At 58.4% G+C, this 57,671-nt stretch carries 44 protein-coding genes (1 of these 44 running past the window's edge); 20 read left to right on the forward strand and 24 right to left on the reverse strand.

From position 1 onward, the window contains the following. On the reverse strand, window positions 1-6,011 hold a 6,011-nt coding region (locus tag QMZ18_RS33975; RefSeq protein ID WP_282610893.1), incomplete at its 3' end, for an RHS repeat-associated core domain-containing protein. A 481-nt stretch (window positions 6,012-6,492) separates the two neighbouring features. Here QMZ18_RS33975 and QMZ18_RS33980 point away from each other — a divergent pair. From QMZ18_RS33980 to QMZ18_RS34005, 6 genes are all read left to right on the forward strand, one after another. Then, window positions 6,493-6,669 (forward strand): hypothetical protein, encoded by a 177-nt coding sequence (locus QMZ18_RS33980; RefSeq protein WP_282610894.1) that lies wholly within the window; start codon window positions 6,493-6,495, stop codon window positions 6,667-6,669. A gap of 226 nt (window positions 6,670-6,895) precedes the next feature. Next, window positions 6,896-7,099, forward strand: a complete 204-nt coding sequence (locus tag QMZ18_RS33985; protein ID WP_282610895.1) for a hypothetical protein — start codon at window positions 6,896-6,898, stop codon at window positions 7,097-7,099. Window positions 7,100-7,652: 553 nt separating this feature from the next. Next, entirely contained in the window at window positions 7,653-8,798 is a 1,146-nt protein-coding gene (locus QMZ18_RS33990) for an alpha-hydroxy acid oxidase (RefSeq protein ID WP_322097590.1), read from the forward strand. After that, on the forward strand, window positions 8,795-10,540 hold the full coding sequence (locus tag QMZ18_RS33995) for a thiamine pyrophosphate-binding protein (protein ID WP_282610896.1): 1,746 nt from the start codon (window positions 8,795-8,797) through the stop codon (window positions 10,538-10,540). The genes QMZ18_RS33990 and QMZ18_RS33995 overlap by 4 nt, the downstream gene beginning before the upstream one ends. Window positions 10,541-10,547: 7 nt before the next feature. Then, a complete protein-coding gene (locus QMZ18_RS34000) occupies window positions 10,548-10,904 on the forward strand; it encodes a hydroxyisourate hydrolase (protein WP_282610897.1) in 357 nt (118 codons plus the stop codon). A gap of 28 nt (window positions 10,905-10,932) precedes the next feature. Further along, complete coding sequence (locus QMZ18_RS34005; protein ID WP_282610898.1) at window positions 10,933-12,060, forward strand: dimethylsulfoniopropionate demethylase; 1,128 nt, start codon at window positions 10,933-10,935, stop codon at window positions 12,058-12,060. A 19-nt stretch (window positions 12,061-12,079) separates the two neighbouring features. On the opposite strand, the gene QMZ18_RS34010 is transcribed toward QMZ18_RS34005, so the two are convergent. From QMZ18_RS34010 to QMZ18_RS34035, 6 genes are all read right to left on the reverse strand, one after another. Continuing rightward, entirely contained in the window at window positions 12,080-13,348 is a 1,269-nt protein-coding gene (locus QMZ18_RS34010; RefSeq protein ID WP_282610899.1) for a TRAP transporter large permease, read from the reverse strand. After that, complete coding sequence (locus QMZ18_RS34015; RefSeq protein ID WP_282610900.1) at window positions 13,345-13,902, reverse strand: TRAP transporter small permease; 558 nt, start codon at window positions 13,900-13,902, stop codon at window positions 13,345-13,347. The genes QMZ18_RS34010 and QMZ18_RS34015 overlap by 4 nt, the downstream gene beginning before the upstream one ends. A gap of 49 nt (window positions 13,903-13,951) precedes the next feature. Then, the gene (locus tag QMZ18_RS34020) at window positions 13,952-14,992 is read right to left on the reverse strand and encodes a TRAP transporter substrate-binding protein (protein WP_282610901.1); all 1,041 of its coding nucleotides are present in this window, start codon (window positions 14,990-14,992) and stop codon (window positions 13,952-13,954) included. Between the two features lie 342 nt (window positions 14,993-15,334). Beyond that, complete coding sequence (locus QMZ18_RS34025) at window positions 15,335-16,231, reverse strand: LysR family transcriptional regulator (RefSeq protein ID WP_282610902.1); 897 nt, start codon at window positions 16,229-16,231, stop codon at window positions 15,335-15,337. Between the two features lie 291 nt (window positions 16,232-16,522). Further along, window positions 16,523-17,458: a ketopantoate reductase family protein gene (locus tag QMZ18_RS34030; protein ID WP_282610903.1), complete on the reverse strand. Its 936-nt coding sequence runs from the start codon at window positions 17,456-17,458 to the stop codon at window positions 16,523-16,525. Then, complete coding sequence (locus QMZ18_RS34035) at window positions 17,455-19,062, reverse strand: trimethylamine methyltransferase family protein (RefSeq protein ID WP_282610904.1); 1,608 nt, start codon at window positions 19,060-19,062, stop codon at window positions 17,455-17,457. Before QMZ18_RS34035 ends, QMZ18_RS34030 begins: the two co-directional genes overlap by 4 nt. A 131-nt stretch (window positions 19,063-19,193) precedes the next feature. On the opposite strand from QMZ18_RS34035, the gene QMZ18_RS34040 reads away from it, so the two are divergent. The 6 genes from QMZ18_RS34040 (at window position 19,194) to QMZ18_RS34065 (ending at window position 26,971) form a co-directional block, all read left to right on the forward strand. Continuing rightward, the gene (locus QMZ18_RS34040) at window positions 19,194-20,141 is read left to right on the forward strand and encodes a LysR substrate-binding domain-containing protein (RefSeq protein ID WP_282610905.1); all 948 of its coding nucleotides are present in this window, start codon (window positions 19,194-19,196) and stop codon (window positions 20,139-20,141) included. A gap of 338 nt (window positions 20,142-20,479) precedes the next feature. After that, window positions 20,480-21,961, forward strand: a complete 1,482-nt coding sequence (locus QMZ18_RS34045) for an ABC transporter substrate-binding protein (protein ID WP_282610906.1) — start codon at window positions 20,480-20,482, stop codon at window positions 21,959-21,961. A 122-nt stretch (window positions 21,962-22,083) separates the two neighbouring features. Further along, the gene (locus tag QMZ18_RS34050; protein ID WP_282610907.1) at window positions 22,084-22,923 is read left to right on the forward strand and encodes a phytanoyl-CoA dioxygenase family protein; all 840 of its coding nucleotides are present in this window, start codon (window positions 22,084-22,086) and stop codon (window positions 22,921-22,923) included. Window positions 22,924-22,974: 51 nt separating this feature from the next. Then, window positions 22,975-23,934, forward strand: coding sequence for an ABC transporter permease (locus tag QMZ18_RS34055; protein ID WP_282610908.1), 960 nt, complete (start codon window positions 22,975-22,977; stop codon window positions 23,932-23,934). Next, window positions 23,931-24,827, forward strand: a complete 897-nt coding sequence (locus QMZ18_RS34060; protein ID WP_282610909.1) for an ABC transporter permease — start codon at window positions 23,931-23,933, stop codon at window positions 24,825-24,827. Before QMZ18_RS34055 ends, QMZ18_RS34060 begins: the two co-directional genes overlap by 4 nt. Before the next feature lie 2 nt (window positions 24,828-24,829). Next, a complete protein-coding gene (locus tag QMZ18_RS34065) occupies window positions 24,830-26,971 on the forward strand; it encodes an ABC transporter ATP-binding protein (RefSeq protein ID WP_282610987.1) in 2,142 nt (713 codons plus the stop codon). Here QMZ18_RS34065 and QMZ18_RS34070 read toward each other — a convergent pair. The 4 genes from QMZ18_RS34070 to QMZ18_RS34085 all read right to left on the reverse strand — a co-directional run bounded on the left by QMZ18_RS34070 (window position 26,940) and on the right by QMZ18_RS34085 (window position 30,835). Beyond that, a complete protein-coding gene (locus QMZ18_RS34070; protein ID WP_282610910.1) occupies window positions 26,940-28,004 on the reverse strand; it encodes an alcohol dehydrogenase in 1,065 nt (354 codons plus the stop codon). The genes QMZ18_RS34065 and QMZ18_RS34070 overlap by 32 nt on opposite strands. 25 nt (window positions 28,005-28,029) lie before the next feature. After that, window positions 28,030-28,962 (reverse strand): hydroxymethylglutaryl-CoA lyase, encoded by a 933-nt coding sequence (locus tag QMZ18_RS34075; RefSeq protein WP_282610911.1) that lies wholly within the window; start codon window positions 28,960-28,962, stop codon window positions 28,030-28,032. A gap of 9 nt (window positions 28,963-28,971) precedes the next feature. Continuing rightward, on the reverse strand, window positions 28,972-29,769 hold the full coding sequence (locus tag QMZ18_RS34080; RefSeq protein WP_282610912.1) for an enoyl-CoA hydratase-related protein: 798 nt from the start codon (window positions 29,767-29,769) through the stop codon (window positions 28,972-28,974). Between the two features lie 121 nt (window positions 29,770-29,890). After that, window positions 29,891-30,835, reverse strand: a complete 945-nt coding sequence (locus QMZ18_RS34085; RefSeq protein WP_282610913.1) for a LysR family transcriptional regulator — start codon at window positions 30,833-30,835, stop codon at window positions 29,891-29,893. A gap of 153 nt (window positions 30,836-30,988) precedes the next feature. Between QMZ18_RS34085 and QMZ18_RS34090 the strand changes: the two genes are divergently transcribed. The 4 genes from QMZ18_RS34090 to QMZ18_RS34105 are packed head-to-tail and all read left to right on the forward strand — an operon-like array spanning window position 30,989 to window position 36,179. Continuing rightward, window positions 30,989-32,113 (forward strand): CaiB/BaiF CoA-transferase family protein, encoded by a 1,125-nt coding sequence (locus QMZ18_RS34090; protein WP_282610914.1) that lies wholly within the window; start codon window positions 30,989-30,991, stop codon window positions 32,111-32,113. Between the two features lie 23 nt (window positions 32,114-32,136). After that, window positions 32,137-33,612 carry an aldehyde dehydrogenase gene (locus QMZ18_RS34095; protein WP_282610915.1) on the forward strand — a complete coding sequence of 492 codons (1,476 nt, stop codon included), beginning with the start codon at window positions 32,137-32,139 and terminating at the stop codon, window positions 33,610-33,612. A 37-nt stretch (window positions 33,613-33,649) separates the two neighbouring features. Further along, the gene (locus QMZ18_RS34100) at window positions 33,650-34,807 is read left to right on the forward strand and encodes an acyl-CoA dehydrogenase family protein (protein ID WP_282610916.1); all 1,158 of its coding nucleotides are present in this window, start codon (window positions 33,650-33,652) and stop codon (window positions 34,805-34,807) included. Between the two features lie 25 nt (window positions 34,808-34,832). After that, on the forward strand, window positions 34,833-36,179 hold the full coding sequence (locus tag QMZ18_RS34105) for an MmgE/PrpD family protein (RefSeq protein ID WP_282610917.1): 1,347 nt from the start codon (window positions 34,833-34,835) through the stop codon (window positions 36,177-36,179). Window positions 36,180-36,218: 39 nt separating this feature from the next. Here QMZ18_RS34105 and QMZ18_RS34110 read toward each other — a convergent pair whose 3' ends face one another. From QMZ18_RS34110 to QMZ18_RS34125, 4 genes are all read right to left on the reverse strand, one after another. Next, on the reverse strand, window positions 36,219-37,085 hold the full coding sequence (locus QMZ18_RS34110; protein WP_282610918.1) for a CoA ester lyase: 867 nt from the start codon (window positions 37,083-37,085) through the stop codon (window positions 36,219-36,221). 288 nt (window positions 37,086-37,373) lie between these two features. Further along, window positions 37,374-38,438, reverse strand: a complete 1,065-nt coding sequence (locus QMZ18_RS34115; protein WP_282610919.1) for an ABC transporter ATP-binding protein — start codon at window positions 38,436-38,438, stop codon at window positions 37,374-37,376. A 33-nt stretch (window positions 38,439-38,471) separates the two neighbouring features. Then, window positions 38,472-40,652 carry an iron ABC transporter permease gene (locus QMZ18_RS34120; protein ID WP_282610920.1) on the reverse strand — a complete coding sequence of 727 codons (2,181 nt, stop codon included), beginning with the start codon at window positions 40,650-40,652 and terminating at the stop codon, window positions 38,472-38,474. A gap of 134 nt (window positions 40,653-40,786) precedes the next feature. Next, window positions 40,787-41,806 (reverse strand): ABC transporter substrate-binding protein, encoded by a 1,020-nt coding sequence (locus tag QMZ18_RS34125; RefSeq protein ID WP_282610921.1) that lies wholly within the window; start codon window positions 41,804-41,806, stop codon window positions 40,787-40,789. A 286-nt stretch (window positions 41,807-42,092) separates the two neighbouring features. On the opposite strand from QMZ18_RS34125, the gene QMZ18_RS34130 reads away from it, so the two are divergent. The 3 genes from QMZ18_RS34130 to QMZ18_RS34140 are packed head-to-tail and all read left to right on the forward strand — an operon-like array spanning window position 42,093 to window position 45,805. Beyond that, window positions 42,093-42,851: a response regulator gene (locus QMZ18_RS34130; RefSeq protein ID WP_282610922.1), complete on the forward strand. Its 759-nt coding sequence runs from the start codon at window positions 42,093-42,095 to the stop codon at window positions 42,849-42,851. Further along, on the forward strand, window positions 42,848-45,427 hold the full coding sequence (locus tag QMZ18_RS34135) for an ATP-binding protein (RefSeq protein WP_282610923.1): 2,580 nt from the start codon (window positions 42,848-42,850) through the stop codon (window positions 45,425-45,427). Before QMZ18_RS34130 ends, QMZ18_RS34135 begins: the two co-directional genes overlap by 4 nt. Before the next feature lie 15 nt (window positions 45,428-45,442). Further along, window positions 45,443-45,805 carry a phosphomannose isomerase type II C-terminal cupin domain gene (locus QMZ18_RS34140; RefSeq protein WP_282610924.1) on the forward strand — a complete coding sequence of 121 codons (363 nt, stop codon included), beginning with the start codon at window positions 45,443-45,445 and terminating at the stop codon, window positions 45,803-45,805. A gap of 13 nt (window positions 45,806-45,818) precedes the next feature. On the opposite strand, the gene QMZ18_RS34145 is transcribed toward QMZ18_RS34140, so the two are convergent. Genes QMZ18_RS34145 through QMZ18_RS34160 form a run of 4 tightly spaced genes read right to left on the reverse strand, consistent with a single transcriptional unit; the run spans window position 45,819 to window position 50,964 of the window. Continuing rightward, window positions 45,819-46,376, reverse strand: coding sequence for a sarcosine oxidase subunit gamma (locus QMZ18_RS34145; protein ID WP_282610925.1), 558 nt, complete (start codon window positions 46,374-46,376; stop codon window positions 45,819-45,821). A gap of 15 nt (window positions 46,377-46,391) precedes the next feature. Then, window positions 46,392-49,388: a sarcosine oxidase subunit alpha gene (locus QMZ18_RS34150; protein ID WP_282610926.1), complete on the reverse strand. Its 2,997-nt coding sequence runs from the start codon at window positions 49,386-49,388 to the stop codon at window positions 46,392-46,394. Next, entirely contained in the window at window positions 49,385-49,687 is a 303-nt protein-coding gene (locus QMZ18_RS34155; protein WP_282610927.1) for a sarcosine oxidase subunit delta, read from the reverse strand. The genes QMZ18_RS34150 and QMZ18_RS34155 overlap by 4 nt, the downstream gene beginning before the upstream one ends. Before the next feature lie 23 nt (window positions 49,688-49,710). Further along, window positions 49,711-50,964, reverse strand: coding sequence for a sarcosine oxidase subunit beta family protein (locus tag QMZ18_RS34160; RefSeq protein ID WP_282610928.1), 1,254 nt, complete (start codon window positions 50,962-50,964; stop codon window positions 49,711-49,713). A 134-nt stretch (window positions 50,965-51,098) separates the two neighbouring features. Here QMZ18_RS34160 and QMZ18_RS34165 point away from each other — a divergent pair, with 134 nt between their 5' ends. Further along, window positions 51,099-52,085, forward strand: a complete 987-nt coding sequence (locus QMZ18_RS34165; RefSeq protein ID WP_282610929.1) for a GlxA family transcriptional regulator — start codon at window positions 51,099-51,101, stop codon at window positions 52,083-52,085. 77 nt (window positions 52,086-52,162) lie between these two features. Here the strand turns inward: QMZ18_RS34165 and nhaC are convergent, their stop codons facing one another. The 5 genes from nhaC to QMZ18_RS34190 form a co-directional block, all read right to left on the reverse strand. Continuing rightward, window positions 52,163-53,671: a Na+/H+ antiporter NhaC gene (gene nhaC / locus QMZ18_RS34170; protein ID WP_282610930.1), complete on the reverse strand. Its 1,509-nt coding sequence runs from the start codon at window positions 53,669-53,671 to the stop codon at window positions 52,163-52,165. Window positions 53,672-53,809: 138 nt separating this feature from the next. Beyond that, a complete protein-coding gene (locus tag QMZ18_RS34175) occupies window positions 53,810-54,628 on the reverse strand; it encodes a CbiX/SirB N-terminal domain-containing protein (protein ID WP_282610931.1) in 819 nt (272 codons plus the stop codon). Further along, complete coding sequence (locus tag QMZ18_RS34180) at window positions 54,585-56,132, reverse strand: nitrite reductase (protein ID WP_282610932.1); 1,548 nt, start codon at window positions 56,130-56,132, stop codon at window positions 54,585-54,587. Before QMZ18_RS34180 ends, QMZ18_RS34175 begins: the two co-directional genes overlap by 44 nt. Next, window positions 56,107-57,315 (reverse strand): heme d1 biosynthesis radical SAM protein NirJ, encoded by a 1,209-nt coding sequence (gene nirJ / locus QMZ18_RS34185; RefSeq protein WP_282610933.1) that lies wholly within the window; start codon window positions 57,313-57,315, stop codon window positions 56,107-56,109. Before nirJ ends, QMZ18_RS34180 begins: the two co-directional genes overlap by 26 nt. Then, window positions 57,315-57,671 carry the 3' portion of an AsnC family transcriptional regulator gene (locus QMZ18_RS34190; RefSeq protein WP_282610934.1) on the reverse strand. It continues 147 nt past the right edge of the window, so the window shows 357 of its 504 coding nt (coding positions 148-504); the start codon falls outside the window, past its right edge; the stop codon is at window positions 57,315-57,317. The genes nirJ and QMZ18_RS34190 overlap by 1 nt, the downstream gene beginning before the upstream one ends.

Consider the following 57,671-nt stretch of genomic DNA (forward strand, 5'->3'; position numbering starts at 1 on the left):
GAAACTGCTGCAAAGGCAATGGCTGGCGGACCTTCCAACCCCAAGCGTCCAGCAACCGCGCCTGAAAGACTGCCGAAGGCACCCGACGCAAAGCCCGCGACAAACTTTCCGCCACGCACAACCGACGTAACGCCACCAATGGCGCCATGGGCAACAGCCTTGACGGCAGTTACCGCGTTTGCCGTGAGCTTATCTAGCCCAGGCAGTTTGTTGACACCCGCTGTGAGAACCGCCGTTGCCACGGTTATCCCCGCGGCTAGCAGCGCTTGCCCGAGATCCCCCCCGTTGGCAAGTGTGACCAGTCCCGAGAAGGCGGCTGACACAAGCACCGCCCCCCAACCTTGCAAGCCAGGAACAAAGTTGATTCCGATCTGGACAGCGATCTGAACGAACTGGTTTTGCAAGGCCTTCTTGACCAAAGAGACCGCTGCCTTGAAGGCTTTCTTAAAGACGCTTGCGATCTTTTTGAAGATCTTCTTAAAGAAGAATCCAGATGGATCGGTATAGCTGAGCGGGTTGTTCTTGACGTAGGAGTATCGGTTGAAGGATTGCGTATCGTCCGGCGCCTGCACGTTGGGATCAGCGGAGAGAAAGCGTCCCAGGGTCGGGTCATAGACTCGGCCGTTCATGTGGATCAGCCCGACGCCGTCCAGATGCTCGTGCCCGGTAAAGCCGCGTGGCGTCTCACCCGGTGTTGCGGGCGTTCCCGCCTGCCAGTCGGTGAGGCGGCGTTTACCGTGGGCGTCGTAGGAGAGATGCTCGGTGACCACGCCCTGCTCGTCGGTGATGGACTCCACCGAGCCCAGATGGTCCTTGTGCAGGTAACGGGTCTTGTCGGTGAGCGTCTGTCTGTCGTCGATCTTGGTGTAGATGGCCACCGTGCCGCCGCCGGCGCGGATGTAGTGCACCAGCTCATCCGGCTGGTTCAGCCGGCTGCGCCGTTCGTAGGAACCGCCGACGTAATCCGTCGTGGTGGTCAGGCCATTGGTCAGGGCGTTCTGCTGGACGCGCGCCCGGCTGGGGCCGTAGACGAAGGTGGTCTGATTGCCGGTCAGGCTGTCAGTGATGGCCTGGGGCTTGTTGAAGGAGGTCCAGGAGGTGGTCCGCCCGGCCCCCGAGATCATGCTGCCGTTGGCATCGTAACTATAGGTGTTGGCACCCGCCGTGGTAACCGCGTGCGGCCCGGCGCCGTTCTGACCGTAGAGATAGGCCCCGACATCCGACTTGTTGGTGATGTTGCCCAGATTGTCATAGGCATAGGTCGTGGTGTTGAGGGTTGTGGAGGAACTGGTATCGGTCAGTGTTGTCGAGGTCACCCGGTTCAGGCCGTCATAGAGAAAAGCTTCTCTGCGATCACGCGCCAGATCGTTGCGCTCGGTCAGATTGCCCAGGGTATCAAAGACAAAGCTCAGGTTCTGAATGCTTGTCCCGTTGTGGGTGGTCTGGATGGAATCCAGCAGCGCCGTGGCGACATCATAGGCCCGGTTGGTGACAACCCCGTTGCCCAGGGTTTCCTGGGTCACCATGCCCTCGGCATCGACCGTGTCGGCCTGCCAGTAGACCGTGCCGCCCAGGATCTCGGAGACCGAGCCCAGGAAGCCGTTGGCGGTGTAGTTGTTCTGCACCGCAAAGCCGGAAGGATAGGTGATGGTATCCGGACGGCCCTGGGCATCGTAGGTCAGGGAGGTGTTGTAGGTGGTGCCGGAGATCGTCGTGGTCGTGGTATCCGGGCGTCCCAGACTGTCGTAGCTGGCCACCTCCAGGTAGCCGTTGGGGCCGGAGACCTGATGGATCTTACCGGTGCCTTTGGTGGCGCTGTCGTAGGTCCAGCTGGTGGTGCCCTCGGTCTCGATGCGGCTGGTCATGCGGCCCAGGACATCGTAGGCCATGGTGACGAGCTGCAGCTTGGCATCGGTCTGGGAGACCAGCTCACCCAGGACGTTGTAGCTGTAGGACCAGACGCCCATATCAGGATCAACCATGCCGGTCTTACGGCCGCGCTGGTCGTAGGACATGGTGGTGAGCACGCCGTTGGCATTGGTCTCAAGCAGATTGCCGTAGGCGTCGTAAAGGTAACTGACCGTGCCATTGAGGTGATCCTCACTGAGGATCAGTTCGCCGATGGCGTTCTGGGTCTTGGTCATGTCCTGGTTGCCGGCGTTATTGACCGTTGTCGTCAGTCCGCCGTAGTCGAAGACCTGGATGCCGCCGTCCGGGGCGATCACGCTCATGCGCCGGCCAAGATCGTCGTAGTGGGTCGTGGCCCACTTGATGTCGAGTGCGGCGGTGCCCGCGAAGTAGGGCCGCGAGACCATGTGGGATTCGCCGCGCGGGTTGTAGCTGGTGTCCACGTAGATCTTGGTGATGTTATCGAAGGCGATGGATTCCGTGCGGAACACACGGTTCATCTTGTCGTAGTACTGGACGGAGGGCGTGTTGAGGGACGTACCGCCTGCCGTCAGGAAATCCTGGCTGGTGATCTTGTAGACCGCGCCGGGCTGGCAAGAGGTGTTGCAGAGGGCATAGGTAATCCGGCTTTCGGTGCCGTCGGCGCGCAGTTCCTTGGTCTTGCGCCCGAAGCCGTCGTATTCCCAGGTCGTGGTGATGCCGTTGGGGCCGGTCAGGCTGGTGACCACCCCGAAACGCGCATCGGTGACCATGGTTTCGCTGTGGCTCAAGGCATTGGCACTGGAGAGCGGGAACTGACCGTTCGTGTCGTAGCTGGTGGTGGAAGATCTGGAGGTAACGCCGGTTCCGCTGACCGTGACTGCGGTCTCATTGCCGAAGGCGTCGTAGGTATAAGAGGCGGTGACTTTTAGGCTGGCGATATCCGGCTCGATGATTTCCTTGGTCAGCAGGCCGTTGGTTGCGTTGTACTCCCAGGCGGACTTGCGGCTTTGATTGGCCGCGCCGGGCCGGGTCTTGGTCACCGTCGTGCTGGTGACCCGTCCCAGGATCCACTTGGTCTCATCGTTGTCGTATTCGCTTTCGGTGCGCGTGGTGTAAGTCTCAGAGGCGACAGCCGCGTCCTGCACTTCCTGCTCGATCAGCGTGGCATTGCCGTAGTCGTCGTATGTCGAGGCCGTGGTGGTGTTGGAGACCAGGAAGCCGGCGACCTGGTTGCTCTGCAGGTCTTGGCGCGAAATCTCATAGGCCTTGGAGGTCGAGTTATCCGCGTAGGGGAACAGAACGGACGGCTGGTTTTTAGCCGGGTCGGGGTCCGACCCGTCGAAGATCAGCTTGCTGGCGTAGGTGGAACTGACCTCCTTGACCAGATCGACCACCGTGCCGTTGTCCAGGCGCGTGACACTGCTGTCCACCTGGCCGGTAAAGGGATAGGTCTGGTTATAGGTCGTAGTGGTCAGAATCCCGGTCTGTTCGTCGCGCGCAGTCACCGTGCGGAAACCCAGAAAGCCCCGCCCCTGTGCATCGACCTTGGCCCCGGCATAGGTGTAGTTGATGACGGCATCGCCCTCGACGCCGCCGGGAGGGGCGGTCTGGCCGTCATCCTGGCTCACCGAGGACACAACGTACATCGGCGCGATGATGTCGAACTCGGGGAAGGTCGCCCCACTGCCCTTGGTGTAGACGCTGTCGTCCGTCAGCGGCTTATAGGTGATCTCCGCCATCCGGCCCAGGCCGTCCTCGGCCGAGATCATGAGATCGGGGACACCGGTCTTATTGAGCCAGCTCTTGAGATAGTAGGAGCCAGTCACCCGCTTGACCGCAAGCATCCAATCCTGCAGGCCGTCGCCGTCCATATCGGTGAATTCACCGTAGGTCTGCGGCACAGAGTCGTAGTGGCTCTCGATGATATCAGGATGCAGATAATCCGCATCGACCTGCCAGCCGCTGCCAGTGTTCAGCCAGGTCGTCTTGACCACAGTGCCGTTCTTTTTGAAGTAGGCCTTCACCCAATCCTGCAGGCCATCGCCATTGACATCGCTGAAGGTTCCGCGTCCGGTGCCACCATTGCTGAAGTAATCGTGGATCACGTCCGGATGGGCGTAACCGGCATCCAGCACCCAGCCCTTGCCGGTATTCAGGAAGGTGTTCTGGTAGACGCCGCCACTGGGGCGATGGACCGCCTCGAGATAGTCGGTCAGGCCATCACCATTGACGTCAATGAACTCGCCGCGCTTTTCCCGAATGCCGTTGTCGTAATCGTAGATCACCGCCGGCAGCACAAAGGCAGAGTCCGCCACCTGCCAGCCGGACCCGGTGTTCAGCCAGGTGTTCTGGAGAATGGAGCCGTTGTTCTTGCGGTAGGCCTGCACCCAGTCCGGCAAGCCATCGCCGTTAACGTCGACGAACTCGCCGCGCTGGCCGCCGTTCGTGCTGTAATGGTCATAAATGACATCGGGATGCGAATACCCCGCATGCTGCGTCCAGCCGTTATCGACCGTATTGTCTCCGGTGCTGAGATAGGTGTACTGGTGGATGACGCCGTTGTCCCGATAGACCGCCTCGAGGTAATCGGTCAGGCCGTCACCGTTGATGTCGATGAAGTCGCCGTGCTTGTCGTGGTTGGTGCCCTGGTAATCGTAGATGAAGGGCGGGAAGACATTGCCGGAATCCAGCACCCAGCCTGTCCCCGTGTTCTTGTAAACGGCCTGGGACGCGGTCCCATTGGTCTTGCGGTAGGACTTAATCCAGTCGATCAGGCCGTCGCCGTTGATATCGACGTATTCGCCACGCCGCCCGCCCGGGGCAGAGATGCTGTAGTAGTCATTGACCGCGTCCGGATGAGCAAAGCCGCTGTTGAGCAGAAAGCCGCTGCCGGTGTTCAGATAGGTATAGTTATCGAGACTGCCGCTGTGGCGGTAGTCGGACAGGACCATATCGACCAGGCCGTCGCCGTTGACGTCGACCAGATCGCTTCGCCGCTCAGCCTTGTTGTAATCCTCCAGAAACGACAAAGGAACGTAGCCCGCATCGACGCTATAGACGTTGCCTGCCTGCGGAACGCTGTAGGTAAAGCTGTGCGGCTCAAGGCAGTTGTTGCTGGCATCGCACTCGGTCAATGAAGTCATCCGCGAACGGCCGCTGGCCGGCCCATACTCGTAGGCCATGTCATAGCGCTTGACCAAGACGCCGGGATCCAAAACGACGATCCCGCCATCTTGAATCTCGGTTGCGATTTGATTGGCATAGGTCTCGATCGATTTCAGGCGTTCGACGGTTTCGGACTTTGTGCCGGCCATGTAGTGCACGCGCGTATCGTTCCGGGACTCGTAGACAAACTGCACCGAGGCCCTTGGGTAGGTCTGTGCGGTCGCGTTACCCGAATAGTCGATCCGGGTGATCTTGTGGGTGTTTTCCGGCGTGCTGTCGTTCGGGTCGTCATCCTTATAAGTCAGGGTCAGATAGTTCCCGACCCGATCCTCGATCCGGTTCACCGACCAGTAGCGCACGTCCGCCTGGCCTGGCACCTCCACCTTGGAGTCTGCGGTATCGCCATAAGTCATGATCTGACCGGATTTGGTCCAGACCTTGAAGGTGGCCGGGCCATTGCCTGCTGTGCCGTAGGAAACGATCTTGGAGAAGGATGCCAGTTCCGTGCTGTAGATCGTGCCGTGCGCACCGTACACACCATCGGTCGCCACCAGGCGCTGGCCATCCAGGCAGAAACGGTCATCACTGCTGTAGTCAACGCCACCCGGCGCCCCATCCTGCGCGATCGTGCGTCCGCAGCGATGCATCACCGAGAGGCCGCCCAGCGACCAGCCGACCCCGAGGATGCCGTTGTCGCCCCGGCTGCCGTAGATCAGCGACAGGCTTGGCGCCATGCCCGCCACACCGGGCGGCACCGAAAGAGGAATGGAGTAATTGGCCGAGCCGCTTTCATCCACTGCTATGGCCCCGGGCGTCACGCCCGCGACCGTCGTCTGTGCCGTAGCGGACGCGCCGCCGATCAGCAGCGATGCCGCGGCAACCGCCGAAAACAGCAAACCCCTCTGTCCCGCAGCAGACTTAGACCCAAACGACAGTAGACGAGATACCGAAATCATCGGCCATTCCCCCAAGGAAAACCACGCACACAAACAAAACCGAAGCCTGAAAAAGACTTCAGGTCACAAAAAAGCCGGCTCCCAAAGGAACCGGCGCCGCCGAACGAGCCAGACACAACGCATTCTCGCACCCATGGCAGATACCCCTGCCATCAGGCCGCAGGAAAGCATCCCGCAAAGATTGCGAAACAAAAGCGTAACCCATTACGCTCCTTCACTTTATGACGATTGCGCCGAGCCATATTTACAGCTCTAGGTTAGATCACAAAAAAGTCACCGGCAAGATGCAATAACCATCAGAAGGATAATTATCTGTGGATAAAGCAACCAAACGACCATAAATCAATGACTTGTTAAGGTTGAATTGAAAGAAAAACTACGATCCAACGTAGGCGGAATGCTCAGACGCCATACCGGGAGGCGGACTGTCTTCACTTTAAGGTACAGCGGCGTCGCCAGCTAATACCAAGGAGCGTTGAAAATGACTCATAGAGACGTCTTTGCACGGCTTTCGACTAGGAGCTTGCGGCGCGGCGATGCAGAGCATCGGAAGCCGCGCGGGACGCAGTCCGAAAAACCGCGCAAAGCCGCCGTTCCGGTTGTCTCCAGGGACCTTCGGGTAGGAGAAGGAACGCAGGCGATGCAGAGCATCGGTTAGGTCATTCGACGCCTTCCGAAGATCCCTGAAGACAATCTCAATGGGTCATTATCAACGCTCCTTGGTATTAGCCAAGTGCGGACCTCCTGCCCCTCACAAATCCCGCTGCATTCATCCAGCCAGAGCTCGATCGCCTTCAGATCATCGCCGCGGAGAAGCTTGTCATACGCGGCAAAGCCGATAGCCTGTACACTCGCCGCAGGAGACAACGGCACTAAGGAAAAGCATGACGAAGAAGAACAATTTTCTGACACATGAGGTCTTGCATATGTCCTCATTTCTGATGCTCTCGGTTGACCGTGAATTGCTGGAGCACCCGGCCATTCAGGAGAATGAAAACTGGTCGGCATTGGCCGGAAAAGCCCATCAGGCGCTGTTCGATTTGTATCAGGCGATTGGCGCATCCAGCGATGACGGGGAGAGCCTTTAGGCGTTGAATCGGAACATTGATCGCGTAGCCTGCTCAAGTAGTATTCGTTCTTGTTCTCAGCGCCCCCTGCTTAAGTCTGTCGATCCATCTGTCTAGGTCCTGGGTGACGTAGCGAGCTTTGTTCTGAGTCATCTGATTACCGTGGGGTCAGGTCTTAATTTGCGCTTTTCCGCACCACCCAACTCCCCACCGAGCCGGTATCTGTCACATTTCCCTACATCGAGGAAGAGCAGAGATTGGCCTCTCAAGCGATCAACTTGAGAGCGCTCCGCGAAGTTACCTGATTTCCTCCCATAGGGTCGCGCAGTTCGTTGAGTGTTTCTGCCGGCGGTAAAATCAGTCAGATCCAACGCATAGTATTTTCGGATGATTGGGAAAAATATCTCAATTTGTCCTATCAATCGAAAATTTCATACTCTGCTTTCCAGCGACAAGACTGCGTTTCTTTTCAGCGATGTCAGCAAGGTAGCGGAGAAAACCGATTTCCAAGTCTCGAGCCCAAAATCACCGGCTCTTCTGCACCCAGGACGCCCGGACTCTGGCCCGGCGGCGGATGCCGCGCATGATGTTCGATTTCGTCGATGGATCGGCTGGCAGCGAATTCGGGACGCGGCGCAATGAACGGGAGATAGAGCGCATCCAGTTGCAGCCGCGCGTGCTGGTCAACGTTGAGAACCGCCGGCTCGATACCACTATCCTGGGAAAGGAGACCAGCCTGCCGTTCGGGATCGCGCCGATGGGCATGTGCGATCTCACCTGGCCCGGGGCGGACAGGATGCTGGCGGCCGCGGCGGTTCAGCATGAAATTCCTCTCTGCGTATCCTCCGCCGCCTCGACGACGCTCGAAGAGATGCACCGGCTGACCGGCGGCAAGGCCTGGTTTCAGCTCTACGTCGGCCAGTCGCGTGAGGCAGCCTTCGATCTGGTCGACCGCGCCGCCGGCGCGGGCTATGAGTTTTTGGTCCTGACCGTCGACACGCCGCAGGTTTCGCGGCGTATCCGCGATCTGAAAAACGGCTTCCAGGTGCCCTTTCGCATGGGCCCGAGGCAGTTTCTCGATTTCGCCTGCCATCCGCGCTGGTCTCTTCAAACCCTCATGACCGGCGTGCCGAAACCGATGAACTTCGAGACGGCGCAAAAGAGCAACGCTTTCGCACGCAGCGAAAGCCGGGGCGGTACCGACTGGCGCTTCCTCGACGCACTACGCAACCGCTGGAACGGCAAACTCATCATCAAAGGCGTCATGTCGCCCGATGACGCTGTCGGAATCCGGGATGCGGGCGCCGACGCGGTCTATGTCTCGAACCACGGCGGGCGGCAGCTCGACAGCGCGCCTGCGGCCATTCACGCCCTCCCCCAAATCCGCGCGGCCATCGGCACGGACACTCCCCTGATTTTCGACAGCGGCCTGCGTAGCGGCGAGGACATCGTGAAGGCTCTGGCTCTAGGGGCGGATTTCGTCATGCTGGGCCGTCCCCTGATCTATGCGATCGGCGCCGACGGCGCGCGCGGACTCGACAGTCTGATCGATTACATTGCCGAAGACATCAGCATCACCCTCGCGCAGATCGGACGCAAAGCGATTGGCGAACTGGACGCTTCGGTGCTCGCCGATCCCACTCTTTTGCCCCCGGCGCCGGATAGCGCCCCTGAAAGCGGCAACAGCGTCATAGGTAAATTGAGAGTAGAAGGCAGATGAGCGAGAAACGACGCATTCGTGGCGGCAATCTGCTTGCGCGGGCTCTGCATGAAAAGGGGGTCGAGCATGTCTTCACCCTGGCCGGCGGCTTCTGCAATCCGGCGCTCGAAGGTTTCATGGAATGTCAGATGCCGGTCATCAACTGCCCCCATGAACAGGTCGCCGGGCATCTCGCCGACGGACATTCCAGGATCTCACGCAAACCTTCGGTCTGTCTGGTGGGGCCCGAAGGCTTCGCCAATGCCGTCCCGGCCATGATGGAGGCTTGGGGCGAACGCTCACCCGTCATATTCATAACCGGTTCCAGCACACTGAAAAGACAGGGATCCGGCGGCTTCAAGGAAATCGACGATGTCGCCATCGCGGCGCCGCTGACCAAGTATTCGGCGAGCGTCACCGACGGCGCACGGATCGGAGAATTTGTCGACCGAGCCTGGAAGATCGCCACCAGCGGCTACCCCGGACCGGTTCATCTGAGCCTGCCGGTCGACCTCATGTTTTCGGCCTATGACGAGGATATCGGCCGGGAGGAACGGCCGTTCCGGCGGACCGACAAACCCGCGCCGCGCGCCTGGCCGGATCCGCGCGATCTTGAGCCGCTCCTCGCGCTGATCACGGGCGCCAAGCGGCCGATCCTGATCGGCGGGCACGGAGTCTGGTGGTCGCACAACGAAACGAAACTCGAAGAGGCCGGAAAGAGCCTGAACATTCCGGTGTTCAACATTCCCTATCACCAGAAACTGCTCGGTGAGGAATGCGAGGCCTATATGGGCCTGGCGGATGTGCATCAGTACCCTCCTTCGAAGTTTGCGCTGCAGGAATCCGACGTCGCCATCATGGTCGGCGGGCGGCTCGACAATCAGATGAACTTCGGCAATCCCCCGCTGTTTCCCGAAACCACCCAGCTGGTTTGCGTCAACGGATCCCACGAAGAACTGGAGCACAACCGCGCGGCCGATCATCTGCTGCTGAGCGATCCCGGCGCCTTTTTCGATGCGCTGACGGCCCTCAAGGCGCGGGGTGAGTGGGAGCTGGAGCGGCAGTGGTTCGATCTCAACCGTGCCAAGCGCGGCGAATGGGTCGAGGCGACCCTCAGCGACCTGAAGCTGGAGAGCGACGCGGCGACAGCCGGCGGCGGGAAGATTCATCCCCTGCAGCTGTCGCTGGACGTTCAGGCGGCCATGGGCGCGGACGACTGGCTGGTGTTCGATGGGGGCAATACGCACTTTTGGTCGGAGATTGCGGTCAATTTAATGGGCTGGAAGGGACAGCAGCTTGCAGGAATCATGCATCCGGGGGCCTACAGCCTGCTGGGAGTCGGCGTTTCCTTCGCGCTTTCCGCAAAGAACATGCATCCCGATAGCACAGTTGTCCTGATCAGCGGCGACGGCGCCTTCCTCTCCGGCGGCCTCAGCATCGAAACGGCCTTTCAGGAGAACACACCCATCGTGGTCGTAGTCGACAACAATGGCGGTCTCGACTGCATTTCTCAACAACAGGAGCGCCTGTTCGAAAACGGCAAACATTTTGCAACCGACTTCCGCGACATCCCCTTCCACAGCCTCTTTGAAGGACTTGGGGGACATGGCGAACTGGTCGAAACGCGGGAGCAGCTCGGCCCGGCGCTGCAGCGCGCGATCGCCAGCGGCAAGCCGGCCTGCCTAAATGTAAAGGCCAAAGGCGTGATAAGCCCCATCGTGTTGGCGACCACCAACAAGCGCGACAAGGCATCAATCGAATAGGTGCGATATGGCAGTCGTCTCGTCTCATACCCTGAATTCGGTAAACGGAACTCACGCGGGCGGGATCGCCGTCGGCCTTTACAGACTAGCGGCGAATGGCGAGCGAACCGCGGTCTTTCAAACCGCCATGGATGAGGGCGGGCGCCTGTCGGAAACGGTCAATCTTTCCGCTGAAGACGGGCAGGCCCAGTTCGAACTGGTGTTTCAAACCGGCGCCTATTTCGCGCTCCAGTCTCTTCCACAAGACGGTCTTCAGATCATGAAGGAAGTGGTGATCCGTTTTACCATGCCCGACCCGGATGCCCGTTACCACATTCCGCTAATGCTGTCCCCTAACAGCTATTCCGTCTGGTGGTCGAGCTGAAGTTCTCTCCCAAACGAAAGCAGTCGAAGTGTCTGAATCCGGCCTGAACATGTCCCGCCGCATACGGCGGACCCCCTACACTGACCGGGTTGAAGCTCACGGCGTGCGTGGCTTCTCTGTGGTCAATCACATGTTGTTGCCCAAGGCCTTCCAGGCTTCGCGCGAAGAGGACTACTGGCATCTGCGCGAACAGGTTCAGATCTGGGACGTGTCGTGCCAGCGCCAGGTCGAGATCAGGGGCAGGGACGCGGCACGGCTGGTACAGTGGATGACTCCCCGAGACTTGCGGAAGGCACAACGCGGTCAATGTCTCTATGTGCCCCTGGTCGACGAAACCGGAGGCATGATCAACGACCCGGTGTTGCTCAAACTGGACGAAGATCATTTCTGGCTGTCAATTGCCGATTCCGACGTGATGCTCTGGGCCAAGGGCCTGGCACTGGGTGCCGGCATGGATGTGACCGTCGACGAACCGGACGTCTCTCCTTTAGCCGTACAGGGTCCAAAGGCGGAGGACCTGCTGGTAAAGATATTTGGCGAGGAAATCCGGGACATTAAATTCTTCCGCTACGGTTGGTTTGACTTCCAGGGTACGCAGCAGCTCATCGCACGCTCCGGCTATTCCAAGCAGGGTGGTTTCGAAATCTATCTGCGCGACGGTACACTCGGTCCGGCTCTATGGGACCGGGTCTGGGACGCAGGCATCGAATTCGGCATCACACCGGGCTGCCCAAATCTGATCGAGCGGATCGAAGGTGGCCTACTCTCTTACGGCAATGAATTCACGCGCGAGAACAACCCTTTCGAATGCGGCCTTGGTGTCTATTGCACTCTCGACGGCTCAATCGACTTTGTCGGTCGTGCGGCACTGCAAGAGGTTAAGCAGCAAGGGATGCAGCGCCTTATTCGCGGTGTGCGCTTCGAGGGTGCTCCCTGTCCGTCTTGCGGAAAACCCTGGCCGGTAACGGCAGGCGGCCCCGACGGACCACAGATCGGACAGATCACCTCCGCGGCCTACTCGCCACGCCTCGAGTGCAATGTCGGCCTCTCTATGATCGAGCGCGGCTACTGGGAACCTGGCAGGGCCGTCACTGTACACAGCAGTGATGGATTGGTGCGACCCGGCGAAGTATCAAAGCTCCCCTTCGTCCAATAGCCGCTGCGGCACGAGCACTTCAGTTCAGCACGCCGGGTAGCCAGGTCGCGGCTGCCGGAAGAAAGATCATCAGAATCCCGTAGAGGATTCCGACAGCCACGAACAACGGCACCTCTCGGAAAGCCCGTTCGGGACTTTCCTTGACGACGCCAGCTGCCGTATAGACCCCCACACAGACGGGAGGTGTGATCATGCCGATGCCAGCGAAGGCGACGAAGACCACGTAGAGGTGCAGCATGTCGAGATTCAGAGACAGGGTAATCGCAGCAAAGATCGGTACGGTCAGATAAAAGACCGGCACGATCTCGATAAAGGTACCAAGAATCAGGCAAATCACAGCCAATGCGAACCAGAACATCATCGGCGTGCCTCCGAGCTCCGTGAAGTAGGAGATGATGGCCTGGGGTGCCTGCGAATAGGTCAGCACGACCGAGAGAAAGGTTGCCATGGCGATGATCGCGAAGATCACAGCGGTCACCACGACCGTCTGGCGCAGGGCATCAATCAGTCCAGAGAGGGTCAGTTCGCGATAGATAAGAAATCCCATTGCGATCGCCCACATGCCGGCAACCGCAGCAGATTCCGAAGGTGTGAGAAGACCGGCGTAGATCCCGCCGAGGATGATCACCGGTGTCACCAGACCGGGCGCTGCATCGCGCGCCGCAATCCATTTTTCCCGACCTGATGCCGCAACGGGATTCCGGATACTGCGGCACTTCCACATAACCAACGCAATCATCAGAACCAAAAGGATGAAGCCGGGCACGACACCAGCCGCAAAGGTCTTGGAAACCGGAACGTTGGTCAGGGCGCTGAACAGGATCGCCGCATTCGAAGGTGGTATGAGGGATTCGAGCAATGCGGCGGAAGCCGCCAGCACAATGACGAAGGGTTTCGGATACCCCTGCTCGATCATCTTCGGCATCATGATCGTACCAACCGCTGTGATTGCCGCCAGAATCGAGCCGCAAAAAGCAGCAAAAAATCCCATTGCGATCACCATGCCGATGCCAAGCCCGCCGGGCCAGTGACCGACAAGCGAGGTTGCGAAATGCACCATGCGCGAGGCCGCACCACCACGAAGCATGACCATGCCCGTAAAGATGAAAAGCGGTACGGCAATCAGCACATGTTTGGTCATCGAGCCGAACGCAACCTGGATCAGAGTCGACCAAGGCAGGTTCAAGCCCCAGATTGCCGATATAGAGCCACCCAGCCCAAAAACCAGAAAGACCGGTACTGAAAGGAACAGAAGGATCAGGGAAAACGCAATGGCGACGGCATTCATGCCCGCGTCCTATCTTCCGCTGGCCGCCCGGAAAGCTCAGCGACAGTTTCAAGAATCAGTTCGAGAGCAAAAGCAGCCAAGATCGCGAAGCCAACTGGAAATGCGAGATACATGGTCCAGATCGGAAACTCGATTTCCAGTTCGACTGTCTGGCCGAGCATTTTAAACAATGCGACGGCCTCACTGCCGGCGATCAGAAAAATGATCGAAGCGCCCAAGGCCACCAGATTGCATAGCAGCCGCAGAATGAGGCCGGCTTTCGGACCTATTAGTGTTGGCAGGATATCGACCTGAATATGGTGGCCTGAACGCAGCAGCGGTCCGAGCAGCGGAAACACCAGCCAGGGAACAAGAATAGGAGGCAACTCGATCAGCCAGTCGTACCCTGTGCCCGAGATGTAGCGGGTTGCTGCGCTTGCGCTCAAGGCCGCAACGATGATTGCCATGATGATGATTGCCAGGGTCATGGCGGCCCTGGCAATCACACCATTTATGGTACGAAAGCCTGTCAGAATCCAAGTCATGATGATCTCGTGAAACCGGGCGTCATCCATGGCGGAGCATCATCTGCCCCGCCACGGCCGTCCCACAGATTTGAGAGTGTCAGTTGGACGTGAAAGCCTGTGCGGCCTCCAACACTGTAGCGTCGAGAAGATCAGCCATATCCGGCTTGACCTTATCGTTCATCAGGTTGTCGAAACCAGCTTTGGCCTCCCCTTTCAACATCGTCACGACGCCGCCGCGCTCCTCAAACTCGCGCAGTGTATCATCGCCGACCTGCATAATTTTGGCAGTCGACGTGGCCCCGACTTCGGCGCCAACTTCTAGCAGCAGATCCTGCAGATCCTGAGGCAGTCCGTTGAACCAGGTTCCGTTGGCCATGACATAGGCGTCCGAGAAGTACTGATAGGGAAGTTGTGCGAATTTCAAATATTCCCACCAACTGTAGGCCTTGATGCTACCGGGCGGACTGTTGATCGTATCAATCATACCTGTCTGCAAGGATGTGTAGACTTCGCCTGTCGGCAAAGACACGGTATTGGCACCCAGCGCATTCCAAAGTGGACGTTCGCTTTTTATCAGCGCACGTGCCTTCAGGCCTTCCATTGCAGCAACACTGTCGAGCGCTCTTGCGGCACTGAAGGTCATCACCGGTCCTACCGGGTCGAACATCAGCAGTTTGGTGTTCGACTTGGTGGTAATATCGCCCCAAATCTCCATGCCGGCTTTGGAGGTCAAGAAGAAGTCGCGCTGCTCTTTATAGGATCGAAAGAGTCCCGGATAGGCGGCGACGTTGTAATTCTTGTTGAGTGGCGGGAAGCTGACGATCCCGACAATCCCGCCGAGTTCAACCGAACCCGCAGCCACCGCGGCAAAGACTTCACGAATGCCGAACAACTGTCCCGACGGAAAGGTGTCGATCCGCAGGCGTCCTTCGGCACGCCGGTTCACCTCATCGGCAAACATCTTCGCATGAATGGCGCTATGATGAGTCGGGCTCCAATGATAGGAGAGCCGGGCAACGATTTCTTCGGCCGCGGCCGCACTGGAAATCGTTCCAGCGCTGGCAGAAACCGTGGCACACAAAAGAAGGGAGAACAGGCGTGATAACGCACCACGCAATTTGGTCTGACGGTCATGCATATGAATTACCTCCGTGACACGCTGCAGGTGTGTTTCACGTAGAACCGCCCATCAAGATTCCCGGGCGTACAGAGGCTTCGCTTAATTCTTATGTCTTTCAAAAGCCTCGAATGCAGCATGCTATCGCTAAAAATTATGAGGAAAGGAGACATTAAACAAATAGAATTGTTTCCTGTTTTCATTCGAAAATTCTATGACTCAATCAATCCTGCAGGGTTGTGTTGCCAGTTGCGGGGTCCGTCTGCCGAACAGCCTGAACCGAAAGCAGCTGAGAACCCGCCGCGCTGACGCTTAACTTCTCTGGAAGGCTGTATAGAATTGCTGGCGGGAGATGCGGTCTGATCAATCGCGTTTGGCAAGTTTTTCAATAAAAAGCTCGGCGAGCTCTTTTGCCTCCAGAGAGAGCGTATCCAGGCCCTTCGTCACAATCGCTATGTTGTATTTGAGGCTCTGGCGGATCGGGCGACTGACGACACCGCCAAGCTTTTGCGCAATCTTCGCCGAATAAGGATCGACGATGCCCAGCGCACCGGTCCCGCGCACCAGAGATGCCGCGACGGGCATGTTAGCTGCACTGAGGCGCGAGCTCTGGCGTAACCTGGCCGAAAGCTGGTGATCAATATCCAGCATCTCATCTGGATAAGCGCCACCGAAAGTCACAAAGGTCTCCGTCCCTGCAATTTCCTCCAAATCTACATCGCCTTTACCGCTGGCCAGCGCATGTGTCTCGGGCAACAAGCAGACATAGGGAACCGCGGTCTGAAACAGCACTTCGACGCCGTCATAGGGCGGCGACCGCCCGACGATCCCGAGATCGAACTGCAGCATGCGCACGGCATCGACGATCGAGGGTGTATTGCGGGTGTAGACCATGATCCGGACATCCGGCCGGTTTTCGTAGAGTTCGCCCACGGCTTCCGGCATGACAATATAGGAAAAGGCAGGAATCACGCCGACCGAAACCACGCCGCCGGCCGTCGTGCGAATGGTATCGGCCAACTCCTTCAGGCGATCGGTCCCGATAAACATGCTCTCGACCGCCTGATAGAAACGCCGCGCCTCCACCGTCGAGACCAAGCCGCGTCCGGCGCGAATGAAAAGTGGAAAGCCCACCGAGCGCTCCAAATCGCCGATCAACCGGCTGACGCTGGGTTGAGAGATATGCAAAAGGTCCGCAGCCCCCGTGATCGAGCCGGATTCGATGGTCGCGCGAAAAGCTTCCAGTTGCCGCAAATTCATCTTTACCCCAACCCTAAATTGACTTCCCATTCATAGAATTATCAAATTCGTCGGGGGATTTGGCAAGAAATTGCTATGCAAGCTTCTGGATAAATATTTCCGACACAACCTTTATTGAGGGTCGAATCGCTCCTTGTTCGATATCTTCCCCAATAGCTGATGCCAAGTCTTGGTCATGTGAGAACGAGAGACAAAGCAGGGCACCAGCGACGCTGCAATCAAGCGTTTCGGTACTTGAGACTACCGCAAGTCCCCAACACAAAGTAACGCGGCCCTGGGACTGTTCGATCTTTATTGGCTCTGGAGCACGAACGTCGCCTCGCGCGCTCTGACGATCTCGGTCAAAACTTCGTTGTATGGCGTCGCAATGCCCAGTTGCTCCCCGAGCACGGGTACCATTCCGTTGATGGCATCGATCTCAGATGGGCGGAAAGCATGGTGATCCAGCAGCATCGACGGACGGGCGTCCGGCATTTTCGTACCAAATGCAGTGACATAAGCAATTGGGTCCTCGAAGGCGAAGGCAATGCCCATGGCCTGTCCGAGCGCAAAGACCTCCTCGGTACAACCAAGCGCAATCTTCCAACGCCGGGGTTCGCTCATCAGCTCGCCCAAAGTACAGTTGAAGACGGTACAGGGTGCGCTGAAGGTGCAGTTGCAGATGAATTTTTCCCAAATCAACTGATTGATGTCCGCAAAGGCTCTGACGTTAAAGCCGGCGTCTCTCCAGATGCTGGCCACGGTCTCCAAACGCTCGCTGAGACCGCCTTGCATTTCGCCGATGCGGATCAGATTCATCGCATTGTGATGCACATGCCCCGGTCCCTTCATGGAGGCTCCAAAGCCGTCTGCAACACCCAGCAATACATTGGCAACCGGTAGGTGTTCCGCGATCCGCTCACCCGAACCCAGACCGTTCTGGATGGTCAGAACCAGGGACTGTGGTTGCAGGAGCGGCGCGATCGAACGGGCCGCCGCCCCTACGCCAGCCGCTTTGGTCGCGATGATGTAAAGATCACAGTGGTCTGCATCAGCCGGATCATCGGTGGCGTGAAGCGATTTTACGAGCCGGTCACCGCTTGCGCCCTCCACCCGTAATCCCGACGTTCGAATGGAGTCGAGATGCTCCCGCCAAAGGTCGATGGCCCAGACGTCATTTCCTGCGTCAGCCAGCAGCCCGGCATAAATCGACCCCATGGCGCCAGCACCTATTACGGCCACCTTCATGCGCCCACCTTTTGAGGCATCATCGTTTCCTTCGGCAACCTGATATCAAACCTCGCTCTCAAAACATCGTCAGTCACGTCATCGATATGCTTTGGAAAATGACTTGAAAGAATCTCGCGTGCCAGATCACGTGCGGGTTGACGAATGTCGCGCGCCCCGTTTCTTTCCCAGTCGTCCGGTGAGCATCTGTCAGCAACCTGGGGATAGAGAAAGTCTGTTTCCATGCGTTCCAGTGTCTGAATATTGCCAAGATAGTGACCGTCGCCTTTGACCACCTCATCGATCACCTCTGCGGAGAGAGTTTCCGCATTGACTTCGATCGCGGAGATCGCACGCAAGATACCACCGAGCATGTCATTGTCGATCACATAGCTTTCGAAGGAGCAGCCCATCAGGCTGGCTTGCATACCACAAGCCTGAGTGATCATGTTGCTGCCCGCCTGCGCGGCAAGTGTTACCGACAGGCTCTTCTCGTAGCCGCTCTGAGCATCTGGAATCTTGCTGTCGGTCGCACCCGCGATTGAGGCATTGGGCAGGTCGTAGTACTGCGCCATCTGGACCGCTGCCGCCATCAGGGTCGCCTGTTCTCCTCCGCCGCCGGTCATGGCGCCGGTGCGCAGATCAGTGATCATCGGTTTGGCGCCGAAGATAACGCGCGCCCGGGGATTTACCAGCCATGCGAATACCATACCGGCGAGCGTCTCCGCCACGGTCTGAACCACGGATCCTGCCATGCTGACGGGACTTGAGGCACCAGACTGTCCGATTGAGTTGGCATGGACTGGAATATCCAGCGACACTGCCTGCTCCATGACAGCACAGGCGTCGCCGGCAAAGCGCATCGGTGGAATGACATGGTTGATGTTTATGGAAAGGAACGGCCGCTCGACGAAGGCCTCTTTCGATCCGGCGATCTCAAAACACAGCGCTGCAATTTCGCTGACATAGGCCGGTTCAGAGACACTGACGCAAACGTGCTTGGCAGTGCCCGCAAGGCTCGCGTAAGCCGTGTTCAAGTCCAGCGACAGAGCATCCGGCATGTCGCGTGCCACCAGCGAACGGCTGAAGAAGTGAATGTTCGGCAGGGCATCGACCAGACGCGCGGCATCGTAGAGATCACGCAGCATCGATCCACGATATCGCCCGCTTTCAAGGTCAATGATATTGGGCGAAGCACCTCCGGAGCCCATGTGCACGCGCTTACCCGAAAGATCCATCTCACAGCCTGGTTTCTGCCCATGCAGAACAAAGCCGCGCCGCAAGCCGGCAAGCGCCCGCTCGACCAGCCCGCGCGGGAAAGTCAGGCGTCCAGCGTCGGTCGCCCGTCCACCGGTCGCCGTAACCCGCGCGATCATCTCATCCGGCGCCTCGGATAGGCCGGTGGTTTCGAGGATCGTCAGAATAGCTTCGTGGATTTTGGCGATATCAGTGGCCTTCAAGGGCTGATACTGACCGCCAATCATCCCCGGCCAAACGGGCGACCTCTGCTGATCTGTTCCTTCAGCCCGCGCCTTGGCCCTGGTTTTGCGGCCGCGTCTCGCCTTTGGCTTCACAGCATCGGCATCCTGTGGTCTTTCGACAATCATCTCTGGCCGGATCGGCATCGCTATTTCCCGCGGTTTCTCAAACTTACAGGTCCGATCGAAATCATCATCGGACCGAAAGCAGTCGACAAACGACAAATACAAGATTTACACATAAAGAAAACTGGCCCCATAAATTCGAGATCTGGCCCATGCGACGGAAACGGCAGCGTCTTCCCCTCAACGCCTTGCGCACCTTCGAAGCTGCGGCCCGCCTACAAAGCTTCAAAGAGGCCGCCGATGAGCTCTGTGTCAGCGCAACAACCGTCAGCAATCAGATCCGTCAGCTGGAACGGGACTGGGGTTGTCTGTTGTTCGTGCGCAAGACCCGACAGGTCGTCTTAACCGACACCGGACTTTCGCTCAGCCGGGTCGTGAAGACGGCATTCGATTCCATCAGCGCCGAGATCGAGAGCCATGTGGCGACCTCAAAAAAATCGGTGACGCTGGCAGTGGGGCCGATCTTCGCATCGCGCTGGCTGATCCCAAGATTGGCAGGATTTCGCCGGAGGCACCCGGATATCGAGTTGATCCTGCATCACGGCCCACGGATCACCAGTTCTGCGAACATGACCACCGCAATTGCCGTCGATTGGGGCCGTGGCGATTGGGCAGGGCTTGAATCACAGCGGCTCCTCGACATCCGTTACGCTCCTGTGGTCAGCCCAGATTTGGTGAAAGAACGCGGTGGCATCACCAAGCCCGCCGATTTAGAGCGCTTTCCGATTCTGCATCAATACGATCGTACGGAATGGAACGCCTGGCTTGACCTTGCGAAACTGCCTGGGCTGGCGTTTGCCGAAGAAACGGTCATTGAAGATTCGAACGTCGTCGTCCAGGCCGCGATCGATGGGCAGGGCGTCGCGCTCGGGATCTTCCCTTTTGTCCAGAGAGAGATCGAGACGGGGCAGTTACTGAGGCCATTCGAAATCGAGTTGGCGCCGACCAGGTCGTTCTTTCTCCTAACTCGGCCTGGTGTGCGCGAAAGCCGTGAAATCGCGGCGGTCTGCGAATGGTTTGAACGTGAGGCAGAAGCCTACCGAGCCATTATGTCTTTTGCGAAAACACCCAACAAGACAGGCGCTGGTTCCGGCCTTTAGCTGAAGGACCAGAAGCAGATTCACGATTTCACCTTTTCAGTGAAATTCGGTCAATCTCGGTTCCGGAATATATGAAATTTGGATGAATCACGCAAATAATTCTATTTGTGCTATGCATAGACTGCTCATTAGACTTTGCAATCAGGATTCCAGCAATCTGGCGAACCTGAACGGATGGTAATTTTTTTATCCATAGGATGAGGAATTGTCGTTTGTCAGCAGGGTCGGCCACTTGAAACTCTTTGCCATGCGGAACCAGAGAAACGCGGTATTCGCGGTGCAAAGGTTCCGCAGATAAAAAGAAGCAAAAAGCACGTCATTGGGAGGTCAGTCACATCATGCAGAAAACTCTTGGATACGCGATTCTCGCCGTCCTCGCGGGCGCATCAACCGCACTGGCGGAACCAAGCGGGACATTCCGCCAGGCTCACGAGCTGGGCTTCGGAAGTGCCTCAAGCCTCGACCCGATTTCAAAGGGCCGGGTTTTCCAGATCACCGAAAAAATCATGAACCGCCTGGTTCGGCCCGGTCTCGACGGTAAACCGACACCAGACCTTGCGGTAAGCTGGACCTCCAATGCCGAGGCGACGGAATGGACGTTCGAGCTGCGCGAGGGTGTGAAATTTCATGACGGCACGGCCTTTGATGCCGAAGACGTCATTTACTCGCTTGGACGCGTGCAAGATCCGGAATTGGATTCTCCGGCGGCTTCGACCATTAAGATGGTCGAAAAAATCGAGACCGCAGAGGGAAACAGCATCAAGATGATCTTGTCGGCGCCGTACGCCGACTTGCCGCTGCAGCTTATGGACTATCGTCTGCGGATGATCCCCAGTGGATCGGGCGATGCGATCGCGACAAGCGGCATTGGCACCGGCCCTTTTAAAGTCGTCACGTTCGACGCTGAGGGAACGACAACCCTGGCGGCGAACCCGGACTACTGGGAAGGCGCACCGGGTGTCGCGAGCATGGAGATCATCGGCATCTCGGACGGCCAGGCCCGTCTGCAGGCATTGCTGGGCGGCCAGATCGACATGCTGAGGGGCGTGACGGAACAACAGCGCGTGCTGTTCGAAAAGAGCGATAAATTCGCCCTGCAGGACATTCCGACCGGAAACTGGCGCGGTATCGTCTTTCGCACCGATGTTCCTCCGTTCGACGATGCACGCGTCCGAAAGGCTGTGCGTGTTGCAGCCGACCGCCAAGGCCTGGTCGACCTCGTTCTTGGCGGTGGCGGTGTTGCCAGCTGCGATACACCGGCTGGACCGACGGATCAGTACCGTGCAGAGCTCACCTGCCCTCAGAACATCGAGGAAGCGAAACGCTTGTTGAGCGAAGCCGGGCATCCGGACGGGATCGAATTCGATATCCACGCCAGCAGTCTCGAGCCAAGCTGGGTGACCCTCGCCGAAGCCTATCAGCAGCAGGTTGCCCCCGCCGGGATCAAGGTCAACATCGTTCTGGCGCCGACCGACGGTTACTGGAGCGACGTCTGGCGCAAGAAATCCGTCGCCATGACCCGATGGAACCAACGGCCTGCCGACCAGATCCTGCATGAGGCCTATCTGGGTGGCGCACCCTGGAACGAATCCTATTGGGACAACAAGGATTTCGACGGAACGCTGGCTGCCGCGAGACGTGAACTCGACTTCAACAAGCGACGGGCTCTGTACATCAAGGTTCAGGAGCAACTGTTCGACGAAGGCGGAACGCTGGTCCCCTATCACGTCAATAAGCTTGTGGGCACAACCGCCCGGGTGAAGAACCTGGATGCGGTGGTCAACGACGCGGTACGCTGGCATATGATCACCGTGGATTGACATTGTAGACTGGCGTTATTGATCCGGCTGAACCTAGGTATCGAGATGCAGTGGTTCGGCCGGATCCTGCAAACTACCAGACGAGACGCGGTGCCAACCCTTTCGTGCGCGTGGAAAATTCGATGACCGCTACATTGACGGCTGCACAGATAGAGCAATTCCATCGCGACGGTTTTCTCTTTCCTGTCGAGGCAATGGGCCACGAAGAGATTAGACATTACCGCAGAGAGCTCGAAACCATCGAGCAGCGTTACAGCGAGGAAAATCACGAGCATGCGATCGGCCGCTATCTGCTCGGCGGATCGGCAAACGTCGTTCTGCCGCTTGCTGCGCAGCTCTGCAGCCACCGCGGCATCCTGGATGCCGTCGAAAGCCTCCTAGGTCCCGACTTGTTGGCATGGGGCATTTCTTTCTTCATCAAAGAACCAGGCGACGGCAAAATCGTCACCTGGCACCAGGATCTGACCTACTGGGGTTTGGGAGAAACGTCAGATCAGGTTACGGCCTGGCTGGCGCTCTCGCCCGCAACACCCGTTTCGGGCTGTATGCGGTTCGTGGCCGGATCCCATAAGAACGCCGTCGTTCCGCATAGAGACACCTATTCCGAGAACAATCTGCTTTCCCGTGGGCAGGAGATTGCGGTCGAGGTCAAGGAGGAGCATGCGACAAACATCGAGCTCGCCCCGGGACAGCTTTCGCTTCATCACGGCTTGATGTTCCATTCCTCGGGGCCGAACCAATCTTCGGACCGGCGCATCGGTGTGGCGATCCGTTATGTCAATCCGAGCGTCCGCCAAGAAGTCGGTGCCCGGGACTATGCCCTTCTGGTGCGCGGCGCCGACCGGGTGCGAAACTTTATCCACTTTGCCGCACCGGCGCGCGATTTCGATCCAGCAGACTTGTTACTGCATGAAGAAATTCTAGAAGACAAAGCCGCCGTCAATTTTAGAGATGTGTCCTGAGCCGGTGAAAATGTGCGCGAACCGGAAAGGCCCGATTAGAAAGGCCAAGGCATGATCCAGCTGCTTCTGCGCCGCCTGTTCCTTGGCCTGATCACCATAGGGTTGGTTTCAGGCATCATCTTCGTTTCTGTCGAAGCACTGCCCGGCGACTCCTGCACCGCTTTCCTCGAGCGGGAAGCGGAAGGCAAGCGGCTCGAAAACTGCCGCAACGACCTTGGCCTGAACCGGCCGGCGGCAGTGCGTTATTTCGACTGGGCCGGCAGGGCATTGCAGGGTGACTTCGGGGTCTCGGCCAACGGCACGAAGTCAATCGCCGACATGGTCGGCACCAGACTGCGCAACTCGCTGGTCCTCGCCCTGGCCTCATTGATTATCGGGATCCCATTGGCGATCTTTCTTGGCATCGTCACAGCACTATGGCGCGACCGGCAGCTCGACCTCTGGATCTCCACCATCGCGATTTTCGCCATGACCATACCCGAGTTCGTCAGCGCGACCGTGCTGATTCTCATTTTCAGCGTCTGGCTGGGGTGGCTGCCGGGCATCGTTATCGCCCCGGCACACGCACCGATCTCGCAGCTTCTGCCTGAAGTGATTTTGCCGATCATCGCCATCTCCATGGTAATGACCGCCCACATGCTGCGCATGGTGCGGACCAGCGTCATCGAGGTCATGGCCAGCGACTACGTTCAGATGGCGCGTCTGAAGGGTGTGCCTTACTGGCAAATGGTCTTCCGGCACGTCCTCCCAAACGCCCTGCTGCCTGCAATCAATGTCATCGCCCTGACGGTTGCCTGGCTGTTGGGCGGCGTGGTCGTGATCGAGGTTGTGTTCAACTATCCGGGCCTGGGGCGCTTGATGATCGACGCGATCTCCGACCGCGATCTGCCGGTCGTACAGGCCATCGCGCTGATCCTGGCATTGATCTACGTCGGCGTTAACCTGTCCGCGGACCTCCTCACGATGATCGCCAACCCGCGCTTGCGCACGCTGCACACAAGGAAATCATGACCAGCCTCTCAGATACGGCAGTTGCAGGACAAAAACCGCTTTTGGTACGCGCGGCTGTTGTCATTGGCGACATCGTGTCCCGCCCTTCCGGCTTGATCGGCTTCGGCCTCGTCGTGCTGCACATATTCCTGGCCATCGCCTCCCCCTTCTTCGTGCCCTACGACTACAAGGAAGTAAGCGCCCAGCTGATGCTGCAGGCGCCAAGCGCGGAGCATTGGTTCGGCACCGACCATCTGGGCAGGGATATCTTTACGCGCACGCTGCTGGGGGGACGCGAAGCCTTGATGGTGACTGCGATAGCGACTCCGATCGCCGTCACCTGGGGCGGCTTTCTCGGTGTCCTGTTCGGCTTGTTGGGCGGACGGTTCGACGATGTGCTTATGCGTGTGGTCGATGCTTTTCTGTCTCTTCCCTGGATACTGGTGATGCTCCTGGCCGTGGTGATTTTCGGCTCAAGCTCTCAGGTTCTGATCCCGACCCTCGGCTTCTTTTACGGCATCCCGGTGATCCGCATTGCCCGCGCCGCCACCCACGACGTGGTGGCCCGCGACTTCGTCGTAGCCGCAAGGGCGCGCGGTCAACGTAAAATGACCATTATCGGACGCGAACTGCTGCCCAACGTACTGGATGTCCTTATGGTCGAGGGCGCGATGCGTTGGTCCTGGATGTTGCTGGCCTTCAGTTCGCTGTCGTTCCTGGGTTTCGGCGTTTCCCCACCAACGCCGGACTGGGGTTTGATGATCTCGGACTCGCGCGGTTTCATGTCCTTCGCGCCCTGGGCCGCGCTCGCACCGGTCGTCGGACTCAGTTCACTCATTATCGGGATAAATCTCACGGCCGATGCTTTAGCCAAAGCAATGGGAATAGACCGCGCCCAGAAGGCTCCGCTGTGACAATGACGACCGCGACGAGAACGACCGGGACCACAATGACTGCGCCTGTAACGACTGCGCCTGTATCGCCTGCGCCTTTGATCGAAATCGAGGATCTGAGCATTGGTTTTACCAGCCGGTCGGGCGCGACACTTCCGATCCTGCGCAATATCGATCTGACGATCAACGAAGGCGAAACCGTCGGTCTCGTCGGCGAAAGCGGCTCAGGCAAGAGCACCCTTGCGCTGGCGATGATGGGCTACCTCAAAGGCGGTCTGCGTGTCCTTAATGGCGCTACTTCCTTCCGCGATCGCAATACCTTCGAACTGAGTACCCAGGAATTGGAGCAGATTCGCGGCGGTGAACTGGCATTAATCCCCCAGAATGCCGGACAGTCGTTGACACCGACCCTGCGGATTGGGGCGCAAATCGGTGAGGCCCTGAAACTGCACAGCCGGATCGAGGAAGCCGACTGTCCGGCACGCGTGATTGAGCTCCTGTCCCAAGTGCGCCTCCCCGACCCTGAACAGCTGGTAGAGCGCTATCCCCATGAACTCTCCGGAGGACAGCAACAGCGGGTCGCGATTGCCATGGCACTGGCAGGAGAACCCGATGCCTTACTGCTGGATGAACCCACAACCGGCCTCGATGTCACAACGCAGGCACATGTTCTCGAACTGTTGCGCGATCTCGCGGCCAACACTGGAACAGCGATGGTCTATGTCAGCCATGATCTCGGTGCCATTGCCAGGGTCAGCGACAGGATCGTAGTGATGTATGCGGGCGAAATCGTTCTGGAAGGCAACTCCCGCCAGGTCTTGAGAACGCCCGTACATCCCTATGCCCGCGGCCTGCTTGCCTCGATCCCCAAGCTCGCAGACGCACGCCTGCCGGTCGCCATGGACGGCCGTCCACCCTCACCGGGCGGCACGGGGGCCGGCTGTGCCTTTGCCGATAGATGCGCTCTGGCGGAAGCGCGCTGCAGAGCAGAACAACCGTTGCTGCAGAAAGCCCAGGGCGGCCAGACAGTGCGCTGTCACCTGCAGGAAGAGGTCGCGCATCTGGCGATGCCCGCGAGCGCGACGGCAGAACGCACATCAATCCCCGACCGCACCCCGTCTGTCCTCGACCTGGACGACGTCGCCATCAGCTACGCGCGCCCCGGCCTGCTGGACCAGATTCTGGGACGGCAGTCAAATGCGACTCCTACCGTAGACAATATTTCCATCGCGATCCGAAAAGGAGAGACGATCGGGCTGATCGGCGAATCCGGGAGCGGCAAATCGACGATCCTCAAAGCGATAGCGGGTTTGCTTCCCACCAAAAACGGCAAGATCACTTTTGGAAGCAACGAGGCGCTGCACAGCAATGTCGATAAACGGAGCAACGACCAGCTCAGGCGGATTCAGTTGATTTTCCAGAATCCGGATGATTCGCTTAACCCTCGCCATACCATTGCGGAAATCCTGGCACAGCCGCTCCGGCTCTACTTCGGTTTAACCGGAGACGATCTGCGTGCCCGCAGTGAAGAACTTCTCGAGCGTGTCCGATTGGGCGCACACTATCTAGAGCGGTTGCCCAGCCAGCTTTCCGGCGGTGAAAAACAACGGGTTGCAGTGGCCCGAGCCTTCGCAGCGGATCCTGAACTGGTTTTATGCGACGAGGTCACATCGGCGCTCGACGTCTCGGTGCAGGCTGCTGTTCTCGAACTCTTAAAACAGCTTCAGGAAGATCAGGGCACGACTTACCTTTTCGTCTCGCACGATCTCGCAGTGGTCCGCGCGCTGGCCGACCGGGTTGCCGTTCTTTATCAGGGCCGGCTGTGCGAGATTGGTCCGGCTGAGAGAGTCTACGCATTGCCGTCGCACCCCTATACCGAAGTCCTCTTGGGCGCGGTTCTGGAACCAGACCCGGATACAGCACCCGTCCTGACCGCCGAAGACGTGGTCGAGCTTTCGCCCGTCGCCAATGGATGCTCCTTTCAGCGGCGCTGTCCAAGACGCCTGGGTGCCATCTGCGACAGCACGACCCCGCCCCTTCAGTCGGATGACAAAGGGCATGCGATTCGCTGTCACATTCCCAGGGAGGAATTGTTGGCTCTGCAATCGCAGGACCACGCCCAAGGCGACGCCACTAGTCCGCGGTTAACACAACCCGGCCTGTAATCTTCCCGGCTTTCAAGTCGCTGAGGGTTTCGTTGACCTCGGAAAGCGCGCGGGAGGTGACGGGAATCTCCTGGACCCGACCTGAGCGAACCAACGCGATGAGCTCCCTCAATTCACCACTGCTGCCGACATGGCAACCGCGCACGGTCAACGCCTTTTGCGGCAGCCACGGCAGCGGCATCCGGAAATCTCCCCCGTAGAGACCGACCACCACATAACGTCCGGTCTTCACCAGCGCATGCACCGCAAGACGCGAGGTCGACGGAGCCCCAACGGTATCGAGGACTGCCAAAAGCTGGTTATCTGTGATCCTGCGCAATTCCTCCAATGCATCGTCACGGCTACCGTCCAGCACCGCCTGCGCCCCCATAGATGCCGCCGCCTGCAGTTTCAACGGATCGATGTCGACCGAAATTATCCGCTCATGTCCCATAGCGCGGGCGATCGCGATAGCATTGAGGCCGAGACCACCGGCCCCCATGACCGACAGCCATTCACCGTCGTTCACCGGCCCGATCTTCTTGAGTGCATTATAAACCGTGAGGCCTGAGCAGGCGTGGGGGGCGACAGTGTCAGGATTCAAACCCTCCACATCGATCAGGAACTTCGGATGATCGACCAGAACATGGGTTGCGTAACCTCCGTCGCGAACCAGACCAATGATCCGCATCTCCATGCAGTCGTTTTCCCGGTCTTCCTTGCAGGCCCGGCATTCACCACAGCCGATCCAGGGGAAGACGAGCATCATCTTTCCGAGCGCGAGATCACCGGCCTCCGGCCCGACAGCCAAGACTTCGCCCACGATTTCGTGTCCCATGGTCACGGGAAGACGCATGCCGCGGTCCGCCATTCGGAACTGGCCTTCCTCACCCAGGTCGAAAAAGCCCTCCGCAATATGCAGATCGGAATGACAAACACCTGAACGGCGGACCCGGAGCAGCACCTGAGTCCCCTCCGGTGACGGCACCTCTCTCTCGCGAGCCTTTAGCGGTTTACCAAATTCGACCAGATCATAGCTTCTGTAGGTCGCCACTCGTATCTCCCTGACTCGAAGTTGCTTATAGTATCGTTACCGGATCGAAGATCTTGCTTGGACGGGCTTTGGACAAACGGCCGTAGAGCTGTTCGTCCGGTAACCACGCATCGAGTTTTTCGCGCAAAGTCAAAAGGCGATTGAAATCGATTCCGGTCGCCAGCCCCATGCTCTCCAGCAGATAAACGCAGTCTTCGGTCGCTATGTTGCCTGAGGCGCCCGGCGCAAATGGACAGCCGCCCAATCCACCAAGAGATGCGTCAAAGCGCCGGACACCGGCTTCCAACGCCATGACAACATTGGCGAGCCCCATGCCCCGCGTGTCGTGGAAATGCGCCGCGAGCGGTATCTTACCTACCATACCCGCGACCTGACCATAAATCCGCCGCACCTGCGCCGGATCGGCGTAACCTACCGTATCCGCAATGTTCAGTTCGTCCGCACCCGCCTCCGCAAGCTGCTCAACCAGCTCGAAGACCTGGCGCTCGGATACTTCGCCCTGAATGGTGCATCCGAACGCCGTCGCGATTGCGCCTGAAATCTCCACTGTGCCCTTCAAACCGCGCCGATCGCGCTCGGCCACAAGTTCGCGAAAGGCCGTGACGGAATCTTTGATTGGACGGCGGACATTGGCCAGATTATGCGCCGCGCTGGCGGAGAGCACGAAAACGATCTTTTCCGCACCTTGATCGAACGCCCGTAAAGCTCCCTTTAGGTTGAGAACCAAAACCGCAGCCCGCAGTCCGGCGATCGCCTTAGCGCCCTCCAGAACTTCCGCGGCATCGGCAAATTGCGGGATGACCGACGGCGGAACGAACGAGGTGACCTCGATCTCGGTAAAGCCGGCAGCCACCTGATCCCGGCACCAGTCAAGTTTGTTATTCGCCGGCACAATCTGCTGAATAAGTTGAAGCCCGTCGCGCAGCCCCACTTCCCGGACAGTGACCTGATCCGTCATCGCCTTCCCTCAACGGCCCCGAAACTGCGCTTTGCGTTTTTCATTGAACGCCATCACGCCTTCTCGCCTGTCTTCAGTCACCACTGTACGATTGTATGCTTCGATCTCGAACGCGAGGCCATCTGCAAGCGACATCTGCAGCCCGCGATGGATCGCCAGTTTTGCCTGCCGGACGGCAACCGGCGCATTGCCGGCGATGTTCGCTGCGGTCTCAACTGTTTCGTCAAGAAGCCGATCCTGGGAAAAAATCGCGTTGACCAAGCCCCAGTCCAAAGCCTGCGCAGCGGTAAAAGGTTTTCCAGAAAAAATAAGTTCCTTCGCGCGTTTTTCTCCAACAGCCCGTGCAAGATTTTGCGTACCGCCCGCGCCGGGGATGATGCCGAGTGTGGTCTCGGTCAAGGCAAAACGAGCCCTCTCCGCAGCATAGAGAAAATCCACAGCAGCGGCGATTTCACACCCACCGCCGTAGGCTGCGCCATTGACCGCACCGATAATTGGTAGGGGACAGCCCAAAATCGCCCGGATCATCCGCTCGAAAACCAGGTGCTGCCCGCGCCAGTCTTCATCGCTCATGTCCTTGCGCTCTTTCAAATCGCCACCGGCGCAAAAAGCCTTCGAACCGGCGCCTGTCAGAACCGCGCAACGGGTGTCACCGGGATCCAGCGCAAGCTTTTCGAACAGTTGAACCAGATCCAGTCCCATCTGGGTGTTGATCGCGTTTGCGGATTCTGGCCGGTTGAGCGTTACGACCAACAGGTGAGGCTCTCGAGCCTCCAAAAGAAGAGTCGAATAGTCTTCGCTCGCCATAATACCTTCCATCTGATCGCAATCCACGAACGCCTGAGGCAACGTAAAGTCTCAGGAGTAGCACCCCATAATACAAATAGAATATTTTTGCCGACACCATACCGGAATTCGATATCGTCCATCACATAAGACCCTGCAGATCCGAACCCGGTTGCGCGATCCACTCACCGCATCTGATCATCGATGCGATTTCGCTGGTAAGAATGGCAATAACGGATTCTGTTGCCCGTGTGTTCGACCGATCCGCCGGCATCCCCAAAATGAGCTGTCTGCGCACCTGTGGCGATTCCAAGGTACGGGCTTCGACAGCACCATCCTTGACGTCTTCGGTAACAGCAGAAAGCGGCACGAAGGCATGGTACATGCCACGTGCGACCAATGATTTCAGAACCCTGAAGGAATCACCGTCGAACGCTACGTTGAGGGTGACACCTGCCGATTCCGCCGCAGCATCAACCACGACCCGAATACCGTGTGGCCGGCTCGGTAACGCGAGTGGCAGCGCCGCGGCTTCCTCGAAACGAAGGGTCGCACCGGCACCAGGAAGCGAACCGGGCGGACTGATGATCCCGATATCCTCGTAAAGAAGCTCTTTGGTACGCAGATGGAAATCACCTGACGGACCGTAAAGAAAGGTGAGATCAATGTCGCCGCGCTGAAGCCATTCGATAAGATAACCCGAGTAGCCCTCGGTAAGGCGAAGCGTCACGCCAGGTAGGTCTCGGGCAACACGCTCCACCAACCGCACCGCGAGTACCGAGGTAACCGTCGGCATCAGACCCAGGGCGACATGTCCCTTCACCTCTGCATGCATGGATTGGATATCGTGCACTGATTGCTCGAGCTGCCGGACGAGCCCCGAGACCCTCGCGAGGAGTTCTTTCCCCGGTTCGGTCAGGTCCATGCCGCGGACATGACGGTCGAACAGGGCAACACCCAATTCATGTTCAAGGAGTTTGATCTGACGGGAAAGTGCGGGTTGAGCAATGCGCAGTCGATCAGAAGCCCGGCTCAGCGACCCTGCCTCGGCAACGCAGATGAAGGTCTTCAACTGTTTGAGATCCACCGGGTCTTCCTTCGCAAAATGTTATAGCAGTTATATAAGCATTATAGTTTTTGCATCTCTGTCAATCTCCGAGGCTGGTCTTAGACTGGTTAAGCTGGCCTCAGGATGGGCGAGACTTCGGATAGTCCGACAAGCTATGGGATTGCGACACTTATGGGGCTAAACAACGAACTCGAAGGCGTGATGGTCGTGTCCGTCGAACAGGCAGTGTCGGCGCCGTACTGCGGCCTCCTGCTGGCGGATTCCGGCGCCCGTGTGATCAAGGTCGAGCGGCCCGAAGGCGATTTTGCGCGTGCTTACGACAAGGGTGCCGATGGTCAAGGTGTGTTCTTCGCCTGGATCAACCGCGGAAAGGAATCCGTCTGCGTTAACCTCGATGAACCGAGTGATGCGGCCCTCCTGCAAAACATGCTGCAAAGGGCTGATGTATTCCTTCACAACCTCGCGCCTGGCTCGCTGGCAAAACGTGGGTTTACTGGAACCGAGCTGCGCCGTGATAATCCGAGGCTGATCACCTGCGAAATCACCGGTTACGGCCACGACGGCGAGGCCCTGGAGAAAAAAGCCTACGACCTTCTGGTTCAGGCCGAAAGCGGCCTCTGCGCCGTCACGGGAACTCCCGAGATGCCGGCCCGTGTCGGGATATCGATCTGCGATATCGCGACCGGACTGACAGCTTACTCTGCCGTTCTACGCGCCCTGATCCAACGCGGACGAACCGGTGTTGGGATCGATCTCTCAATTTCCATGTTCGACGTCATGGCGGACTGGATGAATATGCCGTTGCTGGGGCACCGCTACCTCAGCGGTGCTCCTGCGCGCACCGGCCTTAGCCACGCTCTTATCGTTCCTTATGGCGCCTATAGCACTTCGGACGGCAGCAAGATCATGATCGCCATTCAGAACAATCGTGAATGGCGGAACTTTTGCGACAAGGTGCTCGAACGACCCGATCTGTGCCTCGATCCAAAATATGCAAATAATCCCGATCGCGTAGCCAACCGCAGTGCGGTTGACGAAGCCATCGAAGCGGTATTCCAAGAGAAAGACCGAGACGAGTTAATGGCCGTTCTCGGCGCTGCCCGCATTGCCTGTGCCCGGCTCAGCAGCGTGGAGGATCTCACCCAACACACGTTTCTACGAAATCTTCAGATCCAATTTGGCGGCGCAGAGGTTACAGTCGCCGATCTGCCGGTTCAGATCGATGGCGCCCGGGCAACCGAAGTTCCCGTGCTCAACCAACATGGATCGTCAATCCGGCAGGAATTCGGCAGCTAACGGCAGGATTGAAAGAGAACAGCATGCAGAACTATCAGCACTACATTAACGGCACTTGGGTCGAACCTTCCTCAGGCGAATGGTTCGATACCGCCAATCCTTACACGGGAGAAGCCTGGGCGAAGATAGCCCATGGGAGCCCTGCCGATGTCGAAACGGCCGTTTCCGCAGCCAAGGCAGCCTTTGAAAACGGTTGGGCGGACATGAAGCCGACCCAACGCGGGCGCCTTTTATATAAGCTGGCGGATCTGATTGAACGTGACGCCGCACATCTCGCCGAAATCGAGGTCCGCGATAACGGCAAGCTGATCGCGGAGATGTCGGGCCAGACGAAGTACATGGCCGAATGGTATCGCTACTACGGGGGCTTGGCCGACAAGGTTGAGGGGGCAGTCATTCCGACGGACAAGCCGGGCATCTTTAATTTCACTCGTTATGAGCCCCTGGGCGTCATCGGCATGATCACACCCTGGAATTCTCCCCTGCTGCTCCTGGCCTGGAAACTTGCAGCGGCGCTTGCCGCAGGGAACACAGCAGTGATTAAGCCGTCGGAGTTTACCTCCGCCTCGACGCTGGAATTCATGAAGCTGTTCCAGGAAGCCGGCTTCCCGGACGGCGTCGTAAACACGGTGTCCGGATTCGGTGTCGACGTCGGCGCTGCCCTGGTGGCTCACAAGGACGTATCCAAGATCGCTTTCACGGGCTCCGACCTTTCCGGGCAGAAGATCTACGAATCAGCAGCAAAGACGCTGAAGCACATTTCGTTGGAGCTCGGCGGAAAGTCACCCAACATCGTCTTTGAGGACGCCGATATCGAAGCGGCTGTCATGGGAGCTATCTCCGGCATCTTCGCGGCCACAGGGCAGACCTGCATTGCGGGTTCGCGCCTCCTGCTGCAGCGTTCGATCCATGACCGTTTCGTCGAGCGGCTGGTTGAGGTGGCGAAGACAGCAACGATTGGCGACCCCATGTCGCCCGACACGCATGTCGGGCCCGTGACCACACCCCCGCAGTACCGCAAGGTGCTCGACTACATCGAGATCGCGAAACAGGAAGGCGCAAATTGCGTCCTGGGCGGCCACAGCTATTCCGGACCTGGCGCGCAAGGCGGGCAGTTCGTAGAACCAACGATCTTCACCGGCGTAAACAACGCCATGAGGATTGCCCAGGAAGAAGTCTTCGGCCCGGTGCTCGCGGTGATCCCCTTCGATGGAGAAGAAGATGCCATCGCCATCGGTAACGACGTCGACTTCGGTCTTGCCGCCGGAGTCTGGACCCAGGACATCGGCCGCGCGATCCGGATGTCGGAGAAACTTCGTGTCGGCACCGTCTGGATCAACACCTATCGCGCGGTCAGTTTCGCCTCTCCCTTTGGCGGCTTCAAGCGCAGCGGTATCGGGCGCGAAAGCGGCCTCGACGCCATTAAGGAATATATGCAGGTCAAATCCGTCTGGATCGCCCAGGAGACCAGCGTAACCAATCCGTTCATCATGCGCTGAACCGGCTAAGTCTCCGCCGGCAGAGATCGAGAACCTCATGAGCTACGAACTGGATCATCAGGACATTCGCGAAGGCGTTACGCGCCTTTGCGGAGATTTTCCCAGCGAGTATTGGCGGAAATGCGATCGGGAGCAGGCTTATCCAAAGGGTTTCGTCGAGGCCTTGACGGAGGCAGGTTATCTCGGTGCTCTGATCCCAGAAAATTACGGCGGTTCCGGGCTGCCGATCTCGGCCGGCGCCGCAATTCTGGAAGAGATTCACCGGGCAGGCTGCAATGCCGCGGCCTGCCACGCACAGATGTACACCATGGGCACGCTTCTGCGGCACGGCTCTGAGGCGCAAAAACAGAAATACCTACCGGCTATCGCAGAGGGCAACATGCGCCTCCAGGCCTTTGGCGTGACCGAACCGACCAGCGGCACGGACACCACAGCGTTGCGCACGACCGCGCGGCTGGAAGGCGCTAACTACATCGTCAACGGCCAGAAAATCTGGACCTCCCGGGCCGAATACTCGGACCTGATGCTGCTGCTCTGCCGCACGACGCCCCGGGACCAGGTCGCGAAGAGAACAGACGGCCTCTCGGTTCTGTTGGTGGATATGCGCGAAGCACGCGGCGAATCACTGACCATTCGTCCGATCCGTACCATGATGAACCATGCCACAACCGAGATCTTCTTCGACAACATGCCCGTCCCCAGGGCGAACTTGATCGGCGAGGAAGGTAAAGGTTTTCGCCATATTCTCTCGGGCATGAACGCCGAACGCATTTTGGTTTCCGCAGAATGTGTCGGCGACGCCAAATGGTTTATCGACAAGGCCGCCGGCTATTCGAAGGAACGTTCGGTGTTCGGCCGGCCCATCGGTCAGAACCAGGGAATTCAGTTTCCGATTGCACGCGCCTATTCCCAGATGCGCGCCGCTGAATTGATGTTGCGCGAGACCGTTAAACTCTACGATGAGGGAAAAAATCCCGGAGAAGAAGCAAACCTTGCAAAACTGCTTGCTGCCGATGCTTCCTGGGCCGCAGCCGAGGCCTGCCTTCAAACCCATGGCGGATTTGGGTTCGCGGAGGAATACGATGTGGAACGCAAGTACCGCGAAGCGCGTCTGTATCAGGTCGCGCCGATATCGACCAACCTGATCCTGAGTTACGTCGCGGAGCATGTTCTCGACATGCCGCGATCCTACTGAGCGAGGAGGCCAGCAAGCCTGCTTCATGACCACAAGTAAAGCGCAGCTTATTGAACTGCCGGGCGTAACCGAAGCGATTACCGGGTTTGTTGCTGGAATGCATAGCAACGACATTCCCGAAAGCGCGCGTCGTATTGCGCGCCTCTCACTGCTCGATTGGATGGCGGTGGCAATTGCCGGCCGTAACGAACCGGTCAGCCGGATTGTGCGCGAGTTGGTGGCTGAGGAAGACGGCAGACCAGATGCGAGCGTCTTTGGTCACCCCGTCAAGCTGCCCGCGCGCGCGGCGGCGCTGGCCAACGGCGCAATTTCCCACGCACTCGATTACGACGATACCCACTTCCTCTATCTTGGACACCCGAGTGCGGCTGTCCTGCCGGCCGCCCTCGCCGTGGCGGAAAAGAATCGAGTCAACCCGAAGGATTTCCTCGACGCGGCCTTGATCGGGTTTGAAGTTGCCTGCCGCGTTGGCGCCTGGCTCGGCCGCCGGCACTACCAAATCGGTTTTCACCAAACTGCGACAGCCGGCAGCTTCGGCGCCGCAATGGCGGCCGCCCGGCTGCTGAAGCTCGACAAAGAAATGACCGGATATGCTCTTGGACTGGCCGCCACCCGGGCGTCGGGCCTGAAAGCCCAGTTCGGGACCATGGGTAAGCCCTACCACGCCGGAATGGCGGCCTCCAACGGCGTCGAAGCCGCGCTTCTTGCCGCTAGGGGTTTCGTCGCCCGTCCGGACGGTTTGGAATGCGCCCAGGGTTTTGCCGAAACCCATGCAGGAGTAGCAAGCGATCCTTCCCTGATTCTCGATGGCCTCGGTCAGCATTTCGTCTTTGAGGACGTGCAGCACAAGTTCCACGCTTGCTGTCATGGAACGCACGCCGCACTCGAAGCCTTGATCGAACTGCGTGACAGCCATCGTCTCGACGCTAACGACATCGCGTCGGTCACCATCACTGTGCATCCTCGTTATCTGAAAGTCTGCAACATCAGCGAGCCGCAAACCGCGCTGCAGGCAAAGTTCAGCTACCGGTTGACGGCCGCCTTGGTATTGGCCGGTCATGATACGGCAGCGCTCACGACATTTTCCGACGCTAATTGCCGGGATCGAGAACTTACGGTCCTGCGTGACCGGGTTACTGTCACGACGGATGCCGATATGACCGAGACGGCCGCGACGGTCGGCTTAGAACATCTCTCGGACGGGGCAATCAATGGGTATCACGATCTAGCAGCACCGCGTTCGAATGCAGTGCGGGAAACGCGAGTCCGCGATAAGGCGGCGTCGCTGCTTGGCCGTCAGTCTGCCGACGCGCTCTGGGACGAGATCAATGGCTCAAACGGTTTGCTGGAAGAGTGGATCAGGAGGACATGAGAGAGTAGAAGCGGCAGAATTCGATCCGTTAGCGATCAATCAGGACGAAACGCGGTCCGCGATGGCCACGATGCGGTGCATGTCGCGCAGGACCGGCTTTTCGATCAGCTTCCCATCTATGACCACCAGCCCCGTGTCAGCCTCTTCGAAAGCCTCGATGATGCGGCGGGCATTGGCGACCGCCTCCTCGCTCGGCGAAAACACACTGTTGATGATTGGGATTTGCTTGGGATGGATCGAACCCTTGCCGCTGAAACCCAGGTCGCGCGCCAGGATCGCACTTGCCTCCAAGCCCTCAAGGTCCTCAAGGTCGAGGAAGGGCACATCGATAACGTCCATTCCGGCCGCCGCAGCCGCGTGGACCACCCGCGATCGGGCGTAAAGCAAGGGTTCCCAGGCGTTCCGGCAGCGTAGCTCAGCCGCCATATCCACGCCTCCGAAGAACAGGGCATCGATGCGGGCGCTGCAATGGGCGATTTCGAAGGCAGCTTCCAATCCCGCGTTGGTTTCGATGATAACATGCAAACGGCAGGAATGGCCTCGCTCGGTCAGCAGATCATCCAGCCAGATAACTTCGTCGGGTGTCCGGACCTTTGGCAGCATCAGGGCCGGCGGGGGACTGTCAGCCGCCAGAATGGCCTGCACATCCAAAAGACCGAAAGCCTCGCGGAGACAGTTAATGCGCACAATCCGTTCGACCCCATCGTCGGCTTGGGGAACCTCAAACAGCGCCAGCGCATGTTTTCGCGCTTCATCTTTATCTTTCGGTGCAATGCCGTCTTCGAGTTCGACACAGACAATGTCGGCGCCCGACGCCAGGGCCTTTGGAAACATCTCGGGCTTGAGTCCGGGAGAGAAGATGAAGCTGCGGCGCGGCCTGACCAGACGCCCTTCGTTCGTTGTCATTTCTTTTCCATCAGGTTCGCAACCTGCCCGTTGTCCGCATCAACCAATTTGCCACCAGCAACTCTGACAAGGCACTCGCCTTTCCAGCACTGGTCTGCTCGCCAATCCAACGAGCAGAAGTGTCGATAGCCGAAAGCTTGGATGCCAATAGAATGTCTGTGGGAATGCCATAGCAAATTTCGATAGTGACTGTCACGGGGTGCCGATTTATCCCACCTCCGTTGCGGTTAGCGGTCGTCTAACAGTCGCGACCAATTTTGCAGGTCATGGTTACTGAGCCGCGGCCCCCTAATTTGCGACCAGCCGCAGCTTCTGCGGATCAAAGTTGATGGATACGTTTTCTCCAACCGATAGGGGGTCCAGGGTCGCATCGCTGATTGCAAAGAGCTGGCCTAGTTCCCCGTCCAGGGAATAGTGGATTTGATTCCCAAGGTAGGCCGCGTAGGTGATGTTTCCCTCGAATTCACCTTGGCTTTTGTCGCGCGACAGCCGGATCTGATGGGGCCGGAGCACCATTTTCGCGGCACCTGTTTGGCCGGGCTGAATAGGTAGCTCTATGCATTTTGAAACAACCTCAATTCTGGTGGCACTGCCATTTAACGACAGCACCTCACAATCGATCAGGTTTGCGTCGCCGATGAAATCCGCGATGAAGGAGGAGTTGGGGCGCTCATAGAGATCGTGCGGCGATCCTTCCTGGGCGATTTCAGCGTTGCGCATGACAATAATTCTGTCGGAAACCGCCATGGCTTCCTCCTGGTCGTGCGTGACATAGACGGCGGTCAGGCCCAGAGTTTGCTGGATTTGCCTGATCTCTTCGCGAACGTGCCGGCGCAGTTTTGCGTCGAGATTGGACAAAGGCTCGTCGAGCAGCAGGACTTCAGGCTCCAAGACGATTGCGCGCGCAACGGCAACCCGCTGCTGCTGCCCGCCTGACAGTTCGCTCGGAATGCGACCGCCGAAATCCGACAGTCCGACCAACGACAAGCCTTCTTCTGCCCTTTCCTGCGCTTCCTTTTTAGGAACCGACTTTACGGTCAGTCCATAAGCAACATTTTCCAACACTGTCATATGCGGGAAGAGCGCATAAGACTGGAACACCATCGATACCTTTCGATACGTCGCCGAAAGACGGGTTACGTCTTCACCACCGATGAAGATGCTCCCTTCAGACGCAGTCTCCAGCCCGGCAATAAGGCGCAGGGTCGTGGTCTTTCCGCAGCCGCTGGGACCCAACAGAGTGACCAGTTGTCCTGGTTCGATGGCCAGCGAGAGTTTCTTGAGTGCGGTGACCGCCCCAAACTTCTTTACAACACCGTCAAAGCGGACGGAACCTGGTATGCTGTTACTCATTCTTCGTCTCCGAATTATGTCTTGGATTCCCGCTCAGGCGATCTGTTCCACCCGGTCCGCACGGCGTAACCGCCGTTTTCCAATCGCCAGCTGAAGCAAGAGGATGGCCGTGAGCATGGTGACGATCAAAACTGCTGAGTAGGCAATCGCCAGCCCAAACTCGCCGTTTTCCACGCGGCCCACGATAAAGGAGGTCGCCATGTTGTGTTTGGCGCTGACCAGGAAGATGACGGCACTGACCGAGGTAATAGCCCGCACGAAGCTGTAGGTCAGCGCAGCCATCAAGGCCGGGCCCAGCAAGGGCGCGATGACACGGCGAACCGTCGTGAAACTGTTTGCTCCCAGCGTGATGGAGGCCTCGTCCAGGCTCCTGTCGAGCTGCGACATGGCGGCTATACCGCCACGCACCCCCACCGGCATGTTTCTGAAGACGAACACAATGATCAGGATAATGCTTGTGCCTGTGAGTTCGATCGGCGGGAAGTTGAAGGCCATGACATAGCTGACACCGATCACCGTGCCTGGGATCGCAAAACTCAGCATAGTGCTGAATTCAAATATGTTTTTTCCGGCGAACTTCTGTCTGACGAGAAGATAGGCCGTGGACAGCCCCACAAGAGCCGTTAAGGGGGCCGCAATCGATGCAATGGTGAGGGTTGTGAAATAACTGTCCCAGGCAACGCCGCTCCAACGAATGCCGCGCGAGAAATCGATAGCAAAGGCCCGCAGATAATGGTCCAGGGTAAAGCTGTGATCGTAGCCCCAGAGCTTCACGAAACTGCCGAAGACGATCATACTGTAGACAATGGCTGTAAAGGCCGCCCACGGCAGAGCCGTAGCGTAGCAGGCGAACCTGACCGTGCGGTTGAGCGCCGCATGCCTGCCCGAATCGGCTTTGCCGGTAACGGTCGCATAAGATCCCGTACCGACCCATCGGCGCTGAATCAGGAAGGCGCCAAGAGTTAGAGTAAGTAGCGCGATCGCTAGAATGGCCGCCTTTGCCGGATCGGCAACCGCCCCGACAATCGCGAAGTAAATCTCGGTTGAAAGCACGTTGAAGTTGCCGCCCAGCACAAGTGGGTTTCCGAAATCGGCCAGGCTTTCGATAAAGCCCAGCAGGAAGGCGTTTGCCAGTCCCGGACGCATGAGAGGCAGAGATACGTAGCGAAAGGTTTGCCAGCGGTCGGCGTCCAGGGTTTGCGAGGCTTCTTCCATGGACGGACTCACCCCTTCGACCACGCCGATCAACACCAGAAAGGCGATCGGCGTGAAGGAAAGCAGCTGCGCCAGATAGATGCCGCCAAAGCCGTAGAGCCAACGTGTTTTTTCCACACCGAAGAGGTTCGCAAAGATCTCAGTCGCAACCCCTGTGCGGCCGAACAAAAGGATCAGGGCCAAGCCGATGACAAAGGGCGGCGTGATGATCGGAAGTACGGTCAGGATCCGAAGCAGTGGCTTGGCTTTGAATTGCGTCCGCGTAAAGATGAGGGCGAAGGCAAGTCCCAGAAGAGTGGTTCCCGCCCCCGTCATAACAGCCAGGAACACGGAATTGACGGCGGGCCCGCAATATCCACGGCCGATCAGACATCCCAATCCCCAGATGTCCGAGGCAAGAAACCGCGGCAAAAATCCGCTCAATGCGTAGGAGCCATCGGAGAGTTCGAAGGCGCGAACCAAGATATGAGCAACGGGGAAGAAGACGAAAACGCCAACCAGTGTGACGATCAGACCAATCAGTCCGATTACGAACGCGTCGCCTCTCCCCTTTCCGAGAGCGGAAATGCTTGTCGTCAGCACAAACAGCAGCGCCAGAACTGAGACGGCCGCGCCGGCACCGAAGCCCGTCTGACCTTCTGTTCCGGCGACCGAGGAAAGCAGGCCGGGGAGCAGAACCGGACCGTCGCGTACAATGATCAATCCCTGAAGCGCCGTCAGAAGAAGACCCGCTGCGGCTGTGCCGACAAGGGTCCGTGCGCGGATCACGGAATTGGCAATCATGACGTTCGCGGCAGCGCTCACTATCAGAGCGCCGAGAGTAGGCGAGAGCCACATGCGGTCGAACAGCAGCAATAGAATGGCGCCGGGTGCGTTCTCTTCGGCGCGTAAATTGTTCAACCAGAGGAATGACCAAAAGCCACTATCCACTGCATACCAGGGCAGCAGGCAAAAACCAGCCATCCCCACAATCAGCCAGAGGCCGGTTGTGCGTGTCATCTTCTTCGTCCTTGCTTGATATGGCGGGTTGGGTTGACGGGTCGACACCCCCGCTCCGTCCTCTGCCCCGCCCTCTGCCGGAGCGCGTCCGGGAAAACGGTCCCTCGCGCTCCGGCTATGAGGTCTGCGGCCCGCTACCGGCCTACCGGTTTGACCTGTTCGTCCCAGCGGGACAACAGGCGCGCGCGCGTTTCGGACGCACCGTAAGTGGCGAAGTCATAGTCAATCAGCTTGATTGATGCGAGATCGGGAGATTCGGGCGGCACGGTCGCGTTGCTGTTCGACGGCACGTTGTAGGTACCGACCTCAGGCCCGCGAGATTGCGCCTTTGCGCTCAGCACGAATTGCACCCATTTCTTTGCGGCATCCACATTCCTGGCGCCGCTGATGACGCTGACACCGCCGACTTCATACCCCGTACCTTCGCAGGGCGACACGATTTTCAGGGGAAAACCGGCCTTCGCCAGTTTTACCATGTCATGCATGAAGCCGATGGAGATCGTCGTCTCTCCCCGGGCTGCCGCTTTGCTCGGCGCCGAACCGGATTTTGTGTACTGATTGACGTTTCTGCCGATTTCCGCGAGGAGACGAAAGGCCTCGTCTTCACCAAAAAGCTGCACGAAGGTCGCGAGTTCGGTGTAAGCGGTGCCGGAACTGTTGGGATTGGCAACCTGGATTTCGCCGCTGTAGGACGGATCTGTCAGATCTTTCCAGCAGACCGGCGGCTGAAGGCCTTTTTCGGCCAGGACGTCGGCATTGTAGGCGATCCCCAGTGCACCGGCATGGATGCCGACTGTTTTCCCGCCGGAAATCTCCGCCATGTTGATGGACCAGCCAAGCAGTTCCGAGGTGTCTGCACCGGATGGCTGGGTAAGGTTCTCGGCAGCCGCGATCAGATGCGGATCCCCCGTGCCGCCCCACCAGACGTCGATTTTTGGATTGCCCGCCTCTGCCCGGATCTGCGCGAGAGTCTCGCCGGTGCTCTTCCGGACCATGGAGACGTCGATCCCCGTTTCCCCTTCAAAGGCGTTGACCATAAGGTCGCACCAGTCCTGTTCGTTGCTGCAAACAACATTCAGATCGTCGGCGAATGCCTGCCCGGCTGAAAAAGCGGCTGCGAATGCGATTGCGCTAATTAACGAGATTTTCTTCATATTTTCCTCCCAAAGGTTTGGCTCGCAAATCACATTCACCGAGCTTGGCGAAGTGTTCTGCGACCGTTCCAATGGTAAGAGTTGGAGACCGTCAATCGCGAGTACGGCCCAATTAACAATCCTACAGAACAGAAGCCGACAGATTAACAATGTTACAAATGTTTCAAACCTTGGAGAGAAAACAAATCAAAAACAGGAAGATTTGTATAGTTGGTTTGTGCAAGTCTGAATGACCAGAGCATAGGGCAGCAGTTCCGGGGGTTTACCCCGATACGGGAAAGAGACAATGCAAAGTTCTGCGCGGACGCCCGCTGAAAAGCGGCCCAGGGTGGCGATCGTCGATGACGATCCCGACGTCCGCTTTACTCTGGAGGCCCTGCTGCATGAGAACGGGTTCGACGCGGTTCCGCTCGCCGGGAGCAAGGATTACTTTGATCTCGGCACACCCCCAAATATTGATCTGGTCCTGATCGATCTTAAACTGAACGGAGAATCCGGACTGTCCCTTGCCATCAATGTCAGGGAGCAGCATGACATACCAATCGTGATGCTTACCGGGGTCGGAGATGAAGTCGACAAGATCGTAGGCCTGGAAACCGGCGCTGACGATTATCTGACAAAGCCCTTCAATCCCCGCGAATTGATAGCGCGCATCCGCGCCGTCCTGAGGCGGTGCGGCGTCCTGCACAGCGGCGGTTCATCTCCCCAGGCGCCGGCGTCCGATGCACTGCGGTTCGGCGACAAGCTTCTCGACCGGTCGAAACGGGAACTCCTCAACACGGCGGGCGAAGAGATCCCCCTGACCAACGCCGAGTATCGCCTGCTTGAGTTTTTTCTCCGCAATCCCAACCGCGTCATTCCGCGCGCAGAAATGCTGAGTGAACTCGGAAACGATCTCTCACAGTATGTCGATAGAACCATCGACGTGCTGATCCTGCGATTACGGCGAAAAATCGAGAGCGTGCCTTCGAAGCCCGTGCACCTTCAGACCCGCAGAGGCCAGGGATACATTTTTGTCGATCATCCGGGTCATACGCGGGAATGAAAATACCCTCCGTCCCGAAACCGGATATCAGACAGCGCCTATGGATTGCGCTTGCACTTTTGGCGGCTTCCACACTGTTCGTTGGGGGCATTGCCTGGTATGCGCTGGACCGCGCCGATACAAGCCTGGAAGAACTGCATAGCCAGACACTTGGGGAAGTAGCCCGCTCGCTCAAACTCTCCAAGCAGTCTTCCGACCTTGCGACATCCGCACCGTTTTTGCTGAACCTCAAATCGCCCTATCTGATTCGCAGAGAAGGCAGGAAGCTGCTGCAGGCGCTTGAAGCTGTGGCCGATGACTGGCCGACGGACGAGTTTCGAAGCCGAACCACCGTCTACGCCTATGAAGAGGAAATCGCGATTGCCGTGCTGGAGATGAAAACGGCCGTCGCCGACCTGGTGGAGGCCGCCGGGCAACTGAGCTCCGAAAGGGATCAAACAATCGCGCTCAATGCCCGTCTTTCGGATCTTGAGAATGCCATCTATCGCGGGTCGATAAATCCCGAGGGCAGCGCTGCCGAAAGGCGCGCCTGGTTATCGCTTCAGGTCATCGTGAAAGAACTCGTCGGTGCGGGAAAGGCGGGAAACCTGCTTGGCGTTGGAGAGCATCGTAGAAAGTATCAGGCGGAACGGGCAAGATTCGAAGACTATGCCGCAGAGGGACCGCATTGGGGAATCGTCGAAAATTTGGACAAAATGGCGGCAGGTCCTAGCGGTATCTTCTACGTTCGCCGACGCGAACTGTCTTACAATCGTGCCAGTCAGAACGCTCTGTTTCGCATTCGCTATAATGCCAGCACGATTGGAGAGCTTGCAGCGAAGTTTGCCGCCAGCGCCGAAGAGTTCCTGTCCCGTGAAAGATCCAAAACAACGACCTCGATCAAGTTCGCGAAGGTCGTGGTTCTGGCCGCCGTGATCGCAAGTGTCGTCCTCGCTCTGATTTCCTCGATCTTTGTATCGGGCTATGTCACCGGCAACATCAAGGCGATATCGGATGCGATGATGCGCCTCGCCGGCGGCGACCGGGAAACGCACCTCAAGAAAAAGCCTACTGCCAACGATGAAATCGGCAAGCTTCTGCACTCGTTCCGAGTCTTCCGGGCAAACGCACTCCGGCTTGACCGGACCAATCGACAACTGCACCAGAAGAACGCTTTGTTCGAAAAGATCTTTGCCAATATCACCGATGGTATTGCGATCACAAACGACGCGGGACAGCTGACCGCGGCAAACCCGAATTTTGCACGCGTCCTTAAGCTCGACGATGAGTCGATGGCGCTAAAATCCAGTGTTTCCGACGCGCTCGCCAAGAGCAGCTATGCCGCCGAAGCAAAAGAAACGGGCCTTGACGCGGATTTCAATGGCTTTGCAGAGATCCATAGTGCAAGCGGACAGTATCTTGAGATCCGTTGCAGCCGCTTGCCCGACGGCGGCGGAATCTGGCTTTTCTCCGATGCCACGGAACGCCGGAAAATTGACGAACGGCTTCGGCAGATCCAGCGGATCGAGAGTCTTGGCAAGGTCACCGGAGAGGTTGCCCATGACTTCGGAAACATCCTTTCGACCATCTCCAGCAATCTGCATTTGATGGAGAACACCAAGCCGGATCAAACCCCCAATGCGTTGGTGCAACGCATCTCCAATGCCGTCGAAATCGGTATATCCCTAACCCAGCGCCTCCTTGCTTTCGCCCGAAAGCAACGCCTTGAGCCCGAGATCACCGAGTTAAACACACTCGTGGAAGGCTTGACCGATCTTGTCGGCATCGGCCTGAAACACAGCGTAGCGCTTGAAACGGCTTTTGCTCCGCGTGAGCTGTTCGTCCGGGTGGATCCCGGGCAATTGGAAAGCGCCATTCTGAACCTCTGCCTGAACAGCAATCAGGCCATTGAAGGCCATGGCGAAATCCGAATTTCGATCTTTGCGCTGTCCGACAGCACTGCCGCTATCGAGGTCAAGGACACTGGAGCAGGGATGGATGAAGACACCATTACGCACGCCCTGGAGCCTTTCTTTTCAGCACGCAGTGATGGCCAGGGCACAGGGCTTGGACTGTCGATGGTTTACGGCTTCATCAAACAAACCGGTGGCGATATTCAGATCGAAAGCGAGGTCGGTAAGGGAACAGCCGTTCGTCTGATTCTGCCGTTGCAAGCGGACACAGCGGTCGGATCTTCCAGCACCCATACGCCGATCAAAAAAGTGCTGCTGGTCGAGGACGAAGCTGACGCACTGACCCATGCGTCTACGCAGCTGCAGGAATTGGGTCTGAGTGTTGTCGAAGCCCGGACCTACGCCTCAGCCTGTCATGCCTTAGAAGAACACCAGGGCTTCGACGCGCTGATCACAGATCTCCAACTCGATGATGGAAATACCGGATGGTCACTTGCTGAGCGCGTGCTTAGAGAACGAAAAGGCATGCACGTGATAATCGCTTCCGGCAGGCTTCCCCGGCGCCATCCGCTCGCACTGGAATTCAGCGACCGACTGACCTGCATTCCAAAGCCGGTCAGCTTCGAAACACTCTCGACAGCACTGACCCGCCAGCCCTTCCACGAAGGCAAGGACCAACCATAGTCAGGGAACAACAGAATGAATGAGTCCACCTACCGAGACGGCCAAAGCGACACGCGCCCCTGGGGTACCTGGCGTGTCGTGGAGAGCGGTAAGACCTATACGCTGAAACACATTGAGGTGAACCCTGGCGAAAGGCTGTCACTGCAATACCATAATCATCGGTCGGAACACTGGGTGGTCGTCGCCGGCCGGGGTGCCGTGACGATCGGCGGCGACATCATCAATGTTGAGCGCGGCAGTCACGTCTACGTCCCGAAAGAGACGAAACACCGCATTGCAAACACGGGCGACAGACCTCTGCTATTCGTCGAGGTCCAGTTCGGTGATCGCTTGGAAGAGGACGATATTGTCCGTCTCGAAGACGACTACGCCCGCTGACCGGACCAGACCGTTAAAGGCCGGAGGCGAGTTCCTTATTCGCGATGATCAGCAACTCCCAGACATGAGGGAAGAAAGAACGCCAAACCTCGATGCGGAACTTGTCACTGGTGTCGCGGTAAAGTACGACCTGCGCAGAGTCGAAAAGCGTGCGCACGCCGCTACCCGGCGCAATGGCGTCGAGGTTTCGCGGACAGGCAACCGTAAGCAGTTCGGCGGCGCGATCCCCTGTGATCTCAATCGCGATTTCCCGGTCGCTGATATCTGTCAGACTGTGTGGCACATCGGAATAGATTCCCGCGAAGCTGGCTTCGATCGCCTGCCGATCCGTCTCCTCGGCCAGCAAAACCCATTCATCGGGGCCAAGACAAATTGCGGAGCGTGTGGCGCTTTCCGCCCACCCGCCAATGCGCTCGGGCAGATCCACACCAAACGCCGTCGATGCCGCAGCAAGACCGGCCGGATCGATCCGCAGATTGAAGCGCGTGGCTTCAGGTAGGATGGTCAGCTCGACCGGGCCGCTGTGTGCGGCTGTAATCGGTTCGAACTGGATCGGATTCTGAACGTTCATCTCTGGACTTCCGCATCAGGCCTTCAGGCGTTCGCCTTCGGGATCGTAAAAAACGGTTTCAGTGACCTTTGCCGACAGAACTCTGTCAGGCATGGGAATGTGAAGACTTTCGCCCATTCGGCTGCGGCCGCCTTCGACAACCGCCAGCGCAATCGTACGTCCGAGAGCTTCGCTCCAATAGGATGAGGTGACGTGACCAATCATCTTCATCGGTATCGGCTGTTTCGGGTCGGCAACGATCTGTGCGCCCTCCTCAAGCAACGTTTTCGGATCGTCGGTCAGGAGCCCAACAAGCTGTTTACGGCCTTCAGCGACCAGATCCGGACGCTTGAGTGAACGCATGCCGACGAAATCGGGTTTTTTCTTGCCCACGGCCCACCCGATGCCGGCGTCGTCAGGTGTCACCGTACCGTCGGTATCCTGTCCGACAATGATGTACCCCTTCTCCGCCCTCAGCACATGCATCGTTTCGGTTCCATAAGGGCAGACGTCATATTGCTGACCGGCCTCATAGAGCTTTTCCCACAGCTCGCGTCCGTAGCGGGCCGGCACATTGATTTCGAAACCGAGCTCGCCGGTGAAGCTGATACGGAACAGCCGCGCAGGAATGCCGGCGACCTTGCACTCGCTGACCGACATATGCGGAAAGGCTTCTTCGGACAGATCTTGGCCCTCGACGAAGGGCTCGATCAATTTGCGCGCGTTGGGGCCGTTCAAGGCAATGGTGGCCCATTGCTCTGTCGTCGAAGTCAGCCAGACCTTCAGATCAGGCCATTCGGTCTGTAGGTAGTCTTCCATCATATTCAAGACACGCGCCGCGCCACCCGTCGTCGTCGTGACGTGGAACTTGTCCTGTGACAGGCGCCCAATGACACCGTCGTCGCGAATGTAGCCATCCTCACCCAGAAGCAGACCATAGCGGCACCGACCCGCTGCAAGCTTCGTCCAGGGGTTGGTGTACATGCGGTTCATGAATTCGACCGCATCGGGACCGGAAACTTCGATTTTGCCAAGAGTCGAAGCGTCGAACATGCCGAGTGACTGACGCGTGGCCTTGCACTCACGGGCGACCGCCCTGTGCATGTCTTCGCCGGACAGCGGGAAGTACCACGCACGGCGCCAAAGCGAGACCGGCTCAAACGCGGCCTCGTTCTCCTCAGCCCAGCCATCGATAGGGGTCTTGCGGGTCAACTCAAAATGCGCGTCCTTGTGATACCCCGCGAAGGTGCCGAAGCTCGTCGGTGTATAGGGTGGACGGAAGGTGGTCAGGCCGACCTTTGGCGCTTCCTTGCCCACGGCGTCTGCGGCGATTGTCAGGCCGTTCATATTTGATAACTTGCCCTGATCGGTCGCCATGCCATTGGTCGTGTAGCGTTTGACATGCTCGATGGAGCGCATGCCCTCGCGCACGGCCAGACGTATGTCCTTGGCGGTCACATCGTTCTGGAAGTCGATAAACGCCTTGGCCTTTCCGGCATCACGGTCGCTCGGAAGCTCCTTATGCGTAACACCCCCGCCTGTGCGATCAGCCTCTACGGGATAGAGGCCGACTTCCGTCGCGTATCCCGCAGCTATAGCGGCTTCGCTCCCAGCGTTAGCGCCATCTTCAAGCGCCCGCGCGATACCCCAAAGACCACGACCCGCCCCCGCGATGTGGCAAGCCTCGGTCTTGTCACCAGGCAGAAAGACCTCGGCCTCACTATCCCAATTCAGCGAGCCTTTGGTATGGGAGAAAAGATGCAGCGACGGAGTCCAGCCACCGCACATCAACAGCGCGTCGCAATCGATCGTCCGGGACGCACCGACCTTGCCGTTCCTGACCGGATTGACAAGGACCGACTTGACCCGCAAACGCCCCGTGGTCGAGGACACCGTATGCCCCTTAAGGACCTCGATGCCTTTGTCGGCAGCCATCTGTGCAAATTCCGGCGCGATCTCATCACGCGTGTCCGCGATGGCCGCGACGGCAACACCGGCATCGGCAAGATCGAAGGCACAATACCAGGCACTGTCATGAGAAGTGACGATCACCGCCCGCTCGCCGACTTTGACTCCATAGCGGTTCAAGTAGGTCTGTGCCGCGCCGGCGAACATGACTCCGGGCCGGTCATTGCCGTCAAATACCAGAGGTCGCTCGATCGCGCCCTGGGCCAAAACGACCTGATTCGCCCGCACACGCCACATCCGTTCGCGCGGGGCATTCCCCGGCACCGCTGCCAGGTGGTCGGTCAGCTTCTGCGACAGCGCCACCATGTTTTGATGGTAATAGCCGATGGCCGTCGTGCGCGTCATCAGGCGGACATTGTTCATACCTTTGAGTTCGTCGAGCGTAGCAGACAACCAATCCCATGCGGACTGTCCCGCGATCTGGACCTGGTCCTCGGACAGCAACGTCCCGCCCATCTCCGTATGCTCGTCGACGATCACCACATCGGAACCGCTACGACCGGCAGTCAAAGCGGCGGCGAGACCTGCTGGCCCGGCGCCGACGATCAGCACATCGCAATGCAGATACCTGGACGCATAGGAGTCGGGATCGGGTTCGGACGGCGAGACTCCCAAACCGGCGGCAGCCCGGATCACGGGTTCATAGACCCTGTCCCAGAAGCTCTTCGGCCACATGAAGGTCTTGTAGTAGAAACCCGCCGAGAACAGCATGTAGAGCCGGTCGTTGACCGCGCCGATATCGAAGTTAAGAGACGGCCACTTGTTCTGACTCTCCGCTTTCAGCCCGTCGTAAATCTCCTGCACGGTGGCGCGTGTGTTGGGCTCGAAGCGGCCTTTGCCGCGCGAGGTGCCGATCAGGGCGTTTGGCTCCTCCGACCCGGCGGTTACCGGACCACGCGGGCGGTGATACTTGAAGGACCGCCCCATAAGATGAACGCCGTTGGCGAGCAGTGCGGAGGCAACGGTATCGCCTTCAACGCCGCCGTAGCTTTTGCCGTCGAAGCGAAAGCGGACGGCTGTATCGTGGTTCACGCGGCCCTTGCCGGGAATTCGAAAGGCGGTCACTTGCCCAACTCCTCAAGCTCGGCGTCGGACGGGCGCGGCGTGCCCGCCTTGTAAGTGGTCAGGAACTTGTCGCTGACGGTGTCCCGGACGGCATTGAAAAACCGCGCACAGCCATTGATGTGGCGCCAGCGTTCGAAGTGCGTGCCGCGCTTATTGTTGCGGATGAACAAAAAATCGCGCCACTCTTCGTCCGTCATCGCCGAGGGATCCTCGGGCCGGTCGATATGAGCTTCACCGGCATAAGCAAACTCAAGTTCCGGCAGCGTCTCGTCGCAATAAGGGCAATGGATCAACAACATCTGTCAGTCTCTCGGTCTAACGGTTAGTGCGCGACGGCGGCCGCGGCCGCTTCGTCAATCAGGCGGCCGGTCTGAAACCGCTCCAGCGTGAAGGGAGCATTGATCGGATGCGGCTCGTCGTGCGCCACGGTATGCGCCAACGTGTGCGCAGCCCCCGGGGTCGCCTTAAAGCCGCCGGTGCCCCAGCCACAGTTGACGTAAAGTCCTTTGACCGGCGTCTTGCCCAGGATGGCAGAACGATCCGGGGTCACATCCACGATTCCGCCCCATTTTCGCAGCATGCGCATGCGGCGGAACATCGGGAAGACCTCGCAGATGGCCGCGACGGTGTGCTCGATCAACGGCAGGCCCCCGCGCTGCGAGTAGGAGGTGTATTGATCGGTGCCGGAACCGATCACCAGTTCGCCTTTGTCCGACTGGCTGATGTAGGCGTGCACAGTGTTCGACATCACGACACAGGGCAGCACCGGCTTGACCGGCTCACTGACCAATGCCTGCAGAGGATAGCTTTCCAGCGGCAGCCGCACGTCTGCAGTTTCCATCACGACTGAGGTGTTGCCGGCGGCCGAGACGGCAATTTTTCCAGCTTTGATGAAGCCCTTGGTGGTCTCTACACCCTCAACCGCGCCATCCGTGCCGCGGCGGATCGCCAGCACCGGGCAATTCTGAATGATATCCACACCAAGGGCAGACGCCGCACGGGCATAGCCCCAGGCAACGGCATCGTGGCGCGCGGTCCCGGCGCGTTGCTGCAACGCGGCCCCCATGACCGGGTAGCGCGCATTGGACTCGATGTTGAGGGGTGGACAAAAGGCTTTTGCTTCTTCCGGAGTCAGCCAGCGATTGTCGACGCCGTTCAGGCGGTTCGCATGAATGTGCCGCTTGAAGCTCTGCACGTCATGGACATTGTGGGCCAGCATCATGACGCCACGCTGCGAGAACATGACGTTGTAGTTCAGTTCCTGACTCAGCCCTTCCCAAAGATCCACCGCGTGATCGAAGAGCCGCGCACTCTCGTCGTAAAGGTAGTTTGAGCGGATGATGGTGGTATTGCGCCCGGTATTGCCTCCGCCAAGCCAACCCTTCTCGATCACCGCAACGTTGGTGATGCCGAATTCCTTGGCCAGATAGTAGGCCGCACCCAGACCGTGCCCGCCAGCGCCAATGACGATGACGTCGTAGGCCTTCTTCGGCTGCGCATCCGGCCACTGCTCGCGCCAGTTCTTGTGCCCGGTCAGCGCGTTGCTGAGAAGCGACAATGCAGAAAAATGGGTCACCGTAGTTTCCTCGTAGAGAAGCTTTGGGCGAACCTGCCGGATCCGCGCTGATTTGCATGTTACATTTGCGCCTGAAGTGCGGTATAAATGCGACAGAACCTCCGGTAAATCGAAGTGAATTGAGGGACTCCCGGATGGCCCCATTGCCTCCCCCGGACTATCCGAACGCAAGGCTGTCGGTCGGTTTCATCCTGGCCAGGCGCTTTACGCTCAGCGCTTTTGCCAGCTTTATCGACGTTTTGAGGCTCTCCGCCGATGAGGGGGACGGCAGCCGGCCTATTCTCTGCCGCTGGCGCTTCATTTCGGCGACCATGAATCCGGTGACCTCCAGTTGCGGTATTTCGCTCCAGCCGGATGAGCGCTTGGGAGACCCGAAACGCTTCGACTACATCGTCGTCGTTGGTGGTTTGATTGATGAAATCGAGAACCTGAATCCCGAGTACACCAAGTTCCTCCATCGCGCCGCGGAGGCCGGTATTCCGCTGATCGGTCTTTGCACCGGCGCATTCATTCTTCACCGCGCAGGCTTGATGGACGGTCACCGCTGTTGTGTCAGCTGGTTCCATCGCGACGATTTCCTTGAGCAATTCGACGGACTGGAGCCGGTGTCGGATCAGATCTTCGTCGTGGACAGGGATCGAATCACCTGTTCCGGCGGCACCAGCTCGGCACATTTGGCAGCGCACTTGGTGGAGAAGCACGTTGGGGTCACGCAAGCGCGAAAAAGCCTGCACATCATGATCATCGACGACGCCATGGCCGGGGAAAAAACCCAACCGGGCATTCCACTCGAACTCACAACTTCCGACGATCTGGTAAAACGCGTCCTTCTTTTCATGCAACAGCACATGGATGATCCGCCGAGCATCGGTGAAATCTGTCAGAAGCTGGAGGTGGGCCGGCGAAAGCTGGAACGGCGTTTCCAGACAGCCCTGGGCCTCTCCCCAGCCGAGGCGGACAAGCTGATCAGAATTGAACACGCCAAACTGCTGATGCGCTCAACCGGACGTTCGGTTTCCCAGGTCGCCGCGGAAACCGGCTTCTGTGACGCGTCTCATTTCATCAAGGTCTTCAAGGACCGAAATGGCATGACACCGGAAGCCTATCGCGTGGAAACTTGACCTCCCTCCCCAAAAAAAGAAGAGCCGCCACACGACTGTGACGGCCCCTCAAATTCACAAATTCACTGCGCGTGGAATCAGGCCTTGATGCTTTCCAACTCCATGACCGCTTCCTCACTGTCCCGCCACTGGGCTTTTTCTTCGTCCGTCGCTCTTGGAGAGAAAACGCCCAAAGTTGCATAGATGACCCCGAGAACCGGTGACAGCCAGCAGGCGAATGCCAGCGGTATGTAAAGCAGGTTCTCGAAGTCACCATTCCCGACACCGAGTGCCAGAGCACTGATGACAAAGGCACCGCCGGCGTTCCAGGGGATCAAGGGTGAGATAAGCGTCCCCCCCTCCTCGACCGCGCGCGACAGGTTCAACGTCGAATAGCCCATCCCGCGATAGAGAGGCGCGTACATGCGGCCCGGCAGAGCGATCGACAAGTAGGGATCGCCGGCAACCACGTTGGTGGCGATCGAAGTTGCTGTCGCCGAGGCCTGGATACCGGCAAAGGACTTCACCCGGCTGATAATGACGGCGATGATCGCTTGCAGGCAGCCGGTGCGCTCCAACGCGCCGCCCAGCCCAAGGGCCAGCAACACGAGAGAGATCGTCCACATCATCGACTGGATTCCGCCGCGGTTAAGCAGACTGTCGATTTCAGAGATACCCGAGTCGATCTTGTAGCCCGAATTGGCATAGGCAAAAACGTCGTGGAGGCCTGCACCTTGGACAAACATCGCCATCGCGCCCCCGGCAAGAGCGCCGGCAAACAAGGAGGGGATCGGTGGCTGTTTCGACACGGCAAGCACGATCACGAGCAGCGCCGGTAAAAGCATCCAGGGCGAGATGATGAAATTGGCCTGAAGTGCAGAGGTGATCGAATCGATGCGTTCGAACGACGATTGTTCTGCATCAATCAGAGTAAAGCCAACCACGGTGTAGATCGCGAGAGCGATCAACATCGCCGGAACGGTCGTCGGCATCATGTTACGAATGTGATCGAACAGGTTTGTGCCCGTTACTGCGGGGGCAAGGTTGGTGGTATCGGACAGGGGTGAAATCTTGTCACCGAAGAAAGCACCGGAAACAACGGCGCCCGCCGTCCAATAGACCGGAATACCAAAACCTGCACCGATCCCCATTAATGCCAACCCCACAGTCCCAACGGTCCCCCAGGACGTGCCGAGAGAAACGGAAACGACCGAGCAGAGAATCATCGCGGCAGCGAGGAAAATTTCCGGCGAGAGAACGGTCAGGCCATAGTAGATCAGAGTTGGAACGGTTCCGCTTGCGATCCAGACACCAATAATCATGCCGACCGTTATCAAGATGGACACCGAAGGCAGAGAGACGTTGATGACGTGAAAAACGCCCTGTTCGATGTTTGCCCACCTATGCCCAAGAGTCAGTCCGACCACGCCGGTGATCGCAATGCCAATCGCCAAGGGAATATGCGGCGTGAAGTCACCGAAGTAGAACAGCTGCACGCCTAGGACGACGAGTGTCAGGATGATGGGAACCAGCGCCAACGCAAATGACGGCAGCCTCGTTCCTTCTTTTACTGTTAATTCGGCGGAATAATTATCTAGGTTCGCCATGTTTCCTCCCCTTCGCTGCGATGTTTGGATTTACGATGGCGTCGTGTGGCTCACGCAAGCACCAAAGTGCGCGGAGTTCTGCCAGACATCGGTGTCAACGAAATAGGATGTAAGCGTCGTCTCTGTTGGACCTTTGCGTCATAAACGCGGCACAGAGCTTTCCCGCCTCGCATCGATGCCACGAAGAAGAGCAGGCACCGGACCGGCGCTCGACGCACCGTGGAGAGACAGAGATTTGGCAATAATTTCTGATACTTCCGGCGACGCTCCGATGGGCCCGATAAGGTGACCTGGGAATGACGCAGCTGCCAACGCATTCGGCAGATCAACTTTCACATGACCTGCCTGACCGGCAAAGAAAGGCAGGCATACGGCAGGTCCGGGAATCCGAGCAGCCTCCTCGACGAATGGCTCCTGTTCAAGAAAGCCAACACGGACCTCACGAAACAAATTCTGCGTGGAAAGACTTTGGACAACCTGCCGCGCAATCTGGCCGGGCCGCGGATCGGAACGCGCGCCGTGCGCGGCTAGAAGGACGGTTGTTTTGTCGGCCGCGGAACCAAAGGCTTTCACTGCGCGTTTGATCTTCGTGATGCAGAGCATCGTCAGCCGGGGATCGAGCCCAAGCGGCGGCAAAACCTCAAACGACCCCGGCCAATCCTGACGCATTCGTCTCGGTAGCGCCTGGCTGACAAACCAGCCATCAGACATGAAAAGCGGATAGACCAGTGCCCGTGCCGACGGCAATTCTTCCAGCGTCCGTTTCAATGCTCCTCGTGCCGAAAGTGTCGCGCCTCGCACTGTCCAGCCAGGAAGCCGGCGGGCCACCCGCTCAGCCAATGCACCAACAGCCGCCTCCGGCGCGTCAGGTGCCGAGGGCGAGCCATGTGCAACAATCACTGCCGCGCGAGAATCAGTGAGAGGTGCCGTCGGAGAAGGTGATCTTGTTCCAGACATTGTACTTTCCCGAAGGCTTGCGCATGGGCAGCCGTTTAACCTCTTTTAGAGTCTTTGCGTCGTAGACGATCACCGCCCCCTCTTGTTCCCAAACGCTGACCAGCGCGTGCCGGCCGTTGCGGTCAAATTCGACATGGGCGACCGTTGCATCCGGCACCGGACGCAGGGTCTTGACGATCTCAAGACTCTCCTTGTCGATGACGTGCATGGCATCACGGTTCGGCCCAAAGAAAACATCGGCCCAGACAAAATCCGTATTCTCATGGCTGCGCAGAAAGAAACCCGGCCCCAGGGTTTCCAGGGTTTTGACAAGCTGCCAGCTATCAGTATCGATCACAGACAGCCGGGCTTCCTTGAGATGCGGGGTCGCCATCACGCGCCGCCCCCCGCTGAACCAGGAGATGCCTGAACCCAGGTGCGGCAGGCCCGGCAACGGCAGTTCGGCGATTTCCCGCCCGACGTTGAGGTTGACCACGACACCGCGGGCGCCGTCCCGGGCAGCGCCGATCAAGTGGCGGTAGTCAGGGGTGAAGAAGAAGTCGTCGATCGGCTCACCGGTTTCGATGCGGCGCAGGGCAAAGAGACCTTCTGATGACGGCAGCGCCTCAACCATGCCCTTCTCGTGACTGTGCACGTAGCCTTCGAATACCGGATCCGCTCCAGGGTCGGTGGCGATTTCCCAGATCTCCGGCGCATCCTTGAGTGCCAGGATAAAGCTATCGCGCTGCGGTGCCTGATAGACCGCAGAGACTCGTGACAGCGTGCCGTCCTTGGCTCGCACGTCGAACACCCGCTCTACAGAGAGATCCGCCGTTGATAAAATGGTCAGGCTGCGTGGCAGGTAGTTGGCCACTGCGAGGTGCTTGCCGTCTTTCGAGATCGCGATGTTACGGCTGTTTAACCCGGCGCGGATCCGCCCGACCTCGGTTAAACTCCAGAGATCATACTTCTGCACCCAGCCGTCTCGGGACATGATGAAAACAAAGCGGCCTTCGGGTGTGAACTTCGGCCCGCCATGAACAGCAAACGGCGTGGCGAAGCGGTCCATCACGTCGAAGCGGTCGCCGTCAAGGACGGAAACATGATGATCGCCGGTCTCAACAACCAAGAAGAGGTTCAGAGGATCTGCTTCGAAAACCGGCTCGGACGCGGGCGAGTAATCGGCATTTCGCTCAAGGCTCTCCGTAATCTGTTCTGCACCCCAGTCAGGAATCTCCTTCAGCGGGACCTTCACAAAAGCTGCCAGCGCTGCGATCTCTTCCGCTTTCAGGACTTCGCTGAAAGCCGGCATTTGGGTGATCACACGTCCGTTGGTAATCACTTCCGACAGTTTGGGACCGCGCATGCGTTTCAGGGTTTCGGGAATCAAAGCCGGCCCTGTACCTCCCAACCGGTCCGCACCGTGACATGCGGCGCAGTGCTCGGCATAGAGCGCCTCGGGGTTTGCCGAGGCCTCCCACGCCAAACCCAGGAAACAGCTAAAGAAAGCGATGAATCGGATCACGGCTTTTCCCCCGGAAGGGTGTCACGGTTAGACGATCGGTCTCTGCAACGCCGATCTCCTCGTCACTCATGTAACAGGCTGGGTCTTCGGCCCAGGGGTCGCCGGTCAGTTGCAAAGCACGGATCCGGGTGTTGCCGCCGCAGACGCTCTGATAGCTGCAGGCGCCGCAGCGCCCCTTGAGCGGGCGCGGTCGGCGGCGTAACTGGGCCAACATGGGATCGTCGCCAGCCCAGAGTTGCGAGAAGGGCTGTTCCTTCACACTGCCGATCGTGTAGTCCGACCAGTAGGTGTCCGGATGCACCTTTCCTTGCGGGTCGATGTTGGCCACACCGACGCCGGATGAGTTTCCGCCCCAGGCTTCGAGATGATCTTTCAAATGGGCAATCTGTTCAGAGGTAAAGCGCTCTTCTGCCCATTGCAGAAAATAGACCGCGTCAGCATCATTGTTGCCGGTAACGATGTCGAGCGGCCGCCCCTCGTCGGCGGCATGCCAGGCACGGTCGATCAACAGGTCCATGGCGGCACGTGTGTGCGACCAGCTGGCGTCTGCACCCCGGTGCTTGTCGCCGCGCCCGGCATAGACCAAATGCGAGAGATAGAACTTATCCACCCCTTCTGCCTCGGCGAGCGCTAAAAGATCAGGGAGCTGGCCCGCGTTCTGTTCGGTAATGGTAAAACGCAGACCAACCTTCACGCCGCGCGCCTTGCAGGCCCGAACGCCCGCAAGTGCCGCGTCAAAGGCACCATCTTTGCCTCGAAACCAGTCGTTGGTTGCGCCGATGCCATCGATGCTGATCCCGACGTAGTCGAAACCGATATCGGCAACACGTTCAGCCGTTTCGCCCTGGATGACCGTACCGTTGGTCGAGAGGGCGAGATACAGCTTCATCTGCCGCGCCCGTTCGGCGATCTCGAACAGATCCATGCGCATCAGCGGCTCACCGCCCGACAGGATCAAAGCTGGGATATCGAATTTCCCCAGATCCTCCAAGACAGCCATCGCCTGATCATTGGAGAGCTCTCCAGGAAAGGCGTGATCCGATGAAACGGTATAGCAATGCCGACACTGCAGATTGCAGCGGCGCGTCAGATTCCAGATGACCACAGGTTTCACGGCACTGCGCCGGTGCCGCACCGGTGTCGGCGATACAAGCTGGCGCATGTAGTGCGACAGTCGAAACATCAGCCGTCTCCCTTCGAGGTGCTGTTGCGTGCCAGTCTCAGGCCGGTCTTTTTCAGGATGCGGGTGGAATAGAGGACATCATTGCCGCGGCAGGCAGGCCCCAGAAGCCGTGCGATGACCGCCCTCTTTTCCTCGACTTCCGAGGGGTCCGACCCATGAACCATGGCAAAGAGGTTGTACGGCCAGAGCGGCAAGGCGCGCGGGCGCAGATAGCAGTGCGAGACAAAGCCAAGTTGACCGATATTGGTGCCCAGCGCACTTGCCTCTGCATCCTCCACATCCCAGACCGTCATCCCGTTCGCAGGCATACCCAGCGCGTAGTGATTGGGTGCCACCCCGACCCGGCGCACAACGCC

The organism is Pelagibius sp. Alg239-R121 (genome assembly GCF_947331435.1).
GTDB lineage: Bacteria > Pseudomonadota > Alphaproteobacteria > Kiloniellales > Kiloniellaceae > Denitrobaculum.

Bases quoted from the DNA above. Each gene is read 5' to 3' on its own strand.
- QMZ18_RS33985 (WP_282610895.1), top strand. From the start codon at position 6,896: ATGACGAAGAAGAACAATTTTCTGACACATGAGGTCTTGCATATGTCC.
- nirJ (WP_282610933.1), bottom strand. From the start codon at position 57,315: ATGTTTCGACTGTCGCACTACATGCGCCAGCTTGTATCGCCGACACCG.
- QMZ18_RS34130 (WP_282610922.1), top strand. From the start codon at position 42,093: ATGCAAAGTTCTGCGCGGACGCCCGCTGAAAAGCGGCCCAGGGTGGCG.
- QMZ18_RS34045 (WP_282610906.1), top strand. From the start codon at position 20,480: ATGCAGAAAACTCTTGGATACGCGATTCTCGCCGTCCTCGCGGGCGCA.
- QMZ18_RS34155 (WP_282610927.1), bottom strand. From the start codon at position 49,687: ATGTTGTTGATCCATTGCCCTTATTGCGACGAGACGCTGCCGGAACTT.
- QMZ18_RS34075 (WP_282610911.1), bottom strand. From the start codon at position 28,962: ATGACGGATCAGGTCACTGTCCGGGAAGTGGGGCTGCGCGACGGGCTT.
- QMZ18_RS34010 (WP_282610899.1), bottom strand. From the start codon at position 13,348: ATGAATGCCGTCGCCATTGCGTTTTCCCTGATCCTTCTGTTCCTTTCA.
- QMZ18_RS34050 (WP_282610907.1), top strand. From the start codon at position 22,084: ATGACCGCTACATTGACGGCTGCACAGATAGAGCAATTCCATCGCGAC.
- QMZ18_RS34020 (WP_282610901.1), bottom strand. From the start codon at position 14,992: ATGCATGACCGTCAGACCAAATTGCGTGGTGCGTTATCACGCCTGTTC.
- QMZ18_RS34025 (WP_282610902.1), bottom strand. From the start codon at position 16,231: ATGAATTTGCGGCAACTGGAAGCTTTTCGCGCGACCATCGAATCCGGC.
- QMZ18_RS34080 (WP_282610912.1), bottom strand. From the start codon at position 29,769: ATGGCGAGCGAAGACTATTCGACTCTTCTTTTGGAGGCTCGAGAGCCT.
- QMZ18_RS33980 (WP_282610894.1), top strand. From the start codon at position 6,493: ATGACTCATAGAGACGTCTTTGCACGGCTTTCGACTAGGAGCTTGCGG.
- QMZ18_RS34095 (WP_282610915.1), top strand. From the start codon at position 32,137: ATGCAGAACTATCAGCACTACATTAACGGCACTTGGGTCGAACCTTCC.
- QMZ18_RS34135 (WP_282610923.1), top strand. From the start codon at position 42,848: ATGAAAATACCCTCCGTCCCGAAACCGGATATCAGACAGCGCCTATGG.
- QMZ18_RS33990 (WP_322097590.1), top strand. From the start codon at position 7,653: ATGCCGCGCATGATGTTCGATTTCGTCGATGGATCGGCTGGCAGCGAA.
- QMZ18_RS34000 (WP_282610897.1), top strand. From the start codon at position 10,548: ATGGCAGTCGTCTCGTCTCATACCCTGAATTCGGTAAACGGAACTCAC.
- QMZ18_RS34035 (WP_282610904.1), bottom strand. From the start codon at position 19,062: ATGCCGATCCGGCCAGAGATGATTGTCGAAAGACCACAGGATGCCGAT.
- QMZ18_RS33995 (WP_282610896.1), top strand. From the start codon at position 8,795: ATGAGCGAGAAACGACGCATTCGTGGCGGCAATCTGCTTGCGCGGGCT.
- QMZ18_RS34055 (WP_282610908.1), top strand. From the start codon at position 22,975: ATGATCCAGCTGCTTCTGCGCCGCCTGTTCCTTGGCCTGATCACCATA.
- QMZ18_RS34115 (WP_282610919.1), bottom strand. From the start codon at position 38,438: ATGAGTAACAGCATACCAGGTTCCGTCCGCTTTGACGGTGTTGTAAAG.
- QMZ18_RS34145 (WP_282610925.1), bottom strand. From the start codon at position 46,376: ATGAACGTTCAGAATCCGATCCAGTTCGAACCGATTACAGCCGCACAC.
- QMZ18_RS34140 (WP_282610924.1), top strand. From the start codon at position 45,443: ATGAATGAGTCCACCTACCGAGACGGCCAAAGCGACACGCGCCCCTGG.
- QMZ18_RS34175 (WP_282610931.1), bottom strand. From the start codon at position 54,628: ATGTCTGGAACAAGATCACCTTCTCCGACGGCACCTCTCACTGATTCT.
- QMZ18_RS34105 (WP_282610917.1), top strand. From the start codon at position 34,833: ATGACCACAAGTAAAGCGCAGCTTATTGAACTGCCGGGCGTAACCGAA.
- QMZ18_RS34165 (WP_282610929.1), top strand. From the start codon at position 51,099: ATGGCCCCATTGCCTCCCCCGGACTATCCGAACGCAAGGCTGTCGGTC.
- QMZ18_RS34110 (WP_282610918.1), bottom strand. From the start codon at position 37,085: ATGACAACGAACGAAGGGCGTCTGGTCAGGCCGCGCCGCAGCTTCATC.
- QMZ18_RS34065 (WP_282610987.1), top strand. From the start codon at position 24,830: ATGACGACCGCGACGAGAACGACCGGGACCACAATGACTGCGCCTGTA.
- QMZ18_RS34125 (WP_282610921.1), bottom strand. From the start codon at position 41,806: ATGAAGAAAATCTCGTTAATTAGCGCAATCGCATTCGCAGCCGCTTTT.
- QMZ18_RS34120 (WP_282610920.1), bottom strand. From the start codon at position 40,652: ATGACACGCACAACCGGCCTCTGGCTGATTGTGGGGATGGCTGGTTTT.
- QMZ18_RS34015 (WP_282610900.1), bottom strand. From the start codon at position 13,902: ATGGATGACGCCCGGTTTCACGAGATCATCATGACTTGGATTCTGACA.
- QMZ18_RS34040 (WP_282610905.1), top strand. From the start codon at position 19,194: ATGCGACGGAAACGGCAGCGTCTTCCCCTCAACGCCTTGCGCACCTTC.
- nhaC (WP_282610930.1), bottom strand. From the start codon at position 53,671: ATGGCGAACCTAGATAATTATTCCGCCGAATTAACAGTAAAAGAAGGA.
- QMZ18_RS34030 (WP_282610903.1), bottom strand. From the start codon at position 17,458: ATGAAGGTGGCCGTAATAGGTGCTGGCGCCATGGGGTCGATTTATGCC.
- QMZ18_RS34090 (WP_282610914.1), top strand. From the start codon at position 30,989: ATGGGGCTAAACAACGAACTCGAAGGCGTGATGGTCGTGTCCGTCGAA.
- QMZ18_RS34060 (WP_282610909.1), top strand. From the start codon at position 23,931: ATGACCAGCCTCTCAGATACGGCAGTTGCAGGACAAAAACCGCTTTTG.
- QMZ18_RS34100 (WP_282610916.1), top strand. From the start codon at position 33,650: ATGAGCTACGAACTGGATCATCAGGACATTCGCGAAGGCGTTACGCGC.